This is a genomic window from Pantoea sp. EKM103V (assembly GCF_011800365.1).
Classification (GTDB): Bacteria; Pseudomonadota; Gammaproteobacteria; order Enterobacterales; family Enterobacteriaceae; genus Pantoea; species Pantoea anthophila.
In genome coordinates this window covers 57,672-115,342 of the sequence record NZ_JAALFQ010000005.1, presented here as the reverse complement: position 1 = coordinate 115,342, position 57,671 = coordinate 57,672, and the positions used below count along the sequence as shown (strand labels likewise).

The window sequence follows — 57,671 nt, the reverse complement described above, 5'->3', positions numbered from 1 at the left end:
GGTGATGCGCTTTTCAGAAGTGGAAGAGAACGGCAGGCTCGCCTGGCTGATCCGCAAAGATGGCTGCATGCACTGCGCCGATCCCGGCTGCCTGAAAGCCTGTCCGTCAGCAGGCGCCATCATCCAGTACGCTAACGGCATCGTCGATTTTCAGTCTGAGCAGTGCATTGGCTGCGGCTACTGCATCGCGGGCTGTCCCTTCAACGTGCCCCGCATCAATAAAGAGGATAACCGCGCCTATAAATGCACCCTGTGCGTGGACCGCGTCAGCGTCGGCCAGGAACCCGCCTGTGTGAAGACCTGTCCGACCGGCGCCATTCATTTCGGCAGCAAAAGCGACATGCTGACGCTGGCGGAGGAGCGCGTAGCAGAGCTGAAGTCGCGCGGGTTTGCACAGGCGGGTCTCTACAACCCGGAAGGCGTGGGCGGCACCCACGTGATGTATGTGCTGCATCATGCTGACAAGCCCCAGCGCTATCACGGCCTGCCAGCGAATCCGGGCATCAGCCCGACCGTGACCTTCTGGAAGGGGGTCTGGAAACCGCTGGCGGCGGTGGTTTTTGCCGCCACGTTCGCCGCATCCATTTTCCACTATGTCGGCGTCGGTCCGAATCGCGTCACCGACGCGCACGACAGTGACGACGATCAGCAAAGGGAGGATAAATAATGAACAAGTCCGATCGTCTGGTGCGCTACCGCGCACCGGAACGCATTAATCACTGGATCGTCGCAATCTGCTTTGTCATCACGGCCTTAAGCGGTCTGGGGTTTTTCTTTCCCTCCTTCAACTGGCTGATGCAGATATTCGGCACGCCACAACTGGCGCGTATTCTGCATCCTTTCACCGGTGTGGTGATGTTTGCCGCTTTTATGCTGATGTTTTTGCGCTACTGGAAAGAGAACCTGATCAATCGTGATGACCTCTGCTGGGCCAGAAATATTCACCGGATTGCACGCAATGAAGAGGTGGGTGATACCGGTAAATATAACTTTGGTCAGAAGTGTGTGTTCTGGGCTGCTATCATCAGCTTAGTCCTGCTGCTTGCCAGCGGCATTGTGATCTGGCGACCTTACTTTGCTGATGCCTTCGCCATTCCGCTGATTCGTCTGGCACTGGTGGTGCATTCGGTGTCAGCAGTGGTACTGATCATCGTCATCATGGTGCATGTTTATGCTGCACTGTGGGTCAAAGGCACACTGACCGCGATGGTTGAGGGCTGGGTCAGCGCCGACTGGGCCAGACATCACCATCCCCGCTGGTTTCGTGAGCAGCGTAAACTGCCAGAAAAACAGGATAAACGCCCCTGATGAGTATTCGCATAATCCCGCAAGATCAGCTGGAGAAAGGCGAAAAGAACACGGCGGAGAGGATTCCGCCGTTACTTTTTCCACGGCTGAAAAATTTATACAGCCGTCGTGCTGCGCGACTGCGCGACCTGGCGGCGAAAAATCCACTCGGCGACTATCTGCGCTTTGCGGCAACGATCGCCGAAGCGCAGGAGATTGTGCTGTATGACCACCCGCTGCATATCGATCTGCATGCCCGACTGACGCAGAGCGCCAGCGAGGGTAAGCCGCCGCTGAACATCCACACCCTGCCGCGCGATCCGCACTGGCAGCGGCTGCTGCACTCGCTGATTGCCGAACTGAAGCCGGAGATGAGCGGTCAGGCGCTGGCGGTGCTGGAGAATCTGGAAAAAGCCTCCGCCACCGAGCTGGAGACGCTGGCCAGTGCGCTGTTTACCGGCGATTATGCGCAGGTCAGCAGCGACAGAGCGCCCTTTATCTGGGCGGCGCTCTCGCTCTACTGGGCGCAGATGGCGGCCCTGATCCCGGGCAAAGCGCGGGCGGAGATGGGCGATCAGCGGCAGTTCTGTCCGGTGTGCGCCAGTATGCCGGTCGCCAGCGTGGTCCATATGGGCAGTGATGAAGGCGCGCGTTACCTGCACTGTAATCTGTGCGAAAGTGAATGGCATGTGGTACGCAGTAAGTGTACCCAGTGCGAGCAGTCCCGCGATCTGCACTACTGGTCGCTCAACAGCGAGCTGGCGGCGGTGAAGGCAGAGAGCTGCGGCGACTGTGGCACCTACCTGAAGATGCTCTATCAGGAGAAAGATCCGGCCATCGAACCGGTGGCCGACGATCTGGCATCGCTGATACTGGATGCCCGGATGGAGCAGGAAGGTTTTGCTCGCAGCAGTCTCAACCCCTTTATGTTTCCTGGCGAATAGGCGATGAATCCGGAGAACCCGATGAAACTGATTGGCAGCTATACCAGCCCGTTTGTGCGTAAGATTTCGATTATCATGCTGGAAAAAGGCATTACGTTTGAATTCGTCAACGCCTCGCCCTACAGCGATGACAGCCACGTACCGCACTACAATCCGCTGGGCAAAGTCCCGGCGCTGGTCGCTGACGATAAGCAAATCTGGTTCGACTCCAGCATCATCGCGGAATTTCTGGAACTGCGCGGGGCAGACCCTGCCCTGCTGCCTGCTGATCCGCTTGCGTCGCTTAACATCCGTCAGCTGGAGAAGCTGGCGGATGGCATCTGCGATGCCGCGCTGGTGATCGTGCGCGAGCAGCTGCGGCCGGGGGATTTGCAGTCAGAGGAGGTACTGGTGCGCAATCGGGAAAAGATTCAGCGCAGCCTCGACATGCTGGAAGCGAAAGCCGCAGAGGGAAAATGGCTCAACAACGGTCAGCTCAATCTGGCGGATATCGCCACTGGCTGTATGATTGGCTATCTCAATTTCCGCCGCGTGGTGCCTAACTGGTGTGTTGAGCGTCCGGCACTGGTGAAGCTGGCGGAAACGCTGTTTCAGCGTGAGAGCTTTGCAATGACGACGCCGCCTGCGGCGTGATGGGTGTGCTGTAGCCAGACCTATTAAGAGTGGCAATGGTGTCTGGCACAGTAGAACATTTTATCTGCTGGTCAGCAGCAGAGCTGATCAGAGGAGGCGATAGAGCGCTCGGGAACATGATAACCGTACTTACTAACAGGTTCTTTCAACTCGGTCACCGATACCGGGCTTTGGATTTTCATCTCATGCCTGTCCAGTAAATTCCTGCGGACAATCTCGTTGAAAATACGCTCAGGAATATTATCAGCATCAGAAGTTTTATCATCATGAACAATAAGGTGGCTTGCGTTTTCATACCCTGGTGCCCACATATTATTATTAGGTAAGTTTTTATAAACGGCGATGAGTGGTTTTTTCCACGCAGCCGAGATATGTACAATTGAAGTATCAGGAGTTATAACTATATCCGATTCTTTAATCAATGCCATTACATGATGCAATGTGCAAAAGGGATTTTTTACAACACCACTAGGAAGCGGCACTAATAATTCGTTACGATGATCCAGAATAATTAACTTTATTTCTTTACCTTTATTAACCAGATGAATAAGATCCAGCAATTGCTGTTGTGAGAAGTTTCTTTCTGGGGTGCCTGCATAGGCATTAATAATAATCTTTTTCTTTTTTTTCCAGGGGTTAAGAAAATCTTTTACCTCATTAAGCACGCTATCAGGAAAATATAAACTATAATCGACACTGCCTGTAGCTTTAACGCCAATCATTATGCAGAACAAAGACAATAATTCTGTAACATGCTGTTTTTCATTTTTAAAAGATACTGAAACGGTGTAATGGCCCATATCAGGTTTTTTATTTAACCCAATAACGAACCTCGCATTGATATCATTAAACAGTTTCATCCGATGCACCGGTGTTTCGGATAAACAAGGATCAATAATTAGATCATATTCATTTCTATTTAGCATCTTTATCGTTGCCCTTGAAACGTTATGGTTCAAAGACTTCAGGTAATGGTTATAACTGCAATTTCTCGCCTTATAAACATATCTGATAAGCGGCAGACCGAATCCATTGCCACAACTGACCATCAAAGGACGATGGCCAGAACAGTGGGGATTTATCAAAGGACAGCCTGTAAATATCATCGCCGAACAGGGCCAGCTGATTATCCGCACCACACACTTCACGGAGGAAGAAGCATGAACATTACTTTTATTCAGGAACCCGTCCCGCAGCTAACCACCACGGGCGGCCAGCTGGCCGCGCTCGGATTTACTACCGACGCACCGATCCGGCTGATGCTGCGGTATAACACGCTGTCGGTGACAACCGTGACCGGTGAAGCAGAGTGGAAAGCACTCTGTGAAGCCAGCCAGCAGTGGCATGATGTGGGGGCAGACTGGGTGCGTGAGAGTGGCGAAGTGATTCTCGGCGGCGACTGGATGACCGGTTTTGGTATCATTGAAGCGGGACAACTGGAGATTACCGCTGCGCCCGGTGTGTTTCGGTTGTAGCGGCGGTAAGCGAGAGGCTTCAGGGCTTAAATGTAAAAATCCCGGCGCAATGACCGGGATCTTTTACTTAATCATCATATTTAAAATCAATATTTATCTTGAGCGTTTCAATATCTACAGTGACTTCACAACCGTGCCAGAACGGTTTTTCCTGATATTTGAAGTTAGCAACAAAATAATTTCTTAGCTCAACAAGAAGATCCAAGAGGTTTTCGCTTGCATTGCCAGTCTCAGTCACCCAGTGCTGATCACCGAATTTATCAACATAGTCATAAGTAAATTCCCCACAATCACTTTCCGGTTCTAACTTTGCATACAGAATAATTTTCACTGCATTTTCAGGTGTGATTGATAGTAATACTGATCCAATATCATTATATATTTCTTGGTCAGCTCGCATTATTTACCTCCTGGGGCGTTGTTAAATACTTTTTCAATTGGGCGACCACCGTCTACCGAATACAACTTTAAATTTATCTGGCCTGACACTATCACCCACATATGATGGCTGAATATTGACCTTCACTTCCTTGCCTTCACTCAGCGCTCTTGCCCAGGTATTTTCCATCTGTTTCCAGGCACCTTTATTCAGATTACAATCCATTGGCAGAAGGTTCAGCTTTTCGCCCGGCCCGCAGATTGACGTCCTGGTCGGCAACCACCGCCGATCCGGTCACCGTCAGATCACGCCTGACTATTGGCTTTACAACCGGGCTAAAGATAGAAGTGATCACCGGGCCGGGACAGCATGAGATTATTGCTGCACCCGATGTGCTCCGGTTATGGCGGCTTATGCGAGAAGATTCGGGGCTTAAAAGCAAAAATCACGGCCAGACTGCCCAGGATTCACAGTAAGTTAAGATATTTTTAATTCTTCCGTTGCTTCAGTTATTACTTGTAAAAAAGTACTCAAGCTGAACTTCATTCTATCCTGCTCAGCTAATAACCTAGCATCCGGAAAAAACTCAATTTCAACATTATCGGGTCCCTTATCTTTATTTAATTGGCAAAGTATTTGATCCTTGTAAGAGATCTCTGCTGTAATTTCTTCATATTTAGAATCACTGAAGAAGGTTATTTCAAAGCTATTGTCCATATTTTTATCTCGGCATTTTAGGAACTAAGAAACCAGAAAATGAACCATCATATTTATAGCGTATTCCTCTCCCATCAGGAAGCCTATACTCTACACCTCCTCTGGAAAGATCTGTTTTTACAGTATTTGTATTATTCAAAACTTCGTTTACAAACTTATTCACAGCTTCGCTTTTTTGAGCTGGATTACCTTTTAATGGTTCAAAAACACCGCAGGCTTGCCAGCATGTATCTCCTATGCTCTCGCCGCTGCGGATAAACCCTGTTCGTTAATTGGCTCATTGGCTGAAGAAATAAGGTCATCTTTTTTGAAACGATCAAAATTATTGTTTTGGTTACTTTTATTACTCCGCGCATTCTCCTCATCCTGAGGTCCCCAGCCGCCTGGCGTTCCTGAGCCTGAACCACCCAGCTCTGCTTTCTCCGCATCTGTCAGATCCTTCGCCACATTCGGATCGCGGGTCTTTGCAGCTTCGTCACGTGCTTCAACGATTGAAGGGCCATCCGTAATCGGCGGCGTATCCGCCTCAGTTCCTGACTCTTTCACAGCCTTATCCAGTTCCGATGCGATATTGTTGTTAGCGTCCTGAACAACTTTGTCGCCCGGACTCATTGGTAATCCAGGAACAGGCACAACTACTGGTCTTGGCAGTAAAAGATTATTGTTTTCCAGCGACGATTTTCCCGCCTGCGCGCCCGCCACCGCATCCGCCGTACTGTCACCAACCACGCCGCCTGCCAGCCCCGCCGCTAATGTCCCCAGCGCGCTGATCGTCTGCCGCTGCTCTTCGCTCAGGTCTTCACGCTTAACGCCCGGATACAGCTGCTGCGCGATGTACTCGCCCATCGCCGCGCCCGATGCGCCTGCCAGCGCCGAGTTGCCGGATGCATACGAGGTTACCGCACCCTGTACCGCGTACGCCATCAGGTTCGCTTCGGTATTGACGTTACCATTCGCGTCCGTCGTCAGCTCATGTATCTTTTCGGCCAGGTAAGGTGCCGACGCGCCGCTTATCGCCTGCGCCACGTCCCCGCCCGACAGCCCCTGCACCGCTGCCGTCACCGCGCTGATGGCACGCTGCACCTTACCACCGGTTCCGAATCCGCTGTCAACGAACGCCTGATTATAAAAGTTGCTGTAAACATCGCTTCCAAACAACTCAATTTCAAGGTCATCTGTTCCTTTTCTTGGTTGATCTCAGTAACTCTTTCTCGATCTAATTGAACTTCAAGAGGCAGTTCTTCGTTTTCGTTGGACTGAAAAAACAGTTCTAATTTTTCTGGGCCCTTTCCTAACCGGTGAATCTAATAAATCATTGAACGAACCATCAGGATTAAATCCATTGCCACGCCGCAGAAACGGTCACGAAGGAAGCCCCTGAAAGGAACAGTGGAGTGGCTATCGCTTTAATGTAACCAGCGGATTATAAATTAAAAACCCAGTGATTTTTTTGGCTGGAATTCCATATTTAATTGTTAGATAATTTGTCTATTTTTTTTATATCTGTGATATTCATGTTATCAAAAATAGTTTTGTCCAGCTGGTTTAAAAAAGAACTAATACTCCGGAGAGAGGGTAGTACAGTTTTCACCTCACTACTATTTAAAGAAGCTATAGATGATATTAATTGCCCATCATAGTCTTCTCCAGCCAGTGGATCTTGCCTTAAAATAACTTCAGCTATTGGCAGAATTTCCTCCAAAAATAGTTCCTGCCTTATTGCTCGAGCAACATCACCAACTTCTAATTCATCAAGAGAAACATCCAGAACACCGCTAAACCATTCATCTAAGGAAGAAAGATTGTTTGGCACATAATTACTATTTTTAATCAATAATAATTCTCTAAACGTAGTCATATCCCATATCCCTTTATTGCTGATTCGAGTTTTTTAATAGCATCAGTTGCTCTTTCATAAGCAGCCTGTGCTTCAGGATTGTTTACATTTTTCAATGTGTTTGCATGATTTCTCAACCGGTTAAGAGTATCTTGCATTTCCTTCATATGATTCCAATATTTTCCACCGCTGTCAGGTTTTATTATTGGATTACCATCCATATCTTTTAATGCTCCAGTGATATCATGATCTTTAACCGAATTCTTGATCAGGTTATCAATTTTTTTGATTGAGCTTTCCTGCTTCTGATTTAGTTTCTGTACAGGTTTATGACTCTGTTGTTCAGGATCATTTTCTGGCGGTGGTGGTGTTCCCGATCCGGCTCCACCCAGTTCAGCCTTCTCTGCATCCGTCAGATTTGCGCCAACATTTGGCGCTGAGTCACTACCAGAACCATACTTATCCTGCAACGAACTCAGATATTTACCGGTTATCTCATCATTACCCATCATTTCCAGAGTAACAAGATGCCCCAGTTCATCAGAAGTCATCTTGTCGGCAACATCCTTAATAGCCGCTCCGGCAAGGCCCGCTATTCCGACTTTTGCACCTATCTCCAGTAGCTGCTCTGCAACCTTGCTACGACAAGGTGCAGCGATAGCACAGCCTTCCGCAACTACATTCAGATAGTTATTCTCAACCGCGTTCTTACCCGCCTGCGCACCCGCCATCGCGCCGGCTGTGCTGTCTCCAGTCACACCGCCTGCCAGACCCGCTGCCAGCGTCCCAAGGGCGCTGATTTGCTGTTTCTCCGTCTCGCTCAGGTCGCTGACCGTTTTACCCGGATACAGCTGGTTCATCACCAGCTTCGCCATCAGCTCACCACTGACGCCGCCCGCTGCACCCGCCAGCGCTGAGTTGCCGGATGCGTAAGAGGTTACCGCACCCAGTACCGCGTGCGCCATCGCCTGCGCTTCAGGGTTGCCTTCCGTCAGCCTGTGTATCTCCGTCGCCAGGTATGGCGCGGCCGCGCCGCTCACCGCCTGCGCCACGTTTCCACCCGACAGCCCCTGCACCGCCGCCGTCACCGCGCTGATGCCCTGCTGAAGCACTCGAACCCGTCCCGAACGGCTTCATCGCCGTGTCGTAAGCCTGCTTCGCTATTTCATCTGACGTCGGGTTCAGCTTCCCTTTTCCGGCCAGCTCTTCTCTCGCCGCTGCCAGCGCTGCCGGGTCCTGCTGCGCCTTCAGGCCCGCTATCTGGCCCTGCGTCCGCGCGATATCCCCCGGCTGGCTGAGGAGTGCTCGGCAGATAAAAAAATCCCGGCGCTGTATGGCCGGGATAGCTGTTTACTGCGGATCGGATGGGGGAGATTTGCGGGCTTTGCGTTCATCTATTTTGGCGAAAATCCATATTCTTGATCCCGAAGCTATTCCAATAATCAAACTCACAACAGATAGGTAGCTTAAGGATCTTTTGGATAAATCAATTTCTCCGGATGTAATTAACTCAATGATTACGTTATTAATCAAGAAAATAAACGCAAAAAAACAACATCCATAATAAATCGTGCTTAACAGGAAAACAGTAAAAGTTGCTCTCTTCGGTGATTTTTTATTTTTCATTAACTTTATCCTTAAATTTATTACTTATGATTTCTCCTCCGATGCCACCAAACAGGTCATTAACTTCTCCAGGGAAAGGAGCTAACTCTCCGAACTTCCCTCCAGCCCAAGCCCCTAATGCCGCCCCACCAATAGCGCCGACATCAGCCCCATCCGTAAGCACTGCGCCACCTGCCGCTATTCCCACGTTCTGCCAGACGCCACGCCCCGGAGCCAGAGCACCGGTTACAGCCGCAGAAGCGCTGCCCCAGTAGTCCCAGATTTTCTGCTTATTTTCAGGTAACATCTGGTTCTTATCACTGTTTATATCGAACCACTGATATGTCCCGTTCGCTATTTCCGCTATTACTGCACCGCCAACTACTTTTCCCACCGAAGCCGCAGGCCCTAAATAACCTGCACCGGCAATCAGCACACCATCTTTATATCCATTCACGATGACTTTGGTGATATTAGCGCCTTCCGGTAAGTCTCCCTTCGCCAGTTTGTCCAGACCCGCCTGTTTCTGCTCCGGCGTCAGACCATTAGCTTCCGCATACTGGTTCCAGGATTTTACTGCCCCACCGTAGCTTTCCATCCCCGTACCAAAGCTCAGCGCATTATTCTCAACCGCGTTCTTACCCGCCTGCGCGCCCGCCACAACATCCGCCGTGCTGTCTCCGACTACACCGCCAGCCAGACCCGCCGCCAGCGTCCCCAGTGCGCTTATCGTCTGCCGCTGCTCTTCGCTCAGGTCTTTACGTTTAACGCCCGGATACAGCTGCTGCGCGATGTATTCACCCATCGCAGCGCCCGAGGCTCCGGCCAGCGCTGAGTTGCCGGATGCATACGAGCTTACCGCACCCAGCACCGCGTGCGCCATCAGGTTCGCTTCGGTATTCACCTTACCGTTCGCGTCCGTCGTCAGCTCATGTATCTTTTCCGCCACATACGGCGCGGCCGCCCCGCTCAGCGCCTGCGCCACGTTTCCGCCCGACAGCCCCTGCACCGCCGCCGTCACCGCGCTGATGCCCTGCTGAAGGGACGAACCCGTCCCGAACGACTTCATCGCCGTGTCGTAAGCCTGCTTCGCTATTTCATCTGGCGTCGGGTTCAGCTTCCCTTTTCCGGCCAGCTCTTCCCTGGCGGCCGCCAGTGCTGCCGGGTCCTGCTGCGCCTTCAGGCCCGCTATCTGGCCCTGCGTCCGCGCGATATCCCCCGCCTGCGCCCCGATTTCGCCTATCAGCTGCGCCGCCTTCAGCCGGTTCTGCTCTTTCTCCTTGTCGAAGATGACGTACAAACCCGGATTCGCGTTCGCCACGTCGCGGCTGAGGTCCGCCACATCCTGCTTCTGCTTCGACGGGTCACGGATGACGAGAGTGCCCTCGCTCACCGCCGACCTGGTGGTGCTCTCCGCGCTGCCGCTGTCGTTCAGCCCCGCCAGCATCCCGTTGGCCATGTTACCGGCAAAGTTCCCGCCGATGCCGCCGCCGGTGCTCATGCCTGCGCTCTGATGCTGCACCTCATATTCCGCATGATTCTCTATGTCGCTGAACCCCAGCGTCCCGGTGTCGAGCCGGTTCTTATCGGCGGTGGCAGTGGAACTGATAACCGCGCCGTTCAGCTGTGTGTGCTCACCCACGGTCACGTCAAAGCCGCCCTGACCCGCAAAAATCCCGCTCTGTTCGGCCACGCTCTGCCAGTTGCTGTGCATCTTATCCCGGCTCACGTTCACGTTCGCCGACCCTGTCATTGAGCCGAAGGTGAAGCTGCCGCCCGCGCTGGCGCTCTGTTGCTTCGCGTCGTAGCGGTCGCTGTCCTGCTCCGAGGTCAGCGTCCGGTTGCGGCCCGCGTCCACCTTCACGCTGTTGCCGTTTGCCTGCGCGCCCGTGAGCGTCGTGTCGCGCCCGCTGGTCAGGCTGAGCCGGCTGCCCGCGTCCAGTGTGGTTTCACTGTGCGTCAGCCCGCTGCCCTTTTCGCTGCCCTTCGCCGCGTTCACGCCCGCCGATACCGTGATGCCGTAGCCGCCTGACCCCACGCCGATGCCGACCCCGACGCTGCCGCCTTTGCTGCTGTTCTTACTGTCGATGCTCCGGGTGTTCTGCGCCGACTGCAGCAGGATGTCACGCGACGCCTCCAGGCTCATATCGCCGCCCGCCTTCAGCTGGCTGCCGGTGATGCTGATGTCGCCGCTCTGGGCCGAGCCGTTTTTACCGGTGGCCGTGACGGTCAGGTTCCGGCCCGCCGTCAGCGTGCTGCCCTGCGACTGGCGGCTTTCAGTACGGGTTTCGCTTTTCGACGACTGGCTGCCGTACGAAGCGCTGACGCCGATGGTGTTGGTCCCGCCCGCTCCGCCATTCTGCAGGCTGTCCCGCTCAGCGGCCTGCGCCGCCTGCACCCCGTTCAGCGCCGCCTGCGTGTTCTGCAGCGCGCTGACCCGCGCGTTCCCCGACTTCCTCGCCTGCTGTGCGCTGCTGACCGCGGTATTGAGCGCGCTGCCCGCCGTGCCTGACAGGGCAATGGTCAGACCGCTCTGTTTCTGCTCGAAGGTTTCCTTGCGGCTGCGTATATCAAAGCCCGGGTCGATAGTTACGCTGTCGCCCGTCAGGTTCAGATCTTTCCCCGCCACCAGGTCTGCGCCGCCGGCGTGCAGCCGGTTGCCCGCCGTAACATTGACGCTGCCCTGGCTGCTGCCGACGGTGCTGACGCTCTGGCTCTGGGTGGTGCCCTTCTCATCGATTTCATGGCGGGTTGACTGTTTGCCGACGGTGAAGCCGATGCCGCCGCTGCCCAGCAGGCCGCTCTTTTTCTTCTCTTCCAGCTGATAGTGACTCTCGGTCTCGGTCGCCGCGCCGATCTCCACGTCGCGCCCGGCCCGCAGATTGACGTCCTGATCGGCAACCACCGCCGATCCGGTCACCGTCAGATCACGTCCGGCGATGACCGTGACGCTTTCGCCGCTCAGCAGGCTGCCGTTCTCCCGGGTAGCGCCATCCAGCGAGATGCTGTGGCTGCTCTTTTTCTTCAGGAAACTTTTTTTCTCTGAGCGGGATTCGCTGAACAGTGACTCCCGTTCGGTGGCGGTATTGAGGGTCACATCCTGTTTCGCCTGCAGCGCAACGGCACCCAGCTCACTGTGCAGCGTGCTGGTCGTGGCGGTGATGCTGCCCTCTTGCGCCACCACCGTGACGCCATCGCGTCCACTGAGCGTGCTCCCCACCACGTTCTCACGCAGCATTTCCTCCGCGCGTTCACCCTTGGTTTTCCGGCCGCGACTTTTTTCCTGTGAGGCGCGGTGCTCGCTGTCTGTCGTGTGGTTGAGGATGACATCCTTTTTCGCCAGCAGCGCAACAGCACCCTGTCCGCTGTGTAGCGTGCTGCCGGTGACCGTCACGTCACCCTCACGCCCGAGTACCGCTACGCCCTGCTGTCCGCTGAAAGTGCTTCCCATGCTGCCTTCGCGAACCGTCTCCTCGTCACGATGGCTGCGGGTATTACCCAAGCGCCTGTTCTCGCTGTCCAGGTCCTGTGTATGGGCACGCGCATCCTTAATGGTAACGCTCTGCGCATTGACGCCAATGCGGCCCTGGGCACTGTCAACCTGCGCGCCTTCGGCCAGCAGATTATTGCCCGCGACCAGCGTTACGCCCTGATCACCGCTCAGAGTGCTGAGCAGCAGACGATCTTCCTGACGGCTGTTGCTGACCGATGAGGTCCGGCTGTTGGCCTCAAGATGGGTGGTATTAGTAGTGGTCTCCGCGCCGATGTGGATGTTGCCGCCAGCCTCAACCCGGGCATAGCCGGTGGCGCTGGCCTGGCTGCCGGTCAGCGTCAGATCACGCCCCGCCGAGAGCAGGAGGTTACCACCCGCGTTAAGCTCACTGCCCTGTGCCTGCTGCCACTCGCCGCTGACCTGCGCCATGCGCTTGCCCGCCTCTTCCATGCCGCGGCTGGTGCGATTTCCCATCGCCCCGGCAATCACGTTCAGGCTGCCGCTGTGGCTGCTTTTTGCGGTACCGATCTCAAGGTTGTTGCGTGCGCTCAGGCTGAGGTTATCGGTGGCATTGAGCTTCGCGCCCTGCAGCCGGATATCGGTGCCGCTGAGGCTGATATCGTCAGCGCTCATCGTCGCCTGGCGCAGGGCATTCTGCAGATCGGTGCTGATCGTCAGCGTCTCCGCCTTCACATCAATGCTTCCCGCTTTGATGTCGCCGCCCAGATGCAGGAACTGACTACTGTCGACTGACAGTGCCTTGTCCGCAAAGAGATTTCCGGCGTTGGTCACGCTGTCCGCCGAGAGCTGCAGATTACCGCCGCCAATCACCGCGCCATCACCGGTCAGGCGCAGGGTAGTCTGTGCCAGATAGACTTTTGGCACCCACACGCTCTGCGGACCCTCTGCCGTATCCACCGTTTCGCTGACCAGCCAGACGATATCCTGCTGCAGCGCCGCAATCTGTTGCGGCGTCAGCGCCACACCCGGCACCAGATGGAAATCCTGCGCCACTTCAGCGCCGTTGTTCATCAGCGCCTGATATTGCTCCATCGCATCCCAGCCGTTGACGGAAGGCCTGCCGGTCAGCGCCAGGACCTGCTCGCGCACCAGCCGCTGCTCATAAAAACCGTCGCCCAGTCGTTTATGCACCTGCGACGGGTTATAGCCCACCCGTTCGAGCAGATAGTCGCTGCTGATAAATTTCTCCCGACTGGTGAAGCGCTCGTCAGTCACCACCAGGAACGGACTACCTGCCGCGGTATGCTGGCTGAACAGGCCGTTATCGGGGATGCTTGTGGCGACTTTCTCCAGCTGTTGCAGCGTCGTCAGCGCCAGCTCGGCCGGTAACAGCGTGCAACCCGATGAATTACCCGCCGCAAGTTCTGTGTCGCCGTCATGGTGAGCGACGCCGTCTATGGCAAAAGCCAGCGGGTTACGTTCATACTCTGCGCGCTCGGCGTCCACCGCCTGCAGCGCCGCCTCGAGCTGGCTGACCTGCGCCTGATTAACGGTGGTGTTACTGATGCTCGCTCCGCTGATACTGACGTTACCGTTGCCGGTAATGATGCCGTCAACGGTAGCCAGGGCCGTGGTCTCGTCAGAATTGAAGGTTGGATACCAGTGGTGAGTGTCTTTATCCATATGATCGACAATCACTTCCTGCCGTCGCTCATTGACCGAGTAGCCGCGGTTATCAATGCTGCCACCGCCATCCAGTGTCAGATTACCGTTGGCTGTAATCACGCTGGCGTCATTAATCAATTGGTCAATAATGCGCAGGATCATGTTGCCACCCGCCAGGATACGGGCGCCGATGCCTTCACTGACCAGCCGATCACGCGTTACGGTTCCGGTTACAGTTCGTTCACGGAAATTGTTGTAATCAGTAACGAACGGCGCATTGTCGATGTCGATATGCTTTTCGGGATCCCACTGCTCCAGATGTCCACGATCATGTTCACGCCAAACCGTATTTTGATAGGGAGTCGGTACATTATTTTGCCGGAATCCGCGGGTTTCATAGAACGTCATGGCATAGGTGCCGTCGGCATTGGGGTTCAGCGCCAGATAGTTAACCCACAGATCGGTCAGCACACCCTGATTGTTCATGACTCGGACCTGGGCGCGTTTGCCTGCAGCGTCAATCGCCAGCAGCGTGCCGTAAGGATTACTCTGTGCCGCTGCCTCATCCTGGAAGGTCAACTGCTGAGTGGTAGACGCCATGGTGCTGAGATCGGAGCTTACTGCTGAGCCGTAAGAGCGCCAGTAATAGTTATAACGATGCCACTTGTAGTCGCTGCTCTGAGCGTTGCGCTCAATCACCAGTCCTTCGCGCAGGTTGTCGAGCCGACGCGCCTCCAGCTTCATATCACCATCTGCTTCGATAAAACTCGCCCGGTTCTCGATCAGGTCATCGCTGTGCAGCGACAGACGATCGCCGCTGTAAAGCAATGCACCCTCTGTGTTGCTCAGCCGCTCGCGGGCCTGCAGCGTCAGGCTTTGGGTGGCTGCGATGACCGCCGGCTGACCGTGGTTATCGATCACCCGACCACGCACGGTGACCTCATCGCCCATCACGGTCGCGCTGTTATCCAGCGAATCGACATTCAGCGTCAGGGCGTCGGCTTCAAGCCGCCCGCTGTTCAGCAGCGCACCTGTCGTGAGCTGAACGGTTTTACCCACCAGCATCGCCGGGTTGGTAATAGCCGTGGCATTCAGCACCAGATTACCCGGCAGCAGCCAGTCCACCAGGTTAGTAAACGCCCCGCTCAGCGAGAAGGTCACCGTGCCGTTACTGCTGAGGGTTTCACCCGCCTGGCGGGTATAATCCTGTTGCGCGGTCAGCTTCAGAGCCTGCAGCCCGAGCAGGGTACCGCCCTGATTATCGAAAGCGTGCGCATGGATGTTTAATGCGCCCGCACTCTCCAGCCGTCCGCGCTGATTGAGCAGCACCAGCGGTGAATCAGTCGGTGAGAGATCGGCGTTGAGGGTGAGATCGCCATTCGCCAGCATCTGTCCCTGCCGGTTATCCAGCTGTGCAACACCCCGAAGCAGGAGCGTTCCGGCGCTCTGCAGCCGTCCGCTGCTGTTATCGATGTCACGGGCAGCTATGTCGGTAAAGGTCGTGCCGAGTAACAGGCCGCCGTCGCGGCTACTCAGACGATCGGCCTGCAGTGAGAGTCCCGCCTGGCTGCTGAGCACACCCTGTGTGCTGTTATCGATCGCCGTGACCTTCAGCACGAGATCCTGGGTGGCGATCAGCTGGCCGCCCTGATTGTTCAGTTGCGCAGCGTCAAGGGAGAGCGCCGCGCCGCTGTGGACTTTGCCCTGCGGGTTGTTGAGCACATTGAGGTGATAATTTCCCGCGCCCTGACTGATCAGCGTGCCGCTGGCATTCTCCAGTTGCCCTGTTGTCAGATTAATCGCCTCACGACTGCTGAAGATGCCCTGACGGTTATTGACCGTCGCAGCATGAATCTGCTGTTCACCGTTACTGCGCACCGCACCGCCGCTGTTATCCATCTCTCCTGACAGCTGCAGGCTGAGCTGTTGCTGGCTGTCGATGTGGCCGCCCGCGTTGTTCAGCGTCTGCGCATCAAGCTGGAGCGCTTCGCCGCTCTGCACGTTGCCCGCCCGGTTATCCAGATCCCCGGCCAGGTTCAGCCTTAACTGCCGCTGACTGTAGAGCAGACCACCCTGAGTGTTATCGAGACGCTCAGCAGTGATCGTCAGCCCTTCACCAGCCAGCCACTGGCCGCCTGCATTGTTAATGTTACTGGTGCGGCTGCCTCTGGTCTGACCCTGCACGGTCAGCTGCTGCTGCGCAGAGACTTTACCGGCCAGGTTATTGATTTCCTGTGCAACGCGCAGCGCCAGCCCGGCGCCTGACTGCAACACACCGCTGGCGTTACTGAGCCAGTTTGCCGAGAGCTCAGCCTGCTGCTGACTTTGCACGCTGCCCGCCGTGTTATCGAAAACGGCAGTCGCGGCAGTCCAGTTCGCCTGACTGCCCATCCAGCCCTGGGCGTTGCTAATTTCATGCGCCTGGAGCGTCTGGCTTAGCCGACTGAAGATGCGGCCATTACGGTTATCCAGACGACCCGCGAACTGCATATCCAGCGCGTCCAGCGCATTGATCGCGCCCCCGGCATTCAACAGATTTGCGGCGCTGACCTGCGTGCTGCCGTTGCCGGTCAGGGTGCCGCCCTGATTGTCCCAATCGCCTGCCAGGCTGAGCGTCAGCGCCTGCTGGCTGAGAATCTGTCCTGACTGACGATTGTTCAGTGCGCCAACCTGCAGGCGCAGATCGCCGCCACTTTGCAGCGACCCGCCATCGTTATCAAACAGCGTCGCGGCGGTGCCCTGGATCGCGAGAGCATTTTTCGCCGTGAGTTTTCCGCCCTGGTTGAGGATATCGCCACGGCTGGTCAGCGTCAGATCACCGCCAGACTGCAAGCGGCCGCTGGCGTTATTGAGTTGATCTGCCGTCGCCGTAACCTGCTCACCGCCCTGCGCCGTCCCACCGCTGTTCTGCCAGAATCCGCCGCTGTTGAGCGAAAGATGATGACCCGCTTCGATCCCGCCATCGCTGTTGTCCAGGCCCTGTGTCGTCGCCAGGCTCAAATCCTGCAACGCAATCACTTTGCCCTCTGAGTTATCCAGTCCGCTTGCCGTCAGGCTCAGATCACGCTGGCTGATAATCTCGCCCTGCGCATTATTCAAATGCTGCGCGGTCAGCGACAGCTGGCCGCCGTTCAGAGTGCCCGCGTGATTATCCAGATCGCCGCCCGCGCTAAGCGTCAGCGCATTACCGGCCAGAAGATTACCCTGACTGTTGCTAACCGCGTCGCGGGCAGTGACAGACAGCGACGCCTGGGTTTTGATGGTGCCGCCCTGGTTATGCAGGCTGCCGGTTTCAAGCGTCAGATCGCCGTTATTGCCCAGCTCGCCCGACGTGTTGTCAAACAGCCTATCAATCCGCCAGTGCTGCGCTGCGTTATCAAGCGCGACCATACGGCCACGCTGATTGTTGAGCGAGGCGGCCTGAAAACTGAGCTGCTGGCTCTCAATCGAACCCTCGCTGTTGTCCAGCCCGCCAGACAACGTAAATCGGCTCTCGCCGCTTCCGGTCTGCGACCATCCCGCCTGCTGGCTGAACAGGCTGCGTCCGTCGACCTGCCAGCGTCCGACGCTAATCTGTGCCTGCTGCGCCTCGATATCTCCAGAGGTGTTTATCATCAGCTCCGTGCCATTAATCACCGCCTGACGCACGGCAACCCCCGCTTCCTGAGCAGTCAGGGTGGCGCGGCTGGCAGCGACCTGAGCGCCACTGAGATCAACCCGGCGTCCGCGCGCGCTGACCTCTTTTTTGCTCAACAGGCTGCCACTGGCGCGAATGGTATCCTGGCTCTCCAGTTGCAGACTGGCTTCCTGCACAATCTGGCTGCTGGCATCGCTGCCCGCCAGCAGGTGTCCACTGCTCTGAATACTGCGGGCCGCAGTCAGCCGTACGTCACCAGCCGCCGCCAGCGTGCCGGACTGGGTAATCCCGCCTTCGCGGCTCTGAACCGTCAGCTGACCGCCACTGTGGAGCTTGCCCTGATAATCAACGCTGTCTCTGGCCGCCAGGCTGATGTCGCCTGCGGCCTGCGTGACGCCATCCTGTGCCGCTGATTGCCAGACGAGTTTACCTTCACTGCTCACCACCAGCGTTTTATCCGCCTGCACCTGGGCGTTCTGATTCCGTACCCCGACGCCCGCTTCGGTGCCAATCATGCGGATCTGGCCGCTGTACATGCCGCCCATCTGACCCATGTCGATCGCCAGTTCAGGTCTGGTACTACCGTCGTCAGCCAGCGGTGTGGTCGTCTGGGTGTCGGCACTGATGCGGTTGCGACCAGCCACCACCGCCAGCTCTTTTTTGGCCCAGACGCCCGCGTTGATCTCCACCGCGCGGGCCAGAACGTCTACGTATTCAGTATCATGACGGGGATCGCCGTTGAGTCCGCCGCCTTCAATGCGCACCACGCCGCGCTCAACCTGATAACCCGCCAGGCTGCCGTCAGCGTTGCGCTGCGGTTTGCCGGTGGTCAGCGTCATCCGTCCGGCATTGATGGTGCCGCAGCCGTTGCAGACAATCCCGGCCGGGTTGGCAACGATCACCTGCGCCCTTCCGCCCGCCACTTCCATATAACCGCGAAGCTGGCTGGGATTGTTGCTGTTCACTTCGTTGAGGATCACCCGCGCGGGTGCAGCGCCAGGCTTGAGGTTCGGGTTGCCCTGAATCATGCCGGCCAGTTGCGTGGAGGTCATCACTGCTGAGTTATTGAGGATGGCACCGTTCTGTGCGACGTCGAACTGCTGATACTGGTTGTGTGAGATTCCTGCCTGATTGGGCGCAGTAATATTGACCTGCGGCAGCCCGTTCTGAGTAGCGATGACGTCCGGCCGCTGACCTGGCGTAGCGTTACCATCCGCCACAATGCCGTTCGCCAGTGCTGGCCCGGCAAACAGCGCCACTCCCAGCAGCCACGCCGTGCGGCGTAACGTAACCCAGAGACGCGCCGCACCGCTTCCCCGGCTCTGGCCGGGTTCAGTGCTGCAACTGCGGGCAAGTTCGGACACCACCCGGAGTTCACCGTGGGTGCGGCTGAAAATAATACGATAACAATGTTTATTCATGGGTCACATCCGTGTGAAAGTGAGTGGTCAGATTTCCAGGTTGAGGCTGAAACCCGCCGTGGTGCCGGAGGTATGAAAACCCTCGGGTTTAAAGAGCGGCACGCCCGCAAACAGGTCGTAGCTGAAGCGACTCCAGAGTGAGCCGCGTACGCCGATGGCACTACCTGCCAGCTGATGCCCGACCAGATCCCGGGCGCCAGGCCCGCTTACCCGACCATAATCGGCGGCCAGATAAAGTTCATGCCCGCGTGAGAAAAGATCCCAGCCGATCTCGTTGCGCCACAGCAGACCTTTTTCACCTGACAGCATCTGTTCACCGTCAAAGCCGCGTACCGTGTAACGCCCGGCAATCGCCATGCGCTCCTGCGGCGTCAGCGCATTCGGACTCCATTGTCCCCGCACGCTGCTGTAGACCCGCCATGGCTGCTCGCCGAGGGCGAAAGGATGGTTGATGCCGAGGTCGCCCAGCAGTATGCCGGTACGTGCACTACCCTGATGGCGCGGCTCTTCCGGTGCAGGTAATGCATTGAATGCCCCTGTACCGCGCCGCCAGACAATATTCGCGTCCAGCGTGCTGCTGCCAAAATAACTGCGCTGATTCAGGCCCAGTTCCCAGCCTGCGGTGCGCCGCTTTTGCTGCTCTATGTCGATATTGTTGACGGCGTTGGTGGAGTGTTTGCGATAGCCGCGCAGATTCAGTGTGGTTTTGCTGGACTGGTCGCGATAGAGCAGGCGGGAGACCGTGAGCTGGGCGTTGTCGCTCTTACCGCTATAGCGCAGCACCTCATTGGCATTGGGAATGTTCTGGTGATAGGTGTAGTCGTTGTAGCTGGCGGAGACGGCCCAGTACCCGATCGGGAAAAAGTAATTCAGGGTATGCGAGCGGCTGCCGAACGGCCCACGCTCAAACAGATTTTTGCCAATGTTGGCGTAAAACAGGTCGTTCTGCGCAAAAGGGGCGTCCACAGCCAGCGTGGCAGAACCGAGATAGCGTCCGGTACTTTCAGATCCGCTGTCATCCAGTCCCAGACTGAGCCGTACCGGTCTGCCTTCGTGCCAGTTGACCTGCAAATCGCTGGTGGCTTCCTGTTCGCCCGGCACAATTTTAATGTCAGCACTGGCGCTGGGCACCCGCTTAAAGTTCTCCAGGCCCTGCTCTATATCCCGCAGATTCAAAATATCGCCTGATGACGCCGGAACGGCATTCCAAAGCCGTCCACGCCAGGAAACGGGTTCTTCGAAGCGGATCTGGCTGATACGGCCAGGCTGCAGCGTCAGCGTCAACACGCCCTTCGTCAGATCCTGCTCCTGCGCCATAACGCGGGTGGTGACATAGCCTCTGGCGAGAATCGCATTCTGCACTTTGTTGATGACCAGCATGATGCCCTGTCCGCCCAGGCAACGGCCGGTAGCGTCTGAAGCAGCATCGAGCGCCCACTGAAAACGGCTGGCTGCCTCGCCCGTCAGGGCGATCCGATGGATGGTAAAGCAGGGCTGCTCATTAGCAGGATAACCGGGCAACCGACTATCAGGACGCGGAAGATGTTCATTCACCTGCGGCGCATTCTGCTGTTGCAGCACGCGCTCACGCGTCTGCTGACGCTGTTGTTCGCGGGCATCAATGGCCTGGCCCTGTTCGCGAGACGTTTCGGCAGCCGGGGCTGCCATCAGCGGTAAAGAGAAGCAGAACAGCGCGCCCGCGACTATGGCGAGCAGACGTTCTGGCGAATGCCATAACGATAAAGAATCCCTTTTCATGAAAATTCCATTTCACTAACTGTAACGAGGTGTAACCTCTGGCGAATTATCACTCTGAAAAGAGCAAAAACAAGAGGGCGGACTTTTTTTCAGGCGGTTTCTTAAGCTGCGGATTGACGGAAAGAAGAGACGGTTGAATCGGAGAGGAGAATCAAATCAGATTATTGATATTTAATAATAAAAAGAAAAATACAAAGCCAGATAATGGCGGGTTTTACCTGCACCCGGATGACATTTTCCGGTTGTTTTAAGCACGTTTTGTACTCATTTGAACATTAAAAAAGCGGCCGCTGAAACGGTCACGCTGACCGCCGGATTCAGGATGCAGACCAGAAAAAAATAAAAAAGGGACGATTGCTCGTCCCTTTTTGCCTCACGCAGAGAGGATTACTGCAGCAGCGAGATATCCGCCACCTGCAGGAACAGCTCGCGCAGTTTTGACAGCAGCGTCAGGCGATTGATTCGCACCGCCTGATCGTCGGCGTTCACCATCACTTTATCGAAGAAGTTATCGACCGCGGTACGCAGCTGTGCCAGTTCGACCAGCGCATCCTGATAACGGCCTTCCGCGAAGTAAGGTTGCAGCTTGCTGCTCAGCGCGGTGACAAAAGTCGCCAGCTGGATCTCTTCATTCTCTTTCAGCAGCGACGCCTGCACGCTCTCATTCAGCGGTTCAGTCGCTTTTGCCAGAATATTTGAGACGCGTTTGTTTGCCGCTGCCAGTGCTGACGCCGCCTCCAGCGTACGGAAGTGCGATACGGCTTTCATACGTGCATCAAAGTCAGCCGGACGGGTCGGACGACGCGCCAGTACCGCCTGCAGCGTATCGATGCTGTGACCCTCTTCCTGATACCAGGCGCGGAAGCGACCCAGCATAAAGTCGATCACATCATCCACCACGCGGGCGTTGCTCAGCTTGCTGCCATACAGACGCACCGCTTCTTCCGTCAGGGTCTGCAGATCCAGCGGCAGGTTCTTCTCAACGATGATACGCAGCACGCCCAGCGCCGCACGACGCAGCGCGAACGGATCTTTGTCGCCTTTCGGATGCTGACCAATGCCGAAAATACCGGCCAAAGTATCCATCTTATCGGCAATCGCCAGCGCACAGGCGACCGGGCTGGACGGCAGATCGTCACCGGCAAAGCGCGGCTGATACTGCTCATTCAGCGCGACCGCCACATCTTCGGCTTCGCCGTCGTGACGCGCGTAGTGCATGCCCATCACGCCCTGGGTGTCGGTGAACTCAAAGACCATGTTGGTCATCAGGTCACACTTCGACAGCAGGCCGGCACGGGTGGCGTGGTTCACATCGGCGCCGATCTGGCCAGCGATCCAGCCCGCCAGCGCCTGAATGCGATCGGTTTTATCGCGCAGCGTGCCCAGCTCTTTCTGGAACAGCACGGTTTCCAGACGCGGCAGGTGATCTTCCAGACGCTTTTTACGGTCGGTATTAAAGAAGAACTCCGCATCGGCCAGGCGTGGACGCACCACTTTTTCGTTGCCCGCGATAATCTGGCGCGGATCGCTGGATTCGATGTTAGTGACGAAAATGAAGTTCGGCAGCAGATTACCGTCGTTGTCATACACCGGGAAATATTTCTGATCGCCCTTCATGGTGTAAACCAGCGCTTCGGCGGGCACCTTGAGGAATTTCTCTTCAAAGGTGGCAGTCAGCACCACTGGCCACTCCACCAGCGACGTGACCTCTTCCAGCAGGCTGTCGCTGATATCGGCATTGCCGCCTAAACGGCGCGCGGCCGCTTCAGCATCCGCTTTGATCATCGCCTTACGGGTCTGATAATCGGCGATCACTTTGCCACGCTTTTCCAGCGCGTCAGGATACTGATCGGCGCTCTCAAGGATGATGTCGTTTTCGCCCATGAAGCGGTGGCCGCGAATGTGACGTCCTGACTCAATGCCCAGAATGGTGCCAGGGATCAGCTCATCGCCCAGCAGCATCGTCACGGTGTGTACCGGACGGACAAACTGCACATCGCTGTCGCCCCAGCGCATCAGTTTTGGCACCGGCAGTTTGCCGAGCGCGTTAGCAATCATTGCTGGCAGCAGCGTCTGAGCCGCTTCGCCTTTCACCTGGGCGCGATAAACCAGCCATTCGCCTTTATCAGTAGCGAGACGCTCGGCCTGGTCGACGGTGATGCCGTTGCCGCGCGCCCAGCCTTCGGCCGCTTTGGTGGCGTTGCCGTCCGCGTCAAACGCCGCAGCGACGGCCGGTCCGCGCTTCTCCACTTCCCGATCGGGTTGTGCGGCGCTCAGGTTCGCCACTTTCAGCGCCAGGCGACGCGGTGCAGCAAACCAGCTGACCTCGCCGTGGCTCAGGTTCGCGGCATCCAGTTCCGCGGTAACCTGCGCAGCAAAGGCTTCCGCCAGGCTGCGCAGGGCTTTTGGTGGCAGCTCTTCGGTGCCGATCTCCACCAAGAAGGTTTGTTCAGTCATGGCTGCCTCTTACTTTTTGTTATTGCACATCGGGAAGCCCATCGCCTCGCGAGAGGCGTAGTAAGCTTCAGCCACGGCTTTGGTCAGAGTACGGATGCGCAGGATATAGCGCTGACGCTCCGTGACCGAAATCGCTTTGCGGGCATCCAGCAGGTTAAAGCTGTGCGCCGCTTTCAGAATGCGTTCGTAGGCGGGCAGTGGCAGCGGTTTTTCCAGCGCCAGCAGATGCTGCGCCTCTTTCTCATACTGCTCAAAGCAGGTAAAGAGGAAGTCGACGTCGGCGTATTCGAAGTTATAGGTGGATTGCTCCACTTCGTTCTGATGGAACACGTCGCCGTAGGTGGTTTTGCCCAGCGGACCGTCGCTCCACACCAGATCGTAAACGCTGTCGACGCCCTGGATATACATCGCCAGACGTTCCAGGCCGTAGGTGATCTCGCCGGTCACCGGCTTACACTCCAGGCCGCCAACCTGCTGGAAATAGGTGAACTGCGTCACTTCCATGCCGTTGAGCCACACTTCCCAGCCAAGTCCCCAGGCACCCAGCGTCGGGTTTTCCCAGTTATCTTCGACGAAGCGAATATCATGCACCGTCGGGTCCATACCCAGCTCTTTCAGTGAGCCAAGGTAGAGCTCCTGAATGTTATCCGGTGAAGGTTTGATGATTACCTGGAACTGGTAGTAGTGCTGTAAACGGTTCGGGTTTTCACCGTAGCGGCCATCGGTAGGACGGCGTGATGGCTGCACGTAGGCGGCGGCAATCGGCTCCGGGCCCAGTGCGCGCAGGCAGGTCATCGGGTGTGAAGTGCCAGCGCCCACTTCCATGTCCAGCGGTTGAACAATGGTGCAGCCCTGACGCGCCCAGTAATCCTGCAAGGTCAGGATCAGCCCCTGAAAGGTCTTGGTATCAAACTTTTGCATGTTAAGTGTGCACGCGCTTCGGTTGGATTAAAAAAAGAGGCCGACAGTATACCCTTTGACCGCGCGATGTGCAGCCGTAAATCCCGGACGATAGCGGCCCGTTTAAGGGGGATTCAGCACGCTGGTGTACAGAGGGGTCTGAATCCTGCTGGCGGCAGTTGTTGCACTGGTCGCATTTGGCTACCCTTTCCCGCACGGACGCTATGCGCAAGAGGACGCTATGCCGCAGAAGATTTACTGGATCGATAATTTACGCGCGGTTGCCTGCCTGATGGTGATCGTCATTCACACCACCACCTGGTACATCACCGGGCCGATGGCGGTAAAGGGGGTCGCCTGGGATGCCGCTAATCTGCTGAACTCGGCCTCACGCGTCTGCGTTCCGCTCTTCTTTATGATCTCCGGCTACCTCTTTTTCGGTGAGCGCAGCGCCCAGCCGCGCCATATGCTCCGGCTGGTTCTCTGCCTGCTGTTCTACAGCGCCGTGTCACTCGCCTATATCACCTGGCTGACCCCCATCAGCGAAGGGCGATCGATCCTGAAGATGCTGCAGAAGCCGGTGTTTTATCACCTCTGGTTCTTCTTTGCGCTGATCGGTATCTATCTGCTGTCGCCGCTGATTCAGGTGAAAACGGTGCAGGCGCGCTATGTGGCGCTGCTGGTGCTGGTTCTGGCGGTGCTGGCCAACCCGAATACGGTCAGCCAGTCGCTGGGCCCCTTTCATTTTCTGCCGGTGAATCTCTATGTCAGTGGCGACAGTATCTACTATCTGCTCTATGCGCTGCTGGGGCGGGCTATCGGTTCGATGGAGACCACCCGGCGCGGCCTGACACCGCTCGCCGCCGGGCTGTTTATCGCCTGTGTGGCGGGCATTACCCTCGGCACCAAAAAGGCGCTGATCGTTAATGGCGCGTTTAACGATACCTGGTATCTCTACTGCGGACCGCTGGTGTTTATCGCCGCGATCAGCCTGCTGGTGGTGTTTAAAAACTGTCTCAACCAGCGCACCCTGCCCGGTTTTTCGCTGATTGCGCGCTATTCACTGCCGATCTACGGCTTTCACGCGCTGTTTATCCACTATCTGCGCACGCATCACTACGATGACATGTCACGCCCGTGGCTCGACCTGCCCTGGGTGTTCGGGCTGACGCTGGGCGGCAGCCTGCTGCTGGGCATGGCACTGAAACGCGTCGACACCCGTCACTTTGTCAGCTGATCGGCTTCGCGCTGACGGGCGCGTCGTAGCTGGCGCGCCGATGAAAATCCTGCTGCCAGCGCCGCTTTCTCGGCGGACTCTCCCTGCTGTTGCCGCTGACGCGCCACGCCCACCCGCAGCTGTTCGTGGTACTCACGCACGCTGATCCCCAGATGCTGACGAAAGAGCCGCGCCAGATGGCGACTGCTGACGTGCGTGCGTCCGGCCAGTTCGGTCAGCGTCCAGCCATGCTCAGGATGGGCAATCATCAGATCCTGCGCCCGGTGAATGGCGGGATGGAGATGGTTGCGGTAACGCAGCCACGGCGAGAGCTGCGGATCATCACCGGCGCGCCGAAACCAGACCACCATTTCGCGCGCCACCGCCAGCGCCGTGGGCGTGTCGCAGAGCTGATTAATCAGATGCAGCGCCAGGTCGATACCCGCCGTGATGCCCGCGCTGGTCCAGATGTTCCCGTGCCCGACAAAGACACGGTTCTCTTTGACCCGTGCGCGCGGGGCGGCCGCTTTCAGACGGGCAATCACATCATGATGCGTCGTGCATTCAACCTCATCCAGCAGCCCCGCCTGCGCGGCCAGCAGGGCACCTGAGCAGACGCAGACCAGCATACAGGTCTGTGCGCGCAGCGCAGCCTGCTGGCGGATCAGCCACTGGCGCGCCTCGGCGGCCTGCGGCGTGGCGAAGCAGTGCCGGGAGTCATAGACGCCCGGCACCACCAGCAGACTGTCGGCGGGAAGCTGTTCCGGCAGCGGTTCGATGCCGCCAATGGTCATGCCGGTGGAGCAGACGACCTCCGGCTGCGGGCCAATGTAGCGCAGCGTAAAATGATCGCCCGCCAGTTTCAGCGTCTCGGCCGGACCGGTCAGATCCAGCACCATGACGCCAGGCAGGGTTAAAAACCAGACGGTGTGACTCATAGGCCGCGCTACACCAGATCCCAGCCACGGGCGCGCCACAGCGCAGGCAGCTGCGCCATGTCATCGAAGCGCGTCACCAGCGGATGATCCAGTTCCGGGTTATGCGCGTCTGCGCAGTAGTAGTAGACCGGAATCCCGGCGGCGATCCCGGCGCGGGCGCCCGCTTCGGAGTCATCCACCAGAATGCAGCGCTCAATCGGCACCTGCATCTGCTCCGCCGCGTGGTACATCAGTTCCGGATCGGGCTTCCAGTGCAGAATGTCATAGCCACTGTAGAGGTGCTCAGCAAACAGCGGCAGCATGCCGGTTAATCCCAGCGAGTGCTGCATCTTCTTTACCGTTCCGTTTGAGACCACGCACATCGGCACCCTGATCTGCTCCACCAGCGCTTTCGCACCGGCGATCGGCTGCAGCTGCTGGTCGAACAGTCGCGCCACTTCCGCGCGGTAGGCGGTTTCGACCTCCTCCATCGGCAGCGACACCTGATGCGCCTCACCCACATCACGAATGATGTCGTAAAGTTTGACGCCCTTATACTTTTCAAACATCTCCTGCAGCGACAGCGTCAGGCTATAGCGGGCAAAGGTATTCACGTAGGCCTGGGTGCAGAGCAGTTCACTGTCCACCAGCGTGCCATCGCAATCAAAAAAGACGCATTCTACTGACATCAGATTCTATCCTTCGATTCAGGTGTGGGTTCCTCACTTTACCGCACTCCGTACAGATTGCGAGACTGGCAATCGGTTGCGAAAAATCATTGTATTGCCCCGGTAAAATCGCCAGGATACGCGCCGATGATTTTTTCTTCTGGATGGATGGCATGAGCAAGCAAGGCGTTTTGCAGCGCATTTTCAGGCTGCAGGAACATGGCACCACGGTGCGTACCGAAGTGATCGCGGGTATCACCACCTTTCTGACGATGGTCTATATCGTCTTCGTCAATCCGCAGATCCTGGGCGTCGCGGGCATGGATACGCAGGCGGTGTTTGTCACCACCTGTCTGATTGCCGCCTTCGGCAGCATTCTGATGGGCCTGTTTGCCAATCTGCCGGTAGCGCTGGCACCCGCTATGGGACTGAACGCCTTTTTCGCTTTTGTGGTGGTCGGGGCGATGGGGTATTCCTGGCAGGTCGGCATGGGCGCCATTTTCTGGGGTGCGGTCGGCCTGCTGATCCTGACGCTGCTGCGGGTCCGCTACTGGATGATTGCCAATATCCCGCTCAGCCTGCGCGTCGGCATTACCGCCGGTATCGGCCTGTTTGTCGCCATGATGGGGCTGAAAAATGCGGGCATTATTGTGGCTAACCCCGATACCCTAGTGGCCGTAGGCAACCTGACCTCGCACAGCGTGCTGCTGGGCGCGCTGGGCTTCTTTATTATCGCCATTCTGGCGTCGCGTAATATCCACGCGGCGGTGCTGATCTCCATGGTGATCACCACGGCTATCGGCTGGATGCTGGGCGATGTGAAGTTTGTCGGCCTCTTCTCCGCGCCACCGTCGGTAACGTCGGTGGTCGGTCAGGTCGATATCAAAGGCGCATTCAATATCGGTATGGCCGGGGTGATCTTCTCCTTTATGCTGGTCAATCTGTTCGACTCCTCCGGCACGCTGATTGGCGTTACCGATAAAGCGGGCCTGACCGATGAAACCGGCACCTTCCCGCGCATGCAGCAGGCGCTGTATGTCGACAGCATCAGTTCAGTGAGTGGCGCGCTGGCGGGCACCTCCTCGGTGACCGCCTATATCGAGAGCTCCTCCGGGGTGGCGATTGGTGGCCGTACCGGCCTGATGGCGGTCGTCACCGGCCTGCTGTTCCTGCTGGTGACGTTCCTGTCACCGCTGGCGGCCATGGTGCCGGCCTACGCCGCGGCGGGCGCGCTGATTTACGTGGGTGTGCTGATGACGGCCAGCCTGTCGCGCGTGCGCTGGGATGACTTAACCGAAGCCGTTCCGGCATTTGTCACCGCCGCCATGATGCCGTTCAGCTTTTCTATCACCGAAGGCATTGCGCTGGGGTTTATCGCGTACTGCGTGATGAAGCTGGGCACCGGGCGCTGGCGTGAAATCAGCCCCTGCGTGGTGATTGTTGCCCTGCTGTTCGTACTGAAGATTGTCTTTATCGACGCGCACTGAGCGCAGTGACTGAGCGCCGCAACCCACCGGTTGCGGCGTTGTCACATCTCAGGATGCAGATTGCGCTCGCTGGGCAGGCTGGTCAGCCGCAGCGCATGCGGCCCGATATTGGGCTTGCCCATCTCCATTTCCCGTAATGCGCGCCACTGAAAGGCGTTATCCATCTCCCACAGATAGAGCCGCTGGGTCGCGGATGAGAGCGCACACGACCAGACCAGCACAGGCTCTGCATCGCAGACCACCTGAATATCGGGATAGAGCGACGACCGCAGCCGTCCCGCACCCGGCAGCAGACGCAGCGAATCCAGCCCCCGATCGCCCTCTCCCGTCAGCTTGAGAATGCTCTGGCGCAGCGTCCAGATCTGGGTCACCGCTTCCATCGCATCCTGCTGGGCATTGATCCAGGCGATTTCGCCGGAGGTCAGCCCCTGAATCAGCTGCTCCTGCGTCTGACGGCTCCGCGCATGCACGATCTCCATATCCAGACCGGCACGTCCGCCCTCTTCGGCCAGCAGCACCCCTACGGTATTACCCGCATAGGCGATGCTGAAATCGGGCAGATCGCGGTCGGCAAAAGCGGGCCGTCCGTTATCCTGAATGGTTAAGCGCGGCAGCTCATTGATGCCATAAATCCGCTGCATCAGCTGTGCCAGCAGGATACGCGCGGCAAGGAAGCGTCCACGGCGTTTGTCAGCAAACTGCTGTGCCGTGTCCCGGATTGCCTGGGGAATGTGCATCTCACTGGCCGGGAAACCGGGGTCACCCGTCCAGCGTACAAAATGACCAGCCATCTGTCGCTCCGTGAAAATGGTCAGATAATCATCAGAGGCATTGTAAGAATTTTCTTAACCTAATGCACCCGGCAACGCACGGATTGGGCTAAATTCGGAATAGGACGAACGGATTCACGGGGGCAAAGCGGACAGTATTATCACAGTTAAAAGAAATTACTGTTGCGAACTCTGGATGCGGAGTAAGAAGAGGATGAACTATGTTGCTGGACGAGATGGTGAAGCGAGAGCGTAGCCTGCACGGTTCTCAGCGCCGCGAGCGGCCATGGCTTGAACAGATACTCCATCCTGAATTTTGTGAGATAACCCGTTCAGGAAGTTTTATCACCCGGGCGCAAACCATTGAAGCACTGATAAAAGAAGAGCCACAGCCCGTCATGCTCAGCAGTGGCTTTCAGCTGGTGCGAACAAGCGAGGTGAGTCTGATACTGCACTACCGGAGTTGGGATGCTGACGGTCAAAGGGCCGCACTGCGTGCCTCACACTGGGTGCGTGAGGGGCAAACCTGGCGTATGGTTTTTCATCAGGGAACACCTGCATCGGAACCGGATTTGATGCGTGAACCCTGACCTCATCATCCGTTCCCGGAAAGAGTTTTACACACGGTGACACCGCTGTCGTGCGGGTGTCATGATGCTGTCGGGTCCGGATCGTGTTGCTGCCGGGCTTTCTGTCGCACACTTTTCTTCCTGTCGATTCAACGGAGAACGCGAATGAGCAGCATCAACCGATTTAAAGCACTGCGCCTGGCCCGCGCCTGGTCACAGGAGCAACTGGCAGAGCTGGCCGGATTAAGCACCCGTACTGTACAGCGGATTGAAAATGGCGAGCGGCCGGGTCTGGAGACGCTGAGTGCGCTGGCTGCGGTCTTTGAGGTCAGCGTTAGTGATCTGACCGATCCGCAGAATGGCGAGAATCCGGCGCTGGATCAGCGGATCGTTGATGCGCGCAGCAGGATCGCGGAGGAAGCACGCTTTTATCGCTCCCTGATCACCGCGGTGGTCGTCTGCGCACTGCTTTTCGCGCTTAACGACGTGACGGCGCCTGGCAATCACTGGGCACGCTGGGTGGCGATTATCTGGGGGGCCTTACTGTTCATCCGCGCGATGCGGATCTTTGTTTTTCATGGGCTGGCGGACCGCTGGCAGCAAAAGCGCCTGCAGAAGATACTGCGCCGCTGAGGCGTTCACATGGGGAGTCTCTGATGATGGGCAGTGCGATTCATGCGCGTCGCGATGCGGATCGCGACGCGGGTAGTATCAGGCGAAACGGCTCGCCTGCTCAAAGCTCAGACGCGGCAGGCGCGGATGCAGTTTTGATGCCTCACCGTAGCCGAGGTTGATCAGCAGGTTGACCTGATACTGACCGTCCGGGAAGAAGGCGTCGTTCACTTTCGCCGGATCAAAACCGGACATCGGACCGGCATCCAGCCCCAGCGAACGGGCCGCCAGAATCAGATAACCCGCCTGCAGGCTGCTGTTACGGAAAGCCGTCTCTTTTGCCGCTTCCGGACTGCCGGTAAACCAGCTGCGCGCATCAGCATGCGGGAACAGGGCGGGCAGTTGCTCATAGAACTCACGATCCCACGCCACAATCACCGTGACCGGTGCGCTCATGGTTTTGTCCAGATTGCCGGAAGAGAGGGCCGGTTTCAGCTTCTCTTTCCCCTCCGCCGAGGTCACAAAAACAAAACGCGCAGGCGAGCAGTTTGCCGACGTTGGCCCCAGAGCCGTCAAGGTATAGAGCTGTTCCAGCAGGGCATTATCGACCGGCTTATCCTGCCAGTAACTGTGGGTGCGGGCGTCGTTAAACAGCGTGTCCAGAGCGGTCTTATCGAGCGGTGTACTCATGCAACTCTCCTGTAGCAGGCGAAAAGGTTCGCCCGAATAGCTTCACGTATAGGGTCGGCTTGCGGCCTGATGCGGCGGGAGCGGGATCGCTCACGGCGGCACATCAGATCGGCGCCTCTACCGTTATACGATAATGGCGTGCCGCCGCAAAATAACATATCGGCAAGAATCACTGCAGAGAGGGGAATAACGGAGGAACGCGCACGGCGGGAAAGCCAGCCTGACAGCCTACGCCGCCAGGCCAGAGGGACTATTTACCGATACAGAAGCTGGAGAAAATACGTCCCAGCAGATCGTCAGAGGTGAACTCGCCGGTAATCTCGCTTAACGCCTGCTGAGCAAGGCGCAGCTCTTCAGCCAGCAGCTCGCCCGCCCAGGCGCCGAGCAGCTGTGCTTTGCCCTGCTGCAGGTGGGTTGCCGCTAACTCCAGCGCCTGCAGATGACGGCGACGCGCCAGGAAGCCCCCTTCCATATTGCCGGAGAAGCCCATGCTCTGCTTCAGATGATCCCGCAGCGCATCGACGCCCTCGCTGGTGCGTGCCGACAGACGAATCAGTGAGTGACCATTGACGTCCGTCAGACCGGGAGACTCACCGGTCACATCCGCTTTATTACGCACGACCGTGATCGGCAGTTGTGGCGGCAGACGCGAAACGAAATCGGGCCAGATGGCCGCCGCTTCGGTGGCATCGGTGGTGGTGGCGTCCACCATAAACAGCACGCGATCCGCCTGTTCAATCTCCTGCCAGGCGCGCTCAATCCCGATGCGCTCCACTTCATCGCTGGCCTCACGCAGACCGGCGGTGTCGATGATGTGCAGCGGCATGCCATCAATATGAATATGCTCGCGCAGCACGTCGCGGGTGGTGCCCGCAATGTCGGTCACGATGGCGGCTTCACGGCCCGCCAGCGCATTCAGCAGGCTCGATTTACCGGCATTTGGCCGGCCTGCAATCACCACCTTCATCCCTTCACGCAGCAGGCTGCCCTGACGCGCTTCGGCACGGACGGCATCCAGGTCACTGACCACCGTATTCAGCTGCGCTTCAATTCTGCCGTCAGAGAGGAAATCGATCTCCTCATCCGGGAAGTCGATAGCCGCTTCGACGTAGATGCGCAGATGCGTGAGTGCTTCCACAAGATGATGAATACGGGCCGAGAAAGCGCCCTGCAGCGAGTTAACGGCTGAACGAGCGGCCTGTTCAGAGCTGGCATCAATCAGGTCGGCAATCGCTTCGGCCTGCGCCAGATCGAGCTTGTCATTCAGGAACGCCCGTTCGGAAAACTCACCCGGCTGAGCAATCCGCACGCCTGGCAGGGCCACGATGCGCTTCAGCAGCAGGTCGAGAATCACCGGGCCGCCGTGGCCCTGCAGCTCCAGCACATCTTCGCCGGTAAAGGAGTGGGGGCCAGGGAACCACAGCGCGATACCCTGATCCAGCACGCTGCCGTCGCTGTCGGTAAACGGCAGATAATCGGCGTAGCGTGGCTTAGGCAGTTTGCCCAGCAGCTGGCGGGCGACCTCTGCCGCCTGTGCGCCAGAGACGCGCAGAATGCCGACGCCGCCGCGTCCGGGCGGTGTTGCCTGGGCAACAATGGTATCGCTGTGGCTCATAAATTTTCTCTCGCTACAAAAAACACAGGCGGTCGCTTTGACCGCCTGAGAATAGACTATATAGGGCGGGATGGCTCCCGCGCTGGATCGCTTACGCTTTCTTCTTATCGCGGCTATGCAGACCACGTTTTTCCAGGCCGCGATAAATCAGCTGCTGCTGGAGAATGGTGACCAGGTTGCTGACGATGTAGTACAGCACCAGACCTGACGGGAACCACAGGAAGAAGACGGTGAAGATCACCGGCATGTACGTCATGATCTTCTGTTGCATCGGATCGGTCACGGTGGTCGGTGACATCTTCTGAATGAAGAACATGGTGATGCCCATCAGAATCGGCAGGATGTAGTACGGGTCCTGCGCAGACAGGTCATGAATCCACAGAATAAATGGCGCATGACGCAGTTCAACCGAGCCTGACAGCATGTAGTAGAGCGCCAGGAAGATAGGCATCTGAATCACCAGCGGCAGACAGCCACCCAGCGGATTCACTTTCTCTGCTTTATACAGCGCCATCATTTCCTGGCTCTGCTTCTGCTTGTCATCACCCAGACGCTCACGCATCGCCTGAATTTTCGGCTGCAGCATGCGCATCTTCGCCATCGAAGTGTACTGCGCTTTGGTCAGCGGGTACATGATGCCGCGCACGATGAAGGTGATCACGATAATGGAGAAGCCCCAGTTACCGATGAAGCTGTGGATAAATTTCAGCAGCTTGAACAGCGGCTGAGAGATAAACCACAACCAGCCGTAATCCACGGTCAGATCAAGGTGCGGCGCAATAGCAGCCATCTTGTCCTGAATTTCCGGGCCGACCCACAGGGTTGCGCCCAGATTCTGCTGTGCGCCTGCCGCGATGGTCACCGGTGCAGATTTATAGCCAATCGCCGCCACGCCGTTACCCAGGTTGCTGGTGTAAAGGGTGTTGGTGCCTTCGGTACGCGGAACCCATGCGGTTGCAAAGTACTGCTGCAGCATCGCCACCCAGCCATTGCTGGTGGTGGTATTCAGGTTCTCGTTATCCGCGATGGTGTCGAATTTGTACTTCTCATATTTCGACTCGCTGGTGGAGTACGCCGCGCCACGGAAGGTGTGCAGTGCAAAGTTGTTGCTGCCGGTATCACGATGCTTAGGCAGATCGATAGTCTGCTTCAGCTGGCCAAACAGCGACACTTCCAGCGGCTGCTGGGTGGTGTTGTTGACATGATAGTCGACATTAACGGCATATTCGCCACGCCTGAAGATGAAGGTTTTGGTGTAAACCACCCCATTTTCAGCGGTATAGGTCATCGGCACACGCAGTTCAGCCTGGCCATCAGCCAGCTCGAAGTGATCCTGTGCCGTGGTGAACAGCGGACGCGCACCGTTGTTCGGGTTATCCGGACCATTACGGCCGGTTAAACCACTCTGCGCCTGATAAAGGAAGGCTGGTGTCGTTTCAAGCAGCTGGAACGGCTGGTCAGAACCCAGTTTGTCCGGGAAAGTCAGCAGCTGTGCCTGCTCTACATCACCGCCGCGGGTGTTGATATTTAATGACAGGACATCAGTCTTAACGGTGATCGTCTGGCCCTGACCGCTGGCCGGTACACCCTGACTGGCGGTATCACCCGCTACGCTGTTGGTGCCCTGTGTGGTCTGCGTCTGCTGTGGCTGCGGAGCGTGGTCCGTCTGCCAGGCTTGCCAGATCATAAAGGTCACGAACAGAAAAGCGATGAGAAAGAGATTGCGTTGCGAATCCATCGTTAATGTTCTCTGGTATCAAAGGTTTTTGGCGGCACAGGATCGTCACCACCCGGGTTCAAGGGGTGGCATTTTAATACGCGTTTTAATGTCAACCAACTGCCTTTTATCAGGCCGAACCTGCGTAACGCCTCAATTCCGTAATGAGAGCAGGTCGGGTGAAACCGACAGTGTGGTCCCAGTAATGGACTGATACCGCGTTGATAGACGCGTATCAGGACGATCAGGAGCCGCGCGCCAGGCGACAGTGACGACGCCATAATTTCTCCAACGCTTCCGCCAGCATACGGTTATCCAGATCGGCAACCCCCTTCTTCGCGACCACCACGAAGTCCATCGACGGCAGTTCATGTTGACGCAGACGAAAGCTTTCGCGGGTCAATCGCTTGATCCGGTTGCGTTCGTGGGCGCGTTTCACATGTTTTTTAGCGACGGTAAGACCGATGCGGGGATGCCCCAGCGCGTTAAGGCGGCCGAGAATAGTGATTTGCGGCGTGCCAGCCCGTTGTGGCTGCTGGAAGACGAAAGTGAAATGAGTGGGAGTTAACAAGCGTAACTCCCTGGGAAATGCGAGCTTACCCATGAGGGCTAGCTTTATTACTTAGAAACGGTCAGACGAGAACGGCCTTTAGCACGACGACGTGCCAGAACCTGACGACCATTTTTTGTTGCCATACGAGCACGGAAACCGTGTGAACGGTTGCGCTTCAGTACGGACGGTTGAAAAGTGCGTTTCATGGCGGTTTCTACCTAAACTTGAAAATTTTCACTGGGTGACGCGTTTCGGGCCAGTAAATCGACCGACGCCTCAATGTGTCTTTAATAAAGAGGCGGGATTGTAATAATTGTACAGTCCCGAGTCAATTTACTTCGCGTGGCACGGTACCTGAAAACCCGCATACAGCCCGCTGAGTTCCGACATTTTGCTTTCGGGCGCAATGTCGGGTGGGGAATTATACGGGCTCCGCTCTAAAGCGCAAGGATCGTACGGGATCTTATTACGATCGGGAGGCGGGATCGTGGGGATAAAACGAGACATCGTCCGAAATTCTGACGCTTTTCGCCAGATCCCTGCGGGTTTTTCCGGCAACTGGCGTAAACTTCTTTGCGCGCCTCAGGCCTGTGGATAAAAAGGATCAAAACTGTGTAGAAAGGGAAGATCTCTGTCTCGCTTTGCGCTATGATCCGCCCTTCCGCTGACGATCCTCCGCTGATTGCAGGCTGGAAAACCGCTGATAGCGGTCGCAGGCGCTTTCTTTCGTCTGTGTCAAAAAATGAACGTTTCTTAGAGTAACGCCTACTATTCTTATCGAATTTGTACGAGTGGAGTCCGCCGTGTCACTTACGCTTTGGCAACAGTGTCTTGCCCGTTTGCAGGATGAGCTTCCTGCCACCGAATTCAGCATGTGGATCCGTCCACTGCAGGCTGAGTTAAACGACAATACGCTTGCCTTGTATGCTCCAAATCGCTTCGTACTCGACTGGGTCCGGGATAAATACCTCAATAGTATCAATGCGCTGCTGAATGAATTCTGTGGCCCGAACGTGCCCGCGCTGCGTTTTGAAGTCGGCACGCGCCCGGTTCAGCAGCAGGCGGCAGCGGTCAGCCAGCCGGTCATGGCCAGCGTCAGCGCACCGGTGATGCCCGTGCAGAGCCATGTTCGTCCGGCACCGACGCAGATCGTGCGTCCCAGCTGGGATAATGTGCCGGCACCGGCCGACGTGACCTACCGCTCGAATGTGAATAACCGTCATAACTTCGATAACTTCGTCGAGGGTAAATCCAACCAGCTGGCGCGCGCGGCGGCACGTCAGGTGGCGGATAATCCCGGCGGCGCGTATAACCCGCTGTTTCTGTATGGCGGCACCGGTCTGGGTAAAACGCACCTGCTGCATGCGGTAGGTAACGGCATCATTGCCCGGAAACCCAATGCAAAAGTGGTTTACATGCACTCCGAGCGGTTTGTGCAGGACATGGTTAAGGCCCTGCAGAACAATGCGATCGAAGAGTTCAAACGCTATTACCGTTCAGTAGATGCCCTGCTGATCGATGACATTCAGTTCTTTGCCAATAAAGAACGATCGCAGGAAGAGTTCTTCCACACCTTTAATGCCTTATTAGAAGGCAATCAGCAGATCATCCTCACCTCGGATCGTTACCCCAAAGAGATCAACGGGGTGGAAGATCGTCTTAAATCCCGTTTCGGCTGGGGGTTAACGGTGGCGATCGAGCCGCCTGAGCTGGAAACGCGGGTGGCGATCCTGATGAAAAAAGCGGATGAGAATGACATCCGCCTGCCGGGTGAAGTCGCCTTCTTTATTGCCAAGCGTTTACGATCCAATGTGCGTGAGCTGGAAGGCGCACTGAACCGCGTGATCGCCAACGCCAACTTTACCGGCCGGGCGATTACGATCGACTTCGTGCGTGAAGCGCTGCGCGATCTGCTGGCGCTGCAGGAAAAGCTGGTCACCATCGATAATATTCAGAAGACCGTGGCTGAGTACTACAAAATCAAGGTCGCCGATCTGCTTTCCAAGCGCCGTTCGCGTTCGGTTGCACGTCCGCGCCAGATGGCGATGGCGATGGCGAAAGAGTTGACGAACCATAGCCTGCCGGAAATTGGCGACGCTTTTGGGGGACGCGACCATACAACGGTGCTTCACGCCTGCCGCAAGATTGAGCAGCTGCGTGAAGAGAGCCACGATATCAAAGAAGATTTCTCTAATCTCATCAGAACATTATCTTCGTGACGCTATGAAATTTATTGTTGAACGTGAGCAGCTGCTGAAGCCGCTGCAACAAGTAAGTGGCCCGCTGGGCGGGCGTCCAACGCTGCCAATCCTCGGAAACCTGCTGCTGCAGGTAACAGAAGGTTCGCTGCTGCTGACCGGTACCGATCTGGAAATGGAGATGGTGGCACGCGTGGCGCTGACGCAGGCGCATGAGCCTGGCGCGACCACCGTTCCGGCGCGTAAATTCCTCGATATCTGTCGTGGCTTACCGGATGGCGCAGAGATCACGCTGGCGCTGGAAGGCGATCGCATGCTGGTGCGCTCAGGACGCAGCCGTTTTTCGCTGTCCACCCTGCCCGCCAGTGACTTCCCGAATCTTGACGATTGGCAGAGTGAAGTCGAATTCACCCTGCCGCAGGCGACGATGAAGCGGCTGATCGAAGCGACTCAGTTCTCCATGGCGCATCAGGATGTGCGTTACTACCTCAACGGCATGATGTTTGAAACCGAAGGGGAAGAACTGCGCACCGTGGCGACGGACGGTCACCGTCTGGCCGTCTGCTCAATGCCGGTTGGCCAGGCGCTGCCGAGTCATTCGGTGATTGTGCCGCGCAAAGGCGTGATTGAGCTGCTGCGTCTGCTGGATGGCGGCGAGACCCCGCTGCAGGTGCAGATTGGCGGCAGCAATATTCGTGCACACGTTGGCGACTACATCTTCACCTCTAAGCTGGTTGATGGTCGTTTCCCCGATTATCGCCGCGTGTTGCCGAAGAATCCCGACAAAGTGCTGGAAGCGGGCTGTGACCTGCTTAAACAGGCGTTTGCCCGCGCGGCTATCCTCTCCAACGAGAAGTTCCGCGGGGTGCGCCTCTATATCACCGAAAACCAGCTGAAGATCACTGCCAATAACCCTGAACAGGAAGAGGCGGAAGAGATGCTGGATGTCAGCTATAACGGCACCGAACTGGAGATTGGCTTTAACGTCAGTTACGTGCTGGATGTGCTGAACGCGCTGAAGTGTGAGAACGTGCGTCTGCTGCTGACCGATTCGGTGTCGAGCGTGCAGATTGAGGATGTGGCGAGTCCTGCTGCGGCCTATGTCGTTATGCCCATGCGCTTGTAGGTGTTACATATCGGCCTGGCTTACTTGCTACGTTGCGCCCCGGCAGTGCTCGCCATCCTCACGTACTTCAGTACGCTCCGGTGGCTCTGCGCTGGCGGGGCGCAACGTAGCTGCGACGCCGACGGCCTGGTTTGGTGCTAGTAAATCCTGAATTTTTACAAGGCAAAACCCATTTTATCCCGATCATTGCCCCTCACGCTGGACTGATTCATGGCTTTAACCCGCCTTCTTATTAAAGATTTTCGTAATATCGAACAGGCTGACCTGCAACTGGCTCCCGGCTTTAATTTCCTGGTCGGCGTCAACGGCAGCGGCAAAACCAGCGTGTTAGAGGCGATCCATACGCTGGGGCATGGCCGGTCGTTTCGCAGCCTGCAGGCGGGGCGCGTCATCCGTCACGACGAAGCGGCCTTTGTGCTGCACGGACGGCTGGAGAGCAAAGAGCGGGAAATTTCGGTCGGACTGACCAAAAACCGGGCCGGTGACAGTAAAGTGCGCATTGATGGCAGTGACGGTCACAAAGTCGCCGAGCTGGCACAGCTGCTGCCGATGCAATTAATTACGCCCGAAGGCTTTAGTTTGCTCAATGGCGGCCCCAAATACCGCAGAGCCTATGTTGACTGGGGCTGCTTCCATAACACGCCTGGCTTTTTCAACGCCTGGAACAACCTGCGTCGCCTGCTTAAGCAGCGCAACGCCGCGCTGCGTCAGGTCACCCGCTACAGCCAGATCCGTCCCTGGGATCAGGAGCTGGTGCCGCTGGCTGAACAGATCAGCCTGTGGCGGGCGGAGTACAGTGCCGCCATTTCCGCCGAAATCACCGGCACCTGCAGCCAGTTCCTGCCGGAATTTGACCTGCGCTTCTCCTTCCAGCGCGGCTGGGACAAAGAGAGCGACTATGGCGAGCTGCTGGAACGTAACTTTGAGCGCGATCGTGCACTGACCTACACCGCCAGCGGCCCCCATAAAGCGGATTTTCGAATCCGGGCTGAAGGGACGCCGGTGGAAGATTTACTCTCACGCGGGCAGCTCAAGCTGCTGATGTGTGCATTGCGTCTGGCACAGGGCGAGTTCCTGACAAGCCAGAGCGGACGCCGCTGTATTTACCTCATTGATGACTTTGCTTCTGAGCTGGATGAGAGCCGTCGACGCCTGCTGGCGGAACGGTTAAAAGCCACCCAGGCTCAGGTCTTTGTCAGCGCCATTTCGGCCGGACATGTAATCGACATGAGCGACGAAAAGGGCAAGATGTTCCGCGTGGAACAGGGTAAAATAGCGGTTCAACCTGAAGATTAAAATGAGCGAGAAACGTTGATGTCGAATTCTTATGACTCCTCCAGTATTAAAGTCCTGAAGGGGCTTGATGCGGTACGTAAACGCCCGGGCATGTATATCGGCGATACCGATGACGGTACCGGTCTGCATCACATGGTATTCGAGGTCGTGGATAACGCAATCGACGAAGCGCTCGCTGGTCACTGCAGTGACATTGTGGTCACCATCCATGCGGATAACTCCGTCTCGGTGCAGGATGATGGACGCGGCATTCCGACCGGTATTCACGAAGAAGAGGGCGTGTCCGCCGCTGAAGTGATCATGACCGTTCTGCATGCGGGCGGTAAGTTCGATGATAACTCCTACAAGGTCTCCGGCGGCCTGCACGGCGTGGGTGTCTCGGTCGTTAACGCCCTGTCACAGAAGCTGGAGCTGACCATTCGTCGCGAAGGTAAAGTGCATCAGCAGATTTACGTCCACGGCGTTCCCGAGTCGCCGCTGACGGTGACCGGCGATACCGATTTAACCGGTACCCGCGTCCGTTTCTGGCCGAGCTACGAAACCTTCACCAACGTCCGCGATTTTGAGTACGACATTCTGGCGAAACGCCTGCGTGAACTCTCCTTCCTGAACTCAGGCGTTTCGATCCGTCTGGAAGATAAGCGTGACGGCAAAACGGACCACTTCCACTACGAAGGTGGCATCAAGGCGTTTGTTGAGTACCTGAACAAAAACAAAACCCCGATTCACCCGACCGTCTTCTACTTCTCAAATGAGAAAGATGGCATCGGTGTGGAAGTGGCGCTGCAGTGGAACGACGGTTTCCAGGAAAATATCTACTGCTTTACCAACAACATCCCGCAGCGTGACGGCGGTACACACCTTGCCGGTTTCCGTGCGGCGATGACCCGTACCCTGAACGCCTACATGGATAAAGAGGGTTACAGCAAGAAAGCCAAAGTCAGCGCCACCGGTGACGATGCCCGTGAAGGCCTGATTGCCGTCGTGTCGGTGAAAGTACCGGACCCTAAATTCTCCTCACAGACTAAAGACAAACTGGTTTCGTCAGAGGTGAAATCGGCGGTTGAGCAGCAGATGAACGAACTGCTGGCGGAATACCTGCTGGAAAACCCGGCAGACGCCAAAATCGTGGTCGGTAAAATCATCGACGCCGCGCGCGCCCGTGAAGCGGCCCGTCGCGCCCGCGAGATGACCCGCCGTAAAGGCGCGCTGGATCTGGCTGGCCTGCCAGGCAAACTGGCGGATTGCCAGGAGCGCGACCCTGCGCTCTCTGAAATCTACCTGGTGGAGGGTGACTCCGCAGGCGGCTCGGCCAAACAGGGCCGTAACCGTAAAAACCAGGCGATCCTGCCGCTGAAAGGTAAGATCCTGAACGTTGAGAAAGCGCGTTTCGATAAGATGCTCGCCTCTCAGGAAGTGGCCACGCTGATAACCGCACTGGGCTGTGGCATTGGCCGCGACGAGTACAACCCGGACAAGCTGCGCTATCACAGCATCATCATCATGACCGATGCCGACGTCGATGGTTCACACATCCGTACCCTGCTGCTGACCTTCTTCTATCGTCAGATGCCGGAAATCATTGAGCGCGGCCACGTTTATATTGCCCAGCCGCCGCTCTACAAAGTGAAGAAAGGCAAGCAGGAGCAGTACATCAAAGATGACGAGGCGATGGATCAGTATCAGATCGCCATCGCGCTGGATGGTGCCACGCTGCACACCAACGCCAGCGCTCCGGCACTGGGCGGTGAGCCGCTGGAGACGCTGGTCTCTGACTTCAACAGCACGCAGAAGATGATCAAGCGTATGGAGCGCCGTTATCCGATGGCCATGCTGCGCGCGCTGATTTATCACGACACGCTGAGCGATCTGACCAATGAAGCGGAGGTCACGACCTGGCTGAACGGCCTGGTGAGCTATCTGACTGAACGCGAAGCGCACGGCAGCACCTATCTGGCCCAGGTTCGCGAAAACCGCGAGCTGAACCTCTTCGAGCCGGTTCTGCGCGTTCGCACTCACGGTGTGGATACCGATTACCCGCTGGAAGCGGAGTTCATTCAGGGACCGGAATACCGCAAAATCTGCGATCTTGGCGGCAAACTGCGTGGCCTGCTGGAAGAGGATGCCTACATTGAACGTGGTGAGCGTCGTCAGCCGGTGGCCAGCTTCGAACAGGCGATTGAGTGGCTGGTTAAAGAGTCGCGTCGCGGCCTCTCTGTTCAGCGCTACAAAGGTCTGGGCGAGATGAACCCGGATCAGCTGTGGGAAACCACCATGGATCCGGACAGCCGTCGTATGCTGCGCGTCACCATCAAAGATGCCATTGGTGCTGACCAGCTGTTCACCACGCTGATGGGCGATGCGGTTGAACCGCGCCGCGCCTTCATCGAAGAGAATGCGCTGAAAGCAGCCAATATCGATATCTGATCGGTCGCAGACCAGACAGGCCATCACTCCGGTGATGGCCTTTTTTTTATGCCGCCGCGGCGAACGCCGCGCCCGGTGCTGCGAGACCGATCACGTTTTCCCCCGCCCTGCTCCTTTACGCTTGCCTCTCTTTGCGCCTTCAGCGCGCACAACGTTAATACAGGGAGTTACCTTATGATTGTCTGCGACTGTCACGACTGGAACAGAGAACGTCACGCCTTTCATCCGGTTATCGATCAGGCGATACGCTGGATTACTGACACCGACTTCAGCCAGCTCGACACCGGTAAATATGCCATCCTGCCTGAGGATAAGATGTTCTGCCTGGTGCAGGAGATGATGACCGAGCCGGCGAGCGCGCGTCGGGCAGAATCCCACTTCAGCTACATCGACATTCAGTTTCTGCTGGCCGGCAGCGAGAATATCGGCGTGGCCCGTGCCCACCCCGATCAGCGAGTGACCGAGGATTTTGCTCAGCAACGCGACGTGGTTTTTTATCAGAAGACGCTGAATGAGTCGGTGATCACGCTGCTGCCCGGTATGTTCGCGATCTTTTTTCCGCACGATATTCATCGCCCCTGCTGCGCGCCGGGTGAACCCGCCATTATCCGAAAAGCCGTGATTAAAATTCACCGCGATCTGTTTACCGCCTGACGCTGACGGTCGGCCGGGGGTGCCCGCCTGCTATGAAACTGGTCAATACGCGCTGAATCGCGCTAGCATTGAACCAAACCCAGATGCAACGAGGACTCTATGGCTATTAAATTGATCGCTATCGACATGGATGGCACCCTGCTCAATCCGCAGCATGAGATCACGCCGGGGGTGAAATCTGCCCTTGATCGCGCCCGCCAGCAGGGGGTATCGATTGTGCTGACCACCGGCCGGCCGTTTGTAGGTATCCAGCGCTATCTGATGGAGCTGGATATGCAGACCCCCGGCCAGTACGCGATCAGTAACAACGGCGCGCTGGTTCATCAGGCTGAAGATGGTGAGTGCGTGGCGGAAGTGACGCTGACCTTTGACGACTACCTCTACATTGAGCAGCTGGCGCGTGAACTTGGCGTCCATTTCCAGGCGTTCGACAAATCCCATCTCTACACGCCCAACAAAGACATCAGCGAATACACCATCCATGAGGCGAGCCTGACCGGGATTCCGGTGCGCTATCGCGCGGTGGAAGAGATGGACCGCGCGATGCGCTTCCCAAAACTGATGATGATCGACCGTCCGGCCCTGCTCGACGCGGCGATTGCCCGCCTGCCAGAGCACGCTAAGCAGACCTACACCATCCTGAAGAGTGCGCCTTATTATCTGGAAATCCTCGATCGCCGGGTCAACAAAGGTCAGGGCGTCAGAATGCTGGCGGAGAAGCTCGGCCTGAAGCAGGCAGAGGTGATGGCGATAGGTGACCAGGAGAACGACCTGGCGATGATTGAGTATGCCGGCACGGGTGTCGCCATGGGCAATGCCATTGATTCGGTCAAGGCTATCGCTCAGTTCATCACGAAAACCAACATGGAAGATGGCGTCGCACATGCCATTGAAGAGTTAGTGCTGTAACCGCCCTGCGCTTTCCGGGTCGCGCTGGCCCGGAACCCGGTAAAAAAGCTGCAGCGCAAAACAGAATCGCGTAATTTGTCGGGCAACTCTTCCTGCACGGGTTTCACCATGTCAGAAAAACAGATCACCTTTGCTGCCCGTCAGCATCAGCTCACCAATATCAATGTCTGGACTGCCGACAGCCAGTGGCTGGCATTTGACGTGCGTCCTTCGGGCGCCTCCTTTACCAGCCAGACCATTGAGCGGGTCAATGTGATGACCGGTGAGGTGGAGGTGCTCTATCAGGCACAGCACGGGGCTCATGTCGGCGTGGTGACGGTCAGCCCCGATATGCCGCCGCGCTACGTCTGCATTCATGGCCCGGAACATCCCGATGCCCGGTGGCAGTATGATTTCCATCACCGCCGCGGGGTGATCGTTCAGAACGCCACCGCTGTCAATCTGGATGCCTGCGATATCACGCCCCCCTTTACGCCTGGCGCGCTGCGGGGCGGGTCGCATGTGCATGTCTTCAGTCCCGACGGTTCACGCCTGAGCTTTACCTACAATGACCATGTCATGCATGAACGGGATACCCGGCTGGATCTGCGCAACGTCGGCATCGCGGTGCCGCTGCGCGCAGTCACGCCGGTTAAGCAGCATCCGCGGGAGTATGACGGTAGCTACTTTTGCCTGCTGGTGAGCGAGACGCATCCGGCACCGCAGCCGGGCAGCGACCAGATCAACCGTGCCTATGAAGAGTGCTGGATCGGTAACCGCGGCTATCAGAAACCGGACGGCCGCTGGCAGCGCTGGGCCATCGCATTCATCGGCGACACGCTGACGGCGGAGGGAGAGAAGCGTCCGGAAGTGTTTGTTGTTGATCTGCCCGAAGACCTGGACGATTACGCCCGGCCCGGTGCCAGCCCGCTGGAGGGCAGCAGCCAGCAGTTGCCTGCGCCCCCGGCTGGCGTCAGGCAGCGCCGTCTGACGTACGGTCGTGGTCTGGCGCTGCAACCGCGCCACTGGCTGCGCAGCGCGCCCGATGGCAGCCAGATTGCGTTTCTGATGGCAGATGAGGGAGGGGTGATCCAGCTCTGGACGGTCTCTCCCAACGGCGGCGAACCGCGTCAGGTGACCCGTCTCGGCAGCAGCATTCAGTCCGCCTTCAGCTGGCATCCTGATGGCCAGGCCATTGCCTTTATCTGTGATAACAGCGTGATGCGATGTGACGCTGAGAGCGGCGAGTGCCAGCGTCTGACGCGCAGAACGGATGACGCCCCCTCAGGCGACGCGGTTGTCTGGTCACCTGACGGCACGCAGATTGCGTATATGCGTGAGGTGGAGGGCTGGCGGCAGCTGTTTACGGTTGCGGCTGAGGGCGCAGAGGAGGCATAGGGTGCGCCTGCGCCAGGCTCTCCTGCGTGTGCGCCAGCTTTTCGCTCTGCAGAATGCGTTCCCGCGGGGAGTCGAGTGATTTATCTTTGTCGCTGCGGTAGTAGTCCCACGGCAGCAGCAGCGTATCCATCACGGCGGAGAAAGGAAGATCGATCAGCGCCAGCGGCTTCAGCGCCCAGCTGGTGTCCCCGTCGGTCAGCATATCCGCGCTGGCCCGGGTGCCTGGATAATAGCCCTGACTCGCACCTGTGTGTGACATCACGCTGGAACAACCGGTTGTCGCCATTGCGCAGCAAACCATTCCAGCCAGAGGTAAGGTCTTCATCAATTTCATTATCATCATCCCTTCAGCCCTGACATGCGCCGGGCTGAGTTGGCTTGCCAGACAACGTCAACACTCTGGGGCGAAGTCCGTTCGGGTCTGACAAAAGGTGTTCTGAGTGTATGTCATTTCCTGAGATTGGCGAAAAAAATTGCATTCTGCACGCTTGAAAATTCTCCTTTGGCACCCATTTTTAGTTTACGAACGCGCTCACCGTCGCCGAAAGGGACAGTGAGGTGCCGGATCCAGCCTGTCCAGTCGTGGAAGGTTGCCAAAACTTGCTGAAATTCAGGAGTCTTAATATGCGTAACTTTGATCTCACCCCACTTTATCGCTCAGCTATCGGTTTCGATCGCCTGTTTAACCTGCTCGAATCAAACCAGAATCAGAGCAACGGGGGTTATCCTCCCTATAACGTTGAACTGGTCGATGAAAATCACTACCGCATTACCATCGCGGTGGCCGGTTTCTCTCAGAGCGAGCTTGATATCACAGCGCACGACAATGTGCTGACTGTACGGGGTGCTCATCCGGAAGAGCAGGCCGAGCGTAAATACCTGTATCAGGGTATCGCCGAGCGTAACTTCGAGCGTAAATTCCAGCTTGCCGACCACATCGTGGTGCGCGACGCCCGTCTCGAAAATGGTCTGCTGAGTATCGATCTTGAACGTCTGGTGCCGGAAGAAGCCAAACCACGCCGTATTGAGATTCTGAAGTAATCATGAAAAACGCCGCGTCAGCGGCGTTTTTTTTGCCCTGTCACCCTACGGCTGCGTTCGCATCGCGAAACGCTGTCCCAGCACGCCGCCAAACACGTTGATCAGCAGGCCGGCAATAATCACCGAGGCGCCCAGCATCTGCTGCCCGGAAAGATGCTCATCCAGCACCAGCGCAGCGGTAATGATCCCGACCACCGGCACCAGCAGCGACAGCGGGGCAACGCGCCAGGTTTCGTAGCGGCTGAGCAGATTTCCCCAGATGGCGTAGCCAACAATGGTGGCGACAAAGGCCAGATAGAAGAGCGCCAGTACCGTCTGCAGCCCAATGTGCAGCAGGCTGCTGACGATAGCCTCCTGCCCCTCAAACAGCAGCGAGCAGGCAAAGAAAGGAATGACCGGCACCAGCGCACTCCAGACCACCAGCGACATAATCGGCACGCTGCGATTCCGCATAATGATCTTGTTGGTAATGTTACCCAGCCCCCATGACAGGGCCGCCGACAGCGTCAGCATCATAGTCGTCAGCGTAATGCCGGCGCTGGTCTGTCCTTCCATGCCTGCCGTCGCCAGCAGAAACATCCCCAGCGTGGCGATGATAATCCCGGTGATGTGGTTCCAGCGCAGCTTCTCCGCCAGCAGCAGCGCCCCCAGCAGCAGGGTAAAGAACGCCTGCGCCTGCAGCACCAGGGAGGCCAGGCCTGCTGGCATACCGAGCTGAATCGCCAGGAAGAGAAACGCAAACTGACCAAAACTGATGGTCATACCGTAAACCACCAGCCAGCGCAGCGGGATCGGCGGACGGCGCACAAAGAAAATGGCAGGGAAGGCGACCAGCGTGAATCGCAGTCCGGCGAGCAGAAAAGGCGGCATCCCCTGCAGCCCCAGCTTGATCACCACAAAATTGACGCCCCACGCCACCACCACGCACAACGCTAACAGCATATCTTTTACCGACATCAGAAACTCCTTGAGCCGCCGTCAGGCGGTGATCGCAATCGGGGTCGCGATATCAGCACAGCACGCTTCCCCCACGATGCGAAAATAGTCATCTACAGCCAGCGCGATCGATTTATCCAGCTCGCCCGCGTTAAACCATAACGTTCCGACCTGCTGCAGCCGGGTATCGACCCGCAGCGCCAGCCGGTCATCAAAACTGAATGGCGGCACCGCGCCCATCACACAGCCGGTCAGCGCCTGCGCCAGCTCCGGCGCGGCGAAAGAGGATTTCTTTCCGCCGATGGCGCGCGCCGCACTTTTAAAATTGATCCGGCAGTCGCCCGGCACAATCGCCAGCAGCGGACGCGGCGGCGCGCCGTCCGGCATGACGACCTCCATCACCATCGCCTTAGCCGCCTGACCCAGTGCATTACCGCGTATCTGGCTGATCTGGTCGGTCTGCCCTATCGCCTCATGCTCCACGACGCGGTAGCTGGCCTGATACTGATCCAGCAGCGCGGTGATTTTTTCAAACGTCGTCATATCCCTCTCCTTGTCTGGCCCGGACCGGATTAACTCCAGGCGATAGCGTGTTTCATTTTTTTATCGGTCAGCCCGAAAAAGAATCCCATGGTGATGCGGGTATCACCTTCAACCCGATCAATCTCATGATAAAAAGCGGGATTAAACAGATAGATATCGCCACTGCGTGGTGAAAATTCGCAGACTTCGCTGTGTTCAATCACCTCAGCGGGATAGCCCAGCTCACCGGCCGTTTTGAACCGCTCATCCTCCGGTGCCCATTTTTTGTTGTAGATCCGCAGCGCCCCACCCGCGTTGCACTCCTGCAGGCAGACCACGCAGCTGAGCTGATGGAGAATCTGCGTCACCGCCAGCCCGGTGCCGGCGGCATCACGCACGATATTGTCGTTGTGTAACGGGTTCGCGACGCCATCGGCATGAAACCGCACGATAGAACCGGCATAGTCGCCGTGGCCCGGCTCCTGGGCGATGCGCAGGCTTTCGAGCCGCAGCGCATGCTGAACCCAGAGGTAGATCTGCTCACGTAGGGTGGTGAGTGAAGGGGGCAGCGCCGGCTGGATATCGCGCAGCTCGGTAAAATAGTTATCGGGCTCTGCGGTGTGACGCGCCAGATAGGGACCGAGCGTGGTCAGCGCGCCATTCGGATAGTGAGAAACACGGATCTTTTCCCGGCAGCGCTGCAGATCCGCCACCACCGCTTCCCGTGCCTCCGGCGTCAGGAAATTACGCAGCACCAGCAGCGGCACACGCGCCGTGACGATGTCATCCAGCCAGGTCGACTCCACAAACATGCTGGGATTAATCACGCGGAACTGATTGAAAATAGCCATTTTTATCACTCCCTAAACGGAATTTCATAGAGTTCATGATTGTTCATTCGCCGCCAGCTGCCGGCGCTGCCTGGTATTGTCACGGGTTCAGAAGCGATCAGCGTGCAATCCTCCTGTTGCCGAAAATGCATCGTAAAATAGTCAGGCCAGGGGGTGTCGTGGGGATACCACTGCCACGCCCAGGCTTTGTCAGGGGTGACGAAAATGGCATTGCCTGCGCTGCCGCCGGGTTCCACCTGCGCCATCTTTGCGCGCAGATAGTCGCGGGTGAAGTCGGCGGGCGTGGTCTGATCGACCAGGTAGCGCAGGTACTCTTCTGAATCGAAACGGGATTCCGTCAGGCCAAGCTGGCGGTGGATGGTCGGCAGAAAGCCGTTGTGCATCATGTACCACTGATGACCCGCGCTGTGGCGCGTCAGCGGATGAGAAAAGGCCAGCCCCTGATTTTTACTCAGCGTGGCGTGGCGCACATGCACGGCCAGAAACGGACTGCGCAGCCGATCCACATCGATGTCCGGCAGCGCCTCCGCAAACGCGCCCGTGCCGTGCAGGGTGCGGATCTCCCCCGCTTCCAGCCACAGGCAGCCCCAGCCGTTAGGATGGGATTTAATTGGGCCATCGTGTTCGGCTCCTTCGCCGCAGCTCATGGCGCGCGCCGCCTCCAGAATCTGGGCGCTGTCGAACCTGCCATGCGCCAGAATCATTCTGCACATACTTTGTCTCTCCCGGCGGTCACCGGCTGCGCGGCAATCACCTGCTGAAAAAGGGTCATAACGGGCTCCCGCGTCGGAGCGCTGAGGCTGAAGGTCGCCAGAATGCCGGCGTGACGGGTGAGATCGGCGTAGAGCGATGAGCGGGATGACACCTGCAACGCAGGCAACCGGAGGGGGGGTAACAGCGCCCCCTGCTGATGCTGTTCAATCCAGCGTTCCGCCGCCTGCAGCTGTGCGGGCTGGCGCAGGCGCAGCTGGCCGACAGCGCGTGACGTGCTCAGGGCAAAGGCAGGCAGGGTGCCTCCCGCCTCCAGCCGGAAAGTCACCTCAGCCCAGTTGATACCGGTCGCCTCCTCAACCAGCGTCGCCACCCCCATGCCAGAGAGCCGGAACCCCATCTCCAGAAAATGCGGCACGCCGTTGACCACAATGAAATCGATATGAAACGCGCCCTGACGGTAGCCAAAGGTTTCGCAGCAGAAGGTCATGAGACTGCTGAACGCGGCGGGCAGCGCCGCTGCTGCCATCGCCACATGCCCCGACTCATAAAAGCTGACGCAGCCTTCGCTGTCCCGGTGCTGCTCAATCACCTTCTGGCAGCAGGTCAGCGCCCGGGGATGCCCCTGCGCGACCACACCCTGTAGCGAAAACTCCTCGCCGATCAGGGCGCTTTCCACGATAAAGCCGCTGAAGCCGCGCCCGCCATAGTTCATGGTCTGCACCAGCTGCTTCACCACGCTGCGCAGCTGATCGGCCCGCTCAATCAGCCAGATGCCCAGCCCGCCGCCGCCATCTACCGGTTTAACGACGCAGGGGTAAATCAGCGCCTGCTCCGCATCCAGAATGCTGAGCGGCGAGGCAAAAAAGCGGAACTCCGGCTGCGGGAAGCGCGGCCAGGCTTTTTTCAGCGCCATACGCTGCGCATATTTATCCAGCGGAATAAAGGCGGCGGGCGCATCCGGCCCGGCCAGCATGTCGCGCAGTCGCCCGGCGCTGGCGTTGTAGGCTTCAAAGCCCGCCAGCACCACCAGCGGATGCGCCAGTAAACCGGCGTGCAGATAAGCCTGCATCACCTCCCACGGATTCTCAGGGCGGTCGAGGCGAATAATCAGATCAAAAGGCAGCGCCAGGCTTAGTGACTGGTAATCGACAAAGTCGCCCATTTCCGCCAGCACGGTGAAATAGCCTTCGCGCTTTGCCACCGCGCAGTAAGGATTCTGTCCATCGCGGGTGGCGCCAATTTGCAGAAAAATCTTTTTCATCGCCTCGCCTTACCGGGTTATCGCCCGGAGATGACTTCTGTCACCGTGTCATTGAGCACACCGTTACTGACCTGAATCACCGCTTTATGGGGATCGAAGCGCAGCACGCGCGACAGGGGATCGGAGCTTTTGCCCTCCAGCAGCGAACTGACCGGCTTGCTCTGCCAGCAGTGGCGCATCTGTGTCAGCGTCATGCCGGAGAGGTGCGTTAACGCCCTGGCCAGCGCGACATCCTGACTGCGTTGCTCAAGCAGGTCGCGGATAGCGGCCTCCTCCAGCGCGATCTGCTGCCCGGTCAGCCAGTGACCGAGCTGCTGGCCCTGTCCCAGAAAGGGCGAGTAGATCATGCAGATCAGCTGCGCTTCGCTGAGGTCAAACGCCTGCACGGCGAACGCGGCTGCACGCTGCCGCTGCTGCCGAATCGCGGCGTCATCCTGATAGCGCGCCGCCATCTCGTCGATCAGCTGCGGGGGAAAATCTTTCTTCACCATCAGCCCCAGCGCAAAACGCACATATTCACGGATCCCCTCGGCGTAGCTGCGCTGCAGGAGCGTTTCGGCCCGCAGTCCGCGCAGATGCGCCATCAGCGTTGGGTTACCGCAGTCGGACTCAGAAAAGCTGAACATCAGTTCATCAAACCGGAAGCCCATAAAGTCGCTGAGCAGCGCCCAGTGCGCACCCGCTTCATAGGCCGTGTCCTGATAGATATTGAAGAAGAGCGGATCGCGCGCCAGCTGGTGGGTGATGCGGTGCGCGGGAGTGAGCTGGCCGGCCCCGTAAATATCACTGAAGTAGCGCTCTGCGACGCCATCCAGCGTCTGCAGGAACCCGCTGAAGCCACGGCTTTTTTCCGCGACCGGCGCATCAAACAGTCGTGAGAGGTGCCGCGCCCAGGCAACATAGGCGGCCTGCTCCTGCGGCGAATCGCCGGTGATAATCATATCCACCCCGCCGTTGTAGTCCGCCGCCAGGCCAAAGGAGTTGACCATGCTGAGGTTGCAGGCGTTGCAGAAGGTGGAGCGCGCATCGGCGCGAAAGCGGTGGCCATTCATCAGCACATCGTTGCGGTTCTGCTCACGCACGCTGTCCGGCATCGGCAGATCGCGGGCGAAAGGGCGGATCAGCAGACCATCCACCACCAGACAGGTCACCCGTTCATCGTCATGCATCGCCAGCGACTGATAAACGCGATGAATATTATCCATGACGCTCTGGTTCATCGCCGCGTGACGGTTGGTGCTGACCCGCAGATGAAAGGTGGTGCCCTGCTGCTGCCAGATCAGCCCCTGAATGTAGCGCACGTAAGCCACCATGTAGCTGCTGTCTTTGCCGCCGCCATAGGCGAGCAGGACGCGGTTGTTCTCAGGCTGCTTATCGGGTAACGCCGCCAGCAGACGGGCCGAACAGCGCTGAGCCGACGCGATGATGGCCGGTGAGAGATACGCTTCCATTGCTTTCATCATGGCGGGCAGATTATTCATCTTTCACATTTTCCTTAGGTGAACGGCCTGCCGTTATGGCCACAGGCCCGACGGCAGCCGGGCGCTGTGCGCCGTTTAGCGTCATGAATAATTAAGAGATGCAGCCTAAAGTACTTTGAATGTACTCTGTTGAATATGCACAGATCAGCGCGATATGGGGTGGAACAGATGACCGGGGTTATCGGGGAACAGGAGAGTCAGAGCAGCCGTTATCGCCAGATAGCAGAACAGATTAAACAGGCGATCCATGCCGGTTCACTGGCACCCGACAGCCGTCTGCCCTCGGTGCGCACCCTGGCGACACAGTACAATGTCAGCCTCACCACCGCCCTGAAAACCCTGCGTACGCTGGAAGATGAGCGCTACGCCGTCGCCCGCCCGAAGTCGGGTTTTTTTGTTGCCCCACAGCGGCCCGCTTCGCGTGCGTTACCCGCCGTCAGCGAACAGCCGCGCGCCATCGCCCCGCTGGATGAGCAGACCGAACTGCATCTGGCGATGCTCGGATCAGACTGCCGGGTGCGCCTCGATCTGGCGAACGGCGACAGTGCCCTCTATCCGATCAGGCGGATTGGCCTGCTGATGCGCCAGATGGGTTACAGCAAACCCGCCCTGCTCGGTAACACGGTGAAGGGCACCGGCTATGCGCCGCTGAAAACGGAGATTGCCCGGCGCGCGGTCGATTACGGCTGCAATATCAGCGCCGACGATATTCTGATCACCAACGGCTGCATTGAGGCGATCTCGCTGTCACTGCGTGCCACCACCCAGCCAGGCGATGTGGTGGCGGTGGAGTCCCCCTGCTATTTCGTCCTGCTGCAGATGCTGCATAACCTCAATTTACGGGTGATTGAAGTGGAAGCCGGGCCGGAAGGCTATGTGAATGTGGCAACCCTCACCCGTCTGTTTCAGCGCAAAGCGGTGCGGGTCTTTCTGACGCTGTGCAACGTCAACAATCCGCTGGGAAAAAGCATTCCCAACGAGCAGAAAGCCTATATTGCGCGCCAGGCCGATGAAAACGATGTGGTGATCATTGAGGATGATATTTTTGGCGATACCGCCTTTGGTGAGCGTCGCCCTTTCCCGATGCGCGCCTTCAGCCCCAACGCAATTCTCTGCAGCGGCTTCTCGAAAACCGTGGCACCCGGCATCCGCATCGGCTGGGTCCACAGCGTCAACTACATGCGTAAGATCGCCTCGCTGAAATATACCTCCACCATGGGCACCTCGGTGCTGTCGCAGGCCGCGGTGGCGGAACTGCTGCGCAGCGGCGGCTATGATGCTCACCTGCGCAAGCTGCGGCGCGAACTGGCGCGGCAAATCAGCGAAATGCGTCAGTCGGTGCTGCGGGAATTTCCGGCCGGGACAACGGTCTCCGACCCGGAAGGGGGATATGTGCTGTGGGTCGCCATGCCGCCGCAGGCGCTGAACGTGCGCGAGCTGTTTCTGAAGGCGCGCAACGCGGGCATCGGGATTGCGCCGGGCCATATTTTTGCCACCGACCAGCGCTACGATCACTGTTTCCGGCTGAATGCCGGTTTTGGCTGGAATGCGGAAGTGGAACAGGCGATCCGACAGCTGGCGCAGTGGTGCCAGCTGTCGTTAACCGACGCGCAGGCTTAGCTGTCGCGCCAGGCGTTCTCCACCTCTTCCGCCAGAATCTGCACCGCCCGCTCGATGTTCTCCGCATCCGGCACGTAGTTCATCCGCATACACTGGTGGGTGTGCGGCCACGCCTGCTCCAGCCCCGGAAAGAAGAAGTGGCCCGGCACCATCAGCACCCCGCGCGCTTTCAGCCGCTGATAGAGCGTTTCCGTGGTGATCGGCAGATCGCGGAACCAGAGCCAGAGGAAAATCGCCCCTTCCGGCTTGTGGATCAGGCAGCGCTCTGCTGACAGATGGCGGCGCAGGATCGCAATCGTCTGCGCAACCTTCTGCTGATAAAACGGCTTAATCACCTCTTCGGAGAGCCGCAGCAGATCGCCGCGACGAATCATCTCATTGGCGATGGCCGGGCCAATACTGCCGGGGGCCAGGCTGATGATGCCGTTCATGTTGCTCAGCGCAGAGATGGTCTTCTCATCTGCGATAATGATGCCGCAGCGCGCGCCCGGCAGGCCAAGTTTCGACAGGCTCATGCAGAGAATAATGTTGGGATTCCACAGCGGACGCACTTCGCTGAAGATGATGCCGGGGAACGGCACGCCGTAGGCATTGTCGATCAGCAGCGGCACATCATGCTGCTGCGCCAGCGCATCCAGCTGGATCAGCTCCTCATCGGTGATCACGTTGCCGGTGGGGTTGGTCGGACGCGAGACGCAGATCAGCCCGACCTCATCGTTCATCGGCAGATGCTCGAAATCGACATGATATTTAAACTGTCCCTCCGGCAGCAGCTCAATGTTCGGCTTCGCCGACACAAACAGCTCCTCTTCCAGACCGGCATCCGCATAGCCGAGGTACTCAGGCGCCAGCGGAAACAGCACCCGCTTTTTGCTGCCGTCGGCGCGGCGACCGGCAAACAGGTTAAACAGATAGAAGAAGGCGCTCTGGCTGCCGTTGGTCAGCGCGATATTCTGCGCGGTAATCGGCCAGCCAAGCTGGTCGCGCAGCAGCCCGGCCAGCGACTCCAGCAGCGTCGCTTTGCCGCGCGGGCCGTCGTAATTGCACAGTGCTTCGCTGAGTTTGCCCTCCTCATGCATCTGCTGCAGCAGCTGCTGAAAGTAGTCGTTCATGGCCGGGATCTGCGCCGGATTACCGCCGCCAAGCATGATGGTGCCGGGCGTACGCAGGCCTGCGCCCATATCTTCCATCAGACGTGAAATGCCGGAATGTTGGGTAAATTTGTCGCCGAACTGAGAAAAGGACATAGCGGTTAAAAATTTGTGATTGCGAATCGGGGGTTCACCATAACGCCCGCCATCGGCGGGCGCAATGGAAAGGCGTGGCGATTATTTCAGCGCCTGAGGGTTAACGCAGTTTTTATCGACGTTTCCGCCGAGCGCGGCGATAAGATTCTCTACCGCATCCTGCATCATGCCGTAGCGGGTTTCGTGGGTGGCAGAACCGATGTGCGGCAGCGTCACCACGTTCGGCAGCGACAGCAGCGGAGAGTCGGCAGGAACCGGCTCCTGCTCAAACACATCCAGCCCGGCGGCGTGCAGTTTGCCCGCCTGCAGCGCGGCGATCAGCGCCTTCTCATCCACCACCGGCCCGCGACCGGCGTTGATCAGTACCGCATCCGGCTTCATCAGTTCCAGCTCGGCGGCCCCAATCAGATGGTGGGTTTCGTCAGTCAGCGGCAGGCTGATGCAGACAAAATCACTCTGCTGCAGCAGCTCTTTCAGTTCGCAGCGCTGCGCGCCAAAGCGCGACTGCGCCTCCTCATGCTCACGGCGCGCGTTGTAGAGGATTTTCATGCCGAAGCCAAAGTGGGCGCGCTGCGCCAGCGCCATCCCGATCCGTCCCATGCCGAGAATGCCCAGCGTTTTATGGTGTACGTCGATGCCGAACTGCGCCGGTCCGATGCTCTTCTGCCAGTGGCCCGCTTTGACCCAGGCATCCAGCTCCGGCACCCGACGTGCGGTGCTCAGCACCAGCGCCATCATGGTGTCAGCCACGGTTTCCGTCAGCACGGTCGGGGTGTGCATCAGCACCACATGACGCGCATTCAGCGCTGCCACGTCGAAATTGTCATAGCCCACCGAGACGCTGGAGCAGACGCGCAGATTAGGCATGTTCGCCAGCAGCTCGCCATTCACTTTTCCGCCCGATCCCAGCAGGCCCTCGGCCTGGCGGAACGCCGCAGCATGCTGCTGCTGGCTCTCTGGCGAAAGATTGCTCACTTCCGTCACGTCACACTGTTCAGCCAGGCGCGCATAGAGGTCGTCAGGCAGTTTTTTATAGAGAATTACAGCGGGTTTCATTCAGTGGCTCCCGATCAAACAAATAAGTAGCGGGCGGCTTGCGGGCCGCCCGGAGAAAACAGAGGCTGACGTTTACGCCCGGGTGGCCTCCGTACAGGCCCGGCAAGGCCTGTGCGAACGGTGCAGGCGTTGTGGAGCTGCACCGGGCCAGCCCGCTTCAGCGTTTACGCTTTCAGGCCGGTTTTGCGCCCCGCAGCGGCGGCGCTTTGTTCTGCGCCGGTTTCACAATCAGCGTCAGCCACACCGACACCAGCAGAGCCGAACCCATAAAGATGTAGGAGGCTGCCGGGCTGCCGGTCGCCCCATTAAGATAGCCGACGATCCATGAACCGATAAATGACCCCAGCGCACCCATACTGTTGATCAGTGCCATTGCCCCGCCCGCGACGTTGCGTGGCAGCATCTCAGGAATAATGGCGAAGAACGGTCCGTAAGGCGCATACATCGCGGCACCGGCAATCACCAGCAGGGTGTAGGAGGCCCAGAAGTTGCTTGAGCCGACCAGGTAAGAGCCAAGGAACGCCAGCGCCCCCACCAGCAGCAGCGGCCAGACAAACAGCTTACGATTCTGGGTTTTGTCCGACGCCCAGGAGACCACGACCATCGCAATGGTCGCCGCCAGATAAGGCACCGCTGACAGCCAGCCCGCTTCAACCATGCCCATCTGCGTACCGTTACGCAGAATCGACGGCAGCCACAGCACAAAGCCATACACACCGATGCTCCAGGCAAAATATTGCAGGCAGAGGATGATCACATTGCGGTTGCGGAACGCTTCACCGTAGTTACGCACCGCCTTGATGTTTTCCTGCTCTTTTTGCAGCTCAGCCTGCAGGGCCGCTTTCTCTGCATCGCTCATCCAGCGCGCCTGAGACGGCTTATCCTGCACCAGGAACCACCAGGCAATCGCCCAGATGACCGCGGGAATCCCTTCAATGATAAACATCTCACGCCAGCCGAAGGATTCGATCAGATAGCCCGATACCACCGACATCCAGAGCACCGTGACCGGGTTCCCCAGGATCAGGAAGGTATTGGCGCGCGAACGTTCCGATTTGGTAAACCAGTTGCTGATGTAAATCAGCATGGCCGGCATCACCGCTGCTTCCACCACGCCCAGCACAAAGCGAATCGCTGCCAGCATCGGAATGTTGCTGACCACACCGGTCAGCGATGCACAGCCACCCCACAGGATCAGGCAGCCGAAAATCAGTTTCTTCACGCTGCGGCGTTCGGCATAGATTGCGCCCGGGATCTGGAAAAAGAAGTATCCCAGGAAGAACAGCGCGCCCAGCAGCGAGGACATGCCTTTGGTGATGCCAAGATCGTCATTAATCCCGGCGGCAGAGGCGAAGCTAAAGTTTGCACGATCGAGATACGCCAGGCTGTAGGTGATAAACACGATGGGCATGATGAACCACCAGCGTTTTGGCGCGATTGTCTGCTTTTTCATCGGGAACTCCTGTGTCTGTAGAGGGGCGCGTGAACTACTCGTCGCCCAGTTGCTGACGCGTCGGCAGACCTTCGCTGTCACCAATGACCTGAATCGCCATCGAACCAATTTTATTGCCGCGGCGAATCGCCTGCGGCAGCGTCTGACCTTCCAGCAGGGCGCTGATCACGCCAACGGCAAAACCGTCACCGGCCCCTACGGTGTCGACCACGTTGTCGACTTTTATCGCCGCCACCTGTCCCTGTTCACCCTGTGCGGTTTTATACCAGGCGCCGTCACAACCAGTTTTAATCACGACCGCTTTCACACCCTTATCGAGATAGAAATCTGCAATCGCTTCCGGCTGACGGTAGCCGGTCAGGATCAGCCCCTCTTTTTCGCCTGGCAGTACCCAGTCGGCATACTCCGCCAGCAGATTGAGCTGCTTACGCATCTCCTCTTCACTGCGCCACAGCACCGGCCGCAGATTCGGATCAAACGAAATGGTTTTCCCGCGCGCGCGCATCTCTTTGGCCGTGT

Annotated in this window: 50 protein-coding genes and 1 pseudogene (2 of these 51 cut by a window edge); 19 read left to right on the top strand and 32 right to left on the bottom strand. The window is 57.7% G+C overall.

The features are described 5' to 3' along the window. The 4 genes in view from fdxH to HFD97_RS12815 are tightly spaced (at most 21 nt apart) and all read left to right on the top strand, a layout consistent with a single transcriptional unit that may run on beyond the window. A protein-coding gene (fdxH, locus tag HFD97_RS12830) for a formate dehydrogenase subunit beta (RefSeq protein ID WP_167432043.1) crosses the window boundary here: on the top strand, window positions 1–667 show its 3' portion. The gene continues 233 nt to the left of window position 1, outside the view; the window shows 667 of its 900 coding nt (coding positions 234–900); its start codon lies off the left edge, out of view; it ends in the stop codon at window positions 665–667. Then, entirely contained in the window at window positions 667–1,308 is a 642-nt protein-coding gene (gene fdoI, locus HFD97_RS12825) for a formate dehydrogenase cytochrome b556 subunit (protein ID WP_009088324.1), read from the top strand. The genes fdxH and fdoI overlap by 1 nt, the downstream gene beginning before the upstream one ends. Beyond that, entirely contained in the window at window positions 1,308–2,231 is a 924-nt protein-coding gene (fdhE, locus tag HFD97_RS12820; RefSeq protein ID WP_058957166.1) for a formate dehydrogenase accessory protein FdhE, read from the top strand. The genes fdoI and fdhE overlap by 1 nt, the downstream gene beginning before the upstream one ends. Window positions 2,232–2,252: 21 nt before the next feature. Next, window positions 2,253–2,864 carry a glutathione S-transferase gene (locus tag HFD97_RS12815; RefSeq protein ID WP_167432044.1) on the top strand — a complete coding sequence of 204 codons (612 nt, stop codon included), beginning with the start codon at window positions 2,253–2,255 and terminating at the stop codon, window positions 2,862–2,864. A 71-nt stretch (window positions 2,865–2,935) separates the two neighbouring features. Here the strand turns inward: HFD97_RS12815 and HFD97_RS12810 are convergent, their stop codons facing one another. Next, window positions 2,936–3,790, bottom strand: coding sequence for a glycosyltransferase family 9 protein (locus HFD97_RS12810; RefSeq protein ID WP_167432045.1), 855 nt, complete (start codon window positions 3,788–3,790; stop codon window positions 2,936–2,938). An 82-nt stretch (window positions 3,791–3,872) separates the two neighbouring features. On the opposite strand from HFD97_RS12810, the gene HFD97_RS12805 reads away from it, so the two are divergent. Together HFD97_RS12805 and HFD97_RS12800 are read left to right on the top strand one after the other, a co-directional pair. Then, the gene (locus HFD97_RS12805) at window positions 3,873–4,028 is read left to right on the top strand and encodes a SymE family type I addiction module toxin (protein WP_167432074.1); all 156 of its coding nucleotides are present in this window, start codon (window positions 3,873–3,875) and stop codon (window positions 4,026–4,028) included. Next, window positions 4,025–4,339, top strand: coding sequence for a hypothetical protein (locus tag HFD97_RS12800; RefSeq protein WP_167432046.1), 315 nt, complete (start codon window positions 4,025–4,027; stop codon window positions 4,337–4,339). The genes HFD97_RS12805 and HFD97_RS12800 overlap by 4 nt, the downstream gene beginning before the upstream one ends. 67 nt (window positions 4,340–4,406) lie before the next feature. On the opposite strand, the gene HFD97_RS12795 is transcribed toward HFD97_RS12800, so the two are convergent. From HFD97_RS12795 to glyQ, 11 genes and pseudogenes are all read right to left on the bottom strand, one after another. Next, a complete protein-coding gene (locus HFD97_RS12795) occupies window positions 4,407–4,739 on the bottom strand; it encodes an immunity protein YezG family protein (protein ID WP_167432047.1) in 333 nt (110 codons plus the stop codon). Between the two features lie 33 nt (window positions 4,740–4,772). Continuing rightward, a complete protein-coding gene (locus HFD97_RS12790; RefSeq protein ID WP_244319805.1) occupies window positions 4,773–4,943 on the bottom strand; it encodes a DNA/RNA non-specific endonuclease in 171 nt (56 codons plus the stop codon). Between the two features lie 252 nt (window positions 4,944–5,195). Next, window positions 5,196–5,435, bottom strand: a complete 240-nt coding sequence (locus HFD97_RS12785) for a hypothetical protein (RefSeq protein ID WP_167432048.1) — start codon at window positions 5,433–5,435, stop codon at window positions 5,196–5,198. A 654-nt stretch (window positions 5,436–6,089) separates the two neighbouring features. After that, window positions 6,090–6,578 (bottom strand): annotated as a pseudogene (locus HFD97_RS22385) (VENN motif pre-toxin domain-containing protein); the annotation flags it as partial. A gap of 325 nt (window positions 6,579–6,903) precedes the next feature. Continuing rightward, complete coding sequence (locus tag HFD97_RS12775) at window positions 6,904–7,293, bottom strand: contact-dependent growth inhibition system immunity protein (protein ID WP_167432049.1); 390 nt, start codon at window positions 7,291–7,293, stop codon at window positions 6,904–6,906. After that, window positions 7,290–8,384, bottom strand: coding sequence for a VENN motif pre-toxin domain-containing protein (locus HFD97_RS12770; RefSeq protein ID WP_280117062.1), 1,095 nt, complete (start codon window positions 8,382–8,384; stop codon window positions 7,290–7,292). Before HFD97_RS12770 ends, HFD97_RS12775 begins: the two co-directional genes overlap by 4 nt. 238 nt (window positions 8,385–8,622) lie before the next feature. After that, window positions 8,623–8,898 carry a hypothetical protein gene (locus HFD97_RS12765; RefSeq protein ID WP_167432050.1) on the bottom strand — a complete coding sequence of 92 codons (276 nt, stop codon included), beginning with the start codon at window positions 8,896–8,898 and terminating at the stop codon, window positions 8,623–8,625. Beyond that, the gene (locus HFD97_RS12760; RefSeq protein WP_167432051.1) at window positions 8,888–19,054 is read right to left on the bottom strand and encodes a hemagglutinin repeat-containing protein; all 10,167 of its coding nucleotides are present in this window, start codon (window positions 19,052–19,054) and stop codon (window positions 8,888–8,890) included. The genes HFD97_RS12765 and HFD97_RS12760 overlap by 11 nt, the downstream gene beginning before the upstream one ends. Before the next feature lie 27 nt (window positions 19,055–19,081). Next, entirely contained in the window at window positions 19,082–20,812 is a 1,731-nt protein-coding gene (locus HFD97_RS12755; RefSeq protein WP_167432052.1) for a ShlB/FhaC/HecB family hemolysin secretion/activation protein, read from the bottom strand. 387 nt (window positions 20,813–21,199) lie between these two features. Further along, entirely contained in the window at window positions 21,200–23,269 is a 2,070-nt protein-coding gene (gene glyS / locus HFD97_RS12750; protein ID WP_009088313.1) for a glycine--tRNA ligase subunit beta, read from the bottom strand. A gap of 9 nt (window positions 23,270–23,278) precedes the next feature. Continuing rightward, window positions 23,279–24,190, bottom strand: coding sequence for a glycine--tRNA ligase subunit alpha (gene glyQ / locus HFD97_RS12745; RefSeq protein ID WP_003849680.1), 912 nt, complete (start codon window positions 24,188–24,190; stop codon window positions 23,279–23,281). A gap of 220 nt (window positions 24,191–24,410) precedes the next feature. Between glyQ and HFD97_RS12740 the strand changes: the two genes are divergently transcribed. After that, entirely contained in the window at window positions 24,411–25,406 is a 996-nt protein-coding gene (locus HFD97_RS12740; protein WP_009088311.1) for an acyltransferase, read from the top strand. Here the strand turns inward: HFD97_RS12740 and HFD97_RS12735 are convergent. Beyond that, window positions 25,391–26,323, bottom strand: coding sequence for a GlxA family transcriptional regulator (locus HFD97_RS12735; RefSeq protein WP_046100916.1), 933 nt, complete (start codon window positions 26,321–26,323; stop codon window positions 25,391–25,393). The two genes, HFD97_RS12740 and HFD97_RS12735, sit on opposite strands and share 16 nt — an antisense overlap. A gap of 8 nt (window positions 26,324–26,331) precedes the next feature. Beyond that, the gene (yieH, locus tag HFD97_RS12730; RefSeq protein ID WP_167432053.1) at window positions 26,332–26,991 is read right to left on the bottom strand and encodes a 6-phosphogluconate phosphatase; all 660 of its coding nucleotides are present in this window, start codon (window positions 26,989–26,991) and stop codon (window positions 26,332–26,334) included. Window positions 26,992–27,143: 152 nt separating this feature from the next. Between yieH and HFD97_RS12725 the strand changes: the two genes are divergently transcribed. Further along, window positions 27,144–28,457, top strand: a complete 1,314-nt coding sequence (locus HFD97_RS12725; RefSeq protein WP_150029945.1) for an NCS2 family permease — start codon at window positions 27,144–27,146, stop codon at window positions 28,455–28,457. Between the two features lie 41 nt (window positions 28,458–28,498). Here HFD97_RS12725 and HFD97_RS12720 read toward each other — a convergent pair whose 3' ends face one another. After that, the gene (locus HFD97_RS12720; protein WP_046100915.1) at window positions 28,499–29,248 is read right to left on the bottom strand and encodes a 4'-phosphopantetheinyl transferase superfamily protein; all 750 of its coding nucleotides are present in this window, start codon (window positions 29,246–29,248) and stop codon (window positions 28,499–28,501) included. Window positions 29,249–29,448: 200 nt separating this feature from the next. Here HFD97_RS12720 and HFD97_RS12715 point away from each other — a divergent pair, with 200 nt between their 5' ends. Both HFD97_RS12715 and HFD97_RS12710 read left to right on the top strand, forming a co-directional pair. Further along, entirely contained in the window at window positions 29,449–29,817 is a 369-nt protein-coding gene (locus tag HFD97_RS12715; protein WP_140923978.1) for a DUF4440 domain-containing protein, read from the top strand. 144 nt (window positions 29,818–29,961) lie between these two features. Further along, a complete protein-coding gene (locus HFD97_RS12710) occupies window positions 29,962–30,429 on the top strand; it encodes a helix-turn-helix domain-containing protein (RefSeq protein WP_167432054.1) in 468 nt (155 codons plus the stop codon). A gap of 78 nt (window positions 30,430–30,507) precedes the next feature. Here the strand turns inward: HFD97_RS12710 and HFD97_RS12705 are convergent, their stop codons facing one another. From HFD97_RS12705 to rpmH, 6 genes are all read right to left on the bottom strand, one after another. Beyond that, window positions 30,508–31,098 carry a malonic semialdehyde reductase gene (locus tag HFD97_RS12705; protein WP_046100914.1) on the bottom strand — a complete coding sequence of 197 codons (591 nt, stop codon included), beginning with the start codon at window positions 31,096–31,098 and terminating at the stop codon, window positions 30,508–30,510. A gap of 250 nt (window positions 31,099–31,348) precedes the next feature. Then, complete coding sequence (mnmE, locus tag HFD97_RS12700) at window positions 31,349–32,713, bottom strand: tRNA uridine-5-carboxymethylaminomethyl(34) synthesis GTPase MnmE (RefSeq protein WP_009088296.1); 1,365 nt, start codon at window positions 32,711–32,713, stop codon at window positions 31,349–31,351. 91 nt (window positions 32,714–32,804) lie between these two features. Then, window positions 32,805–34,451, bottom strand: coding sequence for a membrane protein insertase YidC (gene yidC, locus HFD97_RS12695; protein ID WP_009088294.1), 1,647 nt, complete (start codon window positions 34,449–34,451; stop codon window positions 32,805–32,807). A gap of 2 nt (window positions 34,452–34,453) precedes the next feature. Beyond that, on the bottom strand, window positions 34,454–34,711 hold the full coding sequence (yidD, locus tag HFD97_RS12690) for a membrane protein insertion efficiency factor YidD (RefSeq protein WP_008926397.1): 258 nt from the start codon (window positions 34,709–34,711) through the stop codon (window positions 34,454–34,456). Next, on the bottom strand, window positions 34,675–35,034 hold the full coding sequence (rnpA, locus tag HFD97_RS12685) for a ribonuclease P protein component (protein WP_008926396.1): 360 nt from the start codon (window positions 35,032–35,034) through the stop codon (window positions 34,675–34,677). The genes yidD and rnpA overlap by 37 nt, the downstream gene beginning before the upstream one ends. A 14-nt stretch (window positions 35,035–35,048) precedes the next feature. Next, the gene (gene rpmH / locus HFD97_RS12680; RefSeq protein ID WP_003849659.1) at window positions 35,049–35,189 is read right to left on the bottom strand and encodes a 50S ribosomal protein L34; all 141 of its coding nucleotides are present in this window, start codon (window positions 35,187–35,189) and stop codon (window positions 35,049–35,051) included. 597 nt (window positions 35,190–35,786) lie between these two features. Between rpmH and dnaA the strand changes: the two genes are divergently transcribed. The 7 genes from dnaA (at window position 35,787) to HFD97_RS12645 (ending at window position 44,970) form a co-directional block, all read left to right on the top strand. Beyond that, on the top strand, window positions 35,787–37,202 hold the full coding sequence (gene dnaA, locus HFD97_RS12675; protein ID WP_009088291.1) for a chromosomal replication initiator protein DnaA: 1,416 nt from the start codon (window positions 35,787–35,789) through the stop codon (window positions 37,200–37,202). A 4-nt stretch (window positions 37,203–37,206) separates the two neighbouring features. Continuing rightward, the gene (gene dnaN / locus HFD97_RS12670) at window positions 37,207–38,307 is read left to right on the top strand and encodes a DNA polymerase III subunit beta (RefSeq protein WP_009088289.1); all 1,101 of its coding nucleotides are present in this window, start codon (window positions 37,207–37,209) and stop codon (window positions 38,305–38,307) included. 210 nt (window positions 38,308–38,517) lie between these two features. Beyond that, window positions 38,518–39,603, top strand: coding sequence for a DNA replication/repair protein RecF (recF, locus tag HFD97_RS12665; RefSeq protein WP_009088288.1), 1,086 nt, complete (start codon window positions 38,518–38,520; stop codon window positions 39,601–39,603). An 18-nt stretch (window positions 39,604–39,621) separates the two neighbouring features. After that, a complete protein-coding gene (gene gyrB, locus HFD97_RS12660) occupies window positions 39,622–42,030 on the top strand; it encodes a DNA topoisomerase (ATP-hydrolyzing) subunit B (protein WP_009088286.1) in 2,409 nt (802 codons plus the stop codon). A gap of 174 nt (window positions 42,031–42,204) precedes the next feature. Further along, a complete protein-coding gene (locus HFD97_RS12655) occupies window positions 42,205–42,684 on the top strand; it encodes a YhcH/YjgK/YiaL family protein (RefSeq protein WP_009088284.1) in 480 nt (159 codons plus the stop codon). A gap of 99 nt (window positions 42,685–42,783) precedes the next feature. After that, complete coding sequence (gene yidA / locus HFD97_RS12650) at window positions 42,784–43,593, top strand: sugar-phosphatase (protein ID WP_167432055.1); 810 nt, start codon at window positions 42,784–42,786, stop codon at window positions 43,591–43,593. Window positions 43,594–43,701: 108 nt separating this feature from the next. Next, window positions 43,702–44,970 carry a DUF3748 domain-containing protein gene (locus HFD97_RS12645; protein WP_167432056.1) on the top strand — a complete coding sequence of 423 codons (1,269 nt, stop codon included), beginning with the start codon at window positions 43,702–43,704 and terminating at the stop codon, window positions 44,968–44,970. Here the strand turns inward: HFD97_RS12645 and HFD97_RS12640 are convergent. Next, window positions 44,936–45,304, bottom strand: coding sequence for a YceK/YidQ family lipoprotein (locus HFD97_RS12640; protein WP_167432057.1), 369 nt, complete (start codon window positions 45,302–45,304; stop codon window positions 44,936–44,938). The two genes, HFD97_RS12645 and HFD97_RS12640, sit on opposite strands and share 35 nt — an antisense overlap. Window positions 45,305–45,594: 290 nt before the next feature. On the opposite strand from HFD97_RS12640, the gene ibpA reads away from it, so the two are divergent. Beyond that, window positions 45,595–46,011 (top strand): small heat shock chaperone IbpA, encoded by a 417-nt coding sequence (ibpA, locus tag HFD97_RS12635; RefSeq protein ID WP_009088277.1) that lies wholly within the window; start codon window positions 45,595–45,597, stop codon window positions 46,009–46,011. A gap of 45 nt (window positions 46,012–46,056) precedes the next feature. On the opposite strand, the gene HFD97_RS12630 is transcribed toward ibpA, so the two are convergent. Genes HFD97_RS12630 through HFD97_RS12605 form a run of 6 tightly spaced genes read right to left on the bottom strand, consistent with a single transcriptional unit; the run spans window position 46,057 to window position 51,776 of the window. Then, the gene (locus tag HFD97_RS12630) at window positions 46,057–46,968 is read right to left on the bottom strand and encodes an EamA family transporter (RefSeq protein ID WP_009088275.1); all 912 of its coding nucleotides are present in this window, start codon (window positions 46,966–46,968) and stop codon (window positions 46,057–46,059) included. 21 nt (window positions 46,969–46,989) lie between these two features. Further along, the gene (locus HFD97_RS12625) at window positions 46,990–47,490 is read right to left on the bottom strand and encodes a YbaK/EbsC family protein (RefSeq protein WP_167432058.1); all 501 of its coding nucleotides are present in this window, start codon (window positions 47,488–47,490) and stop codon (window positions 46,990–46,992) included. Between the two features lie 29 nt (window positions 47,491–47,519). Beyond that, the gene (locus tag HFD97_RS12620; RefSeq protein WP_167432059.1) at window positions 47,520–48,320 is read right to left on the bottom strand and encodes a hypothetical protein; all 801 of its coding nucleotides are present in this window, start codon (window positions 48,318–48,320) and stop codon (window positions 47,520–47,522) included. Between the two features lie 5 nt (window positions 48,321–48,325). After that, the gene (locus HFD97_RS12615) at window positions 48,326–49,033 is read right to left on the bottom strand and encodes a class II glutamine amidotransferase (protein ID WP_167432060.1); all 708 of its coding nucleotides are present in this window, start codon (window positions 49,031–49,033) and stop codon (window positions 48,326–48,328) included. Next, on the bottom strand, window positions 49,021–50,295 hold the full coding sequence (locus HFD97_RS12610) for an acetyl-CoA carboxylase biotin carboxylase subunit family protein (protein ID WP_046100906.1): 1,275 nt from the start codon (window positions 50,293–50,295) through the stop codon (window positions 49,021–49,023). The genes HFD97_RS12615 and HFD97_RS12610 overlap by 13 nt, the downstream gene beginning before the upstream one ends. A 17-nt stretch (window positions 50,296–50,312) precedes the next feature. Then, window positions 50,313–51,776 (bottom strand): hypothetical protein, encoded by a 1,464-nt coding sequence (locus HFD97_RS12605; protein ID WP_167432061.1) that lies wholly within the window; start codon window positions 51,774–51,776, stop codon window positions 50,313–50,315. 168 nt (window positions 51,777–51,944) lie between these two features. Between HFD97_RS12605 and HFD97_RS12600 the strand changes: the two genes are divergently transcribed. Further along, window positions 51,945–53,396, top strand: coding sequence for a PLP-dependent aminotransferase family protein (locus HFD97_RS12600; RefSeq protein WP_150029950.1), 1,452 nt, complete (start codon window positions 51,945–51,947; stop codon window positions 53,394–53,396). Here HFD97_RS12600 and HFD97_RS12595 read toward each other — a convergent pair. From HFD97_RS12595 to HFD97_RS12580, 4 genes are all read right to left on the bottom strand, one after another. Further along, window positions 53,393–54,643 (bottom strand): valine--pyruvate transaminase, encoded by a 1,251-nt coding sequence (locus HFD97_RS12595; protein ID WP_167429512.1) that lies wholly within the window; start codon window positions 54,641–54,643, stop codon window positions 53,393–53,395. The two genes, HFD97_RS12600 and HFD97_RS12595, sit on opposite strands and share 4 nt — an antisense overlap. An 81-nt stretch (window positions 54,644–54,724) precedes the next feature. After that, the gene (ghrB, locus tag HFD97_RS12590; RefSeq protein WP_009088261.1) at window positions 54,725–55,699 is read right to left on the bottom strand and encodes a glyoxylate/hydroxypyruvate reductase GhrB; all 975 of its coding nucleotides are present in this window, start codon (window positions 55,697–55,699) and stop codon (window positions 54,725–54,727) included. A gap of 172 nt (window positions 55,700–55,871) precedes the next feature. Continuing rightward, window positions 55,872–57,152, bottom strand: a complete 1,281-nt coding sequence (locus tag HFD97_RS12585) for an MFS transporter (protein ID WP_009088258.1) — start codon at window positions 57,150–57,152, stop codon at window positions 55,872–55,874. Between the two features lie 34 nt (window positions 57,153–57,186). Next, on the bottom strand, window positions 57,187–57,671 hold the 3' portion of the coding sequence (locus tag HFD97_RS12580; RefSeq protein ID WP_046100903.1) for a sugar kinase. It continues 478 nt past the right edge of the window; 485 of the gene's 963 nt are visible here — the last part of the coding sequence; its start codon lies off the right edge, out of view — the gene reads right to left on this strand; its stop codon occupies window positions 57,187–57,189.

Excerpts from the sequence above, each read along its gene's own strand:
- fdoI (WP_009088324.1), top strand. The coding sequence starts at position 667 with ATGAACAAGTCCGATCGTCTGGTGCGCTACCGCGCACCGGAACGCATT.
- fdhE (WP_058957166.1), top strand. The coding sequence starts at position 1,308 with ATGAGTATTCGCATAATCCCGCAAGATCAGCTGGAGAAAGGCGAAAAG.
- HFD97_RS12815 (WP_167432044.1), top strand. The coding sequence starts at position 2,253 with ATGAAACTGATTGGCAGCTATACCAGCCCGTTTGTGCGTAAGATTTCG.
- HFD97_RS12810 (WP_167432045.1), bottom strand. The coding sequence starts at position 3,790 with ATGCTAAATAGAAATGAATATGATCTAATTATTGATCCTTGTTTATCC.
- HFD97_RS12800 (WP_167432046.1), top strand. The coding sequence starts at position 4,025 with ATGAACATTACTTTTATTCAGGAACCCGTCCCGCAGCTAACCACCACG.
- HFD97_RS12795 (WP_167432047.1), bottom strand. The coding sequence starts at position 4,739 with ATGCGAGCTGACCAAGAAATATATAATGATATTGGATCAGTATTACTA.
- HFD97_RS12790 (WP_244319805.1), bottom strand. The coding sequence starts at position 4,943 with ATGGATTGTAATCTGAATAAAGGTGCCTGGAAACAGATGGAAAATACC.
- HFD97_RS12785 (WP_167432048.1), bottom strand. The coding sequence starts at position 5,435 with ATGGACAATAGCTTTGAAATAACCTTCTTCAGTGATTCTAAATATGAA.
- HFD97_RS12775 (WP_167432049.1), bottom strand. The coding sequence starts at position 7,293 with ATGACTACGTTTAGAGAATTATTATTGATTAAAAATAGTAATTATGTG.
- HFD97_RS12765 (WP_167432050.1), bottom strand. The coding sequence starts at position 8,898 with ATGAAAAATAAAAAATCACCGAAGAGAGCAACTTTTACTGTTTTCCTG.
- HFD97_RS12760 (WP_167432051.1), bottom strand. The coding sequence starts at position 19,054 with ATGAATAAACATTGTTATCGTATTATTTTCAGCCGCACCCACGGTGAA.
- HFD97_RS12755 (WP_167432052.1), bottom strand. The coding sequence starts at position 20,812 with ATGAAAAGGGATTCTTTATCGTTATGGCATTCGCCAGAACGTCTGCTC.
- glyS (WP_009088313.1), bottom strand. The coding sequence starts at position 23,269 with ATGACTGAACAAACCTTCTTGGTGGAGATCGGCACCGAAGAGCTGCCA.
- glyQ (WP_003849680.1), bottom strand. The coding sequence starts at position 24,190 with ATGCAAAAGTTTGATACCAAGACCTTTCAGGGGCTGATCCTGACCTTG.
- HFD97_RS12740 (WP_009088311.1), top strand. The coding sequence starts at position 24,411 with ATGCCGCAGAAGATTTACTGGATCGATAATTTACGCGCGGTTGCCTGC.
- HFD97_RS12735 (WP_046100916.1), bottom strand. The coding sequence starts at position 26,323 with ATGAGTCACACCGTCTGGTTTTTAACCCTGCCTGGCGTCATGGTGCTG.
- yieH (WP_167432053.1), bottom strand. The coding sequence starts at position 26,991 with ATGTCAGTAGAATGCGTCTTTTTTGATTGCGATGGCACGCTGGTGGAC.
- HFD97_RS12725 (WP_150029945.1), top strand. The coding sequence starts at position 27,144 with ATGAGCAAGCAAGGCGTTTTGCAGCGCATTTTCAGGCTGCAGGAACAT.
- HFD97_RS12720 (WP_046100915.1), bottom strand. The coding sequence starts at position 29,248 with ATGGCTGGTCATTTTGTACGCTGGACGGGTGACCCCGGTTTCCCGGCC.
- HFD97_RS12715 (WP_140923978.1), top strand. The coding sequence starts at position 29,449 with ATGTTGCTGGACGAGATGGTGAAGCGAGAGCGTAGCCTGCACGGTTCT.
- HFD97_RS12710 (WP_167432054.1), top strand. The coding sequence starts at position 29,962 with ATGAGCAGCATCAACCGATTTAAAGCACTGCGCCTGGCCCGCGCCTGG.
- HFD97_RS12705 (WP_046100914.1), bottom strand. The coding sequence starts at position 31,098 with ATGAGTACACCGCTCGATAAGACCGCTCTGGACACGCTGTTTAACGAC.
- mnmE (WP_009088296.1), bottom strand. The coding sequence starts at position 32,713 with ATGAGCCACAGCGATACCATTGTTGCCCAGGCAACACCGCCCGGACGC.
- yidC (WP_009088294.1), bottom strand. The coding sequence starts at position 34,451 with ATGGATTCGCAACGCAATCTCTTTCTCATCGCTTTTCTGTTCGTGACC.
- yidD (WP_008926397.1), bottom strand. The coding sequence starts at position 34,711 with ATGGCGTCGTCACTGTCGCCTGGCGCGCGGCTCCTGATCGTCCTGATA.
- rnpA (WP_008926396.1), bottom strand. The coding sequence starts at position 35,034 with ATGGGTAAGCTCGCATTTCCCAGGGAGTTACGCTTGTTAACTCCCACT.
- rpmH (WP_003849659.1), bottom strand. The coding sequence starts at position 35,189 with ATGAAACGCACTTTTCAACCGTCCGTACTGAAGCGCAACCGTTCACAC.
- dnaN (WP_009088289.1), top strand. The coding sequence starts at position 37,207 with ATGAAATTTATTGTTGAACGTGAGCAGCTGCTGAAGCCGCTGCAACAA.
- recF (WP_009088288.1), top strand. The coding sequence starts at position 38,518 with ATGGCTTTAACCCGCCTTCTTATTAAAGATTTTCGTAATATCGAACAG.
- gyrB (WP_009088286.1), top strand. The coding sequence starts at position 39,622 with ATGTCGAATTCTTATGACTCCTCCAGTATTAAAGTCCTGAAGGGGCTT.
- HFD97_RS12655 (WP_009088284.1), top strand. The coding sequence starts at position 42,205 with ATGATTGTCTGCGACTGTCACGACTGGAACAGAGAACGTCACGCCTTT.
- yidA (WP_167432055.1), top strand. The coding sequence starts at position 42,784 with ATGGCTATTAAATTGATCGCTATCGACATGGATGGCACCCTGCTCAAT.
- HFD97_RS12645 (WP_167432056.1), top strand. The coding sequence starts at position 43,702 with ATGTCAGAAAAACAGATCACCTTTGCTGCCCGTCAGCATCAGCTCACC.
- HFD97_RS12640 (WP_167432057.1), bottom strand. The coding sequence starts at position 45,304 with ATGAAATTGATGAAGACCTTACCTCTGGCTGGAATGGTTTGCTGCGCA.
- ibpA (WP_009088277.1), top strand. The coding sequence starts at position 45,595 with ATGCGTAACTTTGATCTCACCCCACTTTATCGCTCAGCTATCGGTTTC.
- HFD97_RS12630 (WP_009088275.1), bottom strand. The coding sequence starts at position 46,968 with ATGTCGGTAAAAGATATGCTGTTAGCGTTGTGCGTGGTGGTGGCGTGG.
- HFD97_RS12625 (WP_167432058.1), bottom strand. The coding sequence starts at position 47,490 with ATGACGACGTTTGAAAAAATCACCGCGCTGCTGGATCAGTATCAGGCC.
- HFD97_RS12620 (WP_167432059.1), bottom strand. The coding sequence starts at position 48,320 with ATGGCTATTTTCAATCAGTTCCGCGTGATTAATCCCAGCATGTTTGTG.
- HFD97_RS12615 (WP_167432060.1), bottom strand. The coding sequence starts at position 49,033 with ATGTGCAGAATGATTCTGGCGCATGGCAGGTTCGACAGCGCCCAGATT.
- HFD97_RS12610 (WP_046100906.1), bottom strand. The coding sequence starts at position 50,295 with ATGAAAAAGATTTTTCTGCAAATTGGCGCCACCCGCGATGGACAGAAT.
- HFD97_RS12605 (WP_167432061.1), bottom strand. The coding sequence starts at position 51,776 with ATGAATAATCTGCCCGCCATGATGAAAGCAATGGAAGCGTATCTCTCA.
- HFD97_RS12600 (WP_150029950.1), top strand. The coding sequence starts at position 51,945 with ATGACCGGGGTTATCGGGGAACAGGAGAGTCAGAGCAGCCGTTATCGC.
- HFD97_RS12595 (WP_167429512.1), bottom strand. The coding sequence starts at position 54,643 with ATGTCCTTTTCTCAGTTCGGCGACAAATTTACCCAACATTCCGGCATT.
- ghrB (WP_009088261.1), bottom strand. The coding sequence starts at position 55,699 with ATGAAACCCGCTGTAATTCTCTATAAAAAACTGCCTGACGACCTCTAT.
- HFD97_RS12585 (WP_009088258.1), bottom strand. The coding sequence starts at position 57,152 with ATGAAAAAGCAGACAATCGCGCCAAAACGCTGGTGGTTCATCATGCCC.